Below are 56,941 nucleotides of genomic sequence, written 5' to 3'. Positions count from 1 at the left end.
TCAGATACAGGTGGTTGACAATATTCGACCAGCTCGCGCCCGGATGCACCAAAATCCCCGGCATCGACTTGCCGAAATAGGCATAGGCGATGAACAGAATCGCGATCACCGGCAGCGGCCAGCCCATAGACCGGCGCACCGCTTCCAGCAGAACGACGATCAGGATCGTGCCCATGATGACGTCGATAGGCAGCGGGTTACCGACACGGAACGCAAGCTCGGCATAGATCCATGGCACATAGAGCGCGCTGACGATCCCGGCGATGGCCAGGCCCCATTCCAGCAGCGGCAGGCCCAGCGGCGCGCGCCAGCCCGGGGTGATCTGCTTCTTGCCGAAGGCCGAGAAGCTGAGGAACACCAGAAGCAGCGTAACGCCCAGATGCAGGCCGCGATGCACGGTCGCCTGCGGAATGCCGAAACCGGCGGTGTAATAGTGATAACAGGACAGCAGGAACAGGATCACCGCCGACGCGATGGTCAGCGGCCAGGCCAGCACGCGAAACCTCAACTCGGGGTCGAATTCTTCTTCAATGGCCTGAAGTTCGTCGGCTGTCAGATGGCGGATTGCTTCGCCGTCGCCCGGTTTGCTGCGGTCCTCGGTCATCTGCTAACTCCTGTCGCTGTGGGTAACGAAAGGGGCCGCGATGGTTTTCGCGGCCCCTGAACTCTCGACACTGGTCGAAACCGATGCCGAACGCTTATTTCAGCAGGCCGGCTTCCTTATAGAACTTCTCGGCGCCCGGATGCAGCGGGATACCGACGCCGTTCAGCGCGGTTTCCTTGGTGATCGCCTTGCCCTTGGCGTGGCCCGCATCCAGCTGCTTGCGCGAGTTGTCGTTCCACAGCGCCTTGGTGATCTGATAGATCAGCTCTTCGGGCTGATCGGCGCTGGTCACCCACTGGGCGCCCACCGACAGCGTCTGAACGTCGTCGGCATTGCCCTCATAGGTGCCGCCCGGAATGACGTCCGGCGCAAAGAACTTGAACTCTTCGCAGATCTTCGGCGCTTCCTCGCAGCTGATCGGGATCAGCTTGACGGCGTGCTGGCTGGCGAGTTCCGAGATCGCGCCCGCCGGATAGCCGCCGACGAAGAAGAACGCATCCATCGCGCCATCGCGCATCCGGTCGGCCGCCTGATCGGGCTTGAGGAATTCCGGCTGGATGTCGGCTTCGCTCAGACCGTAGCCGTCCAGGATGATCTTGGCATCGACCAGCGTGCCCGAACCGGGTTCGTCCATCGAAACACGCTTGCCCTTGAGGTCGGCGACGCTCGAAATGCCCGACTCGGCGCTGGTGATCAGGTGAATGCTTTCCGGATAGAGGTTGGCGATCGCGCGCAGCTTGTCGACCGCAGGCTTGCCTTCCCAGATCCCGGTGCCGGTATAGGCCCAGGTCGCCACGTCCGATTGCGAGAAGCCCGACTCGAGCGAGCCGCCAGCGATGGCGTTGATGTTGGCAACCGAACCGTTGGCCGAAAGCGCCGAAGCGATCAGCCCGGGAACGCCGCAAGAGCCGCCCTGATCGCAGGGGCGCGAACCGGGCGGGTTCGAGATCGCGTTGGCCAGAAGCCCGCCGATCGGGTAATAAGTGCCTGCAGTGCCACCCGTACCGATCCGGAAGAACGACATTTCCTGCGCGCCAGCGGCCGAAGCGGCCAGACCGAACGCAAGCGCGATGCCGGTGAAAATCTTGGTGTGCTTCATGAGAACTCCTCGCCTCCACTACATGAACTGCCGATAAGTTACGCCCATCTGGCGCGAGATCACAAGGCGGGTATTTGCAGGGCATCCAGACGGGGGAGCCCTTGGACGCATGTTTCATCAACTGCGGCCGGCATCCATGGGCAGGGGTTTGGTACATGCTGTGCCAGGCACGACCGGGCGCTTTGGGCGGACGCCGGTCGCTCAAAGCGTTCCGTTGAAAGGCCCGGAGCTGGCCATTCACGGACCTCCGCGCACGACGCGCCGCTTGGCAGTTTGCGAAAGCCGGACACCGCCCCACCGTGCGTAACCTCATGCGTCAAACGTGTATGGCTGGGTGGATAAAATCGGCTGAACTTGCAGGAAGCTGATGCGCTGAGGACGCCGCGTCTTGCAGGAGCTTCCCTAAATTGCAGTGTTTTGCTGCAATTTAGGGAAGGTCTTGGTGCGGTCGAAAAGACTCGAACTTTCACGGGAGTTACCCCACAGCGACCTCAACGCTGCGCGTCTACCAATTCCGCCACGACCGCACATCTTGGCTTGGTGGCGGCGTCTTATCCGAGAGGGTGCTCGAAGGAAAGGGGGTTTTTACACGCAGAGCGATCTTTTTGCGGCGCGTCTGCGTCCTGCGGAAATACGCAAGGGGCGCCACAGCGCCCCCTGCGGGAAACCTGGCCGCCGGACCTCAGGGCTGGCTGCCCTGCCCGCCCGTTTGCAACAGCTTGGCCGCCGCCGCGCCAAACCCCGCAAGCCCGGGCGACGGCGCTGCAACCGGCGTCGGTGCCGCAGGCGGTGCATCCGAGCGGCCGTTGAGCGCGAAGGCCGCTTTGTGGATCAGCGCGGCACGATCGGGCTGACCGGCCGCAAAGACAGGGGTTTGTCCGATCGACAGCGCGTTCAACCCCAGCTCATACCAGTCAAGCGCCAGATCGGGGTGTTTCTCGGTGCCGACGCCCGCCGCTAGATGGTGACCGATGAATTCGGCATAGACCATGTTTCCGGTGCCCGCCAGAACCAGCGCCGACCCGAGCGCCACCGGCATCTCGTCATCGGCGTAGCCCATCGCCAGACAGACCCGGGCCGTGCCGGCGGTCTGCGCCTCGTCCATGCCCGACTGCGCCAGGAACCCCTGGATCGAGGCGATCATGTCATCACGCGGCGTGGTCGTCAGCAGCGCGACCTGATCGGCCAGCAGCGCACCAAAACCGCGGCATTGCTCGGAGATCTGCGCCGGGGTGAAGCCCTGGATCTGCGCGACCAGCGCCGTGCCCTGTTCGCGCGCCTCGGCCGAGACCTGACAGAACTGCTCTCCCAGAGCCTGCGCCGGATCGCTCATCATCGCGACCTTCTGCAGCCCGCCGTTGGCGCCGGTCCTGGCCTGCACCTGCGTGCAATAGGCCTTGGCCGTGACCGGCTGCGGCACCATTCCCGCCCCGAACGAGGGCATTGCGGGTGTGGGCGCCACGGGTTGCGCGGCCATCTGCGCGCCGAACCCGGGCATCGCGGGGGTGGGCGCTGCCGGCTGCATCACCATCGTGCCTGCGGCCCCGCCGACCATGCCCGGCACCGCCATCGGCATCCCCGGTTGCATCACCATCGTGCCTGGCGCCTGCTGCGGCATCGGCATCCCCTGCTGGCCCGCCATCGTCGGGGCGCCGCCCGCGGTGCCATACATCTGGTCGCGCTGCGCAAGCAGCAGGCCCCGCATGCCCTGCGGCCCACTGACGGCTTGCTGCACCTGAGGTCCGCCGATCATTGCGCGCTGATAGCTGGTGACAAGGATCTGCCGCTCGACCTCGGTGATCTGGCCGGTCGCGGGATAGCCCAGCAGCATCTGATACTGGCTGATCGCAGCACGCGACTTGGCGCCGATCACCCCGTCGGGGGTGCCCACCGGATAGCCGAAATAGTTCAGCGCAGTCTGCACCTCACGGTTCTGCTCGCGCTGATAGCTGCTGACCGCGGGCTTCTTGGTGACGGTGCGTGTCGTCGTGCGGCGATTCTTGTTCGCCTCGTTCACGATCGCGCCGCCGATCACCCCGCCGATGATCCCGCCCACGATATCCGATCCCCCCGCGAAAACAGCGGTGCCGGGCATCAGTGCCACGCTCAGTGCAAGCGCCCCCAATGTCAGGTATTTGCGTGCCATATCACCCTCCAAACCTGCCGGAGGCGCCTGTGCATCGCCAAAATGGCGGTCCGGCGCAGTCCCGGCCCTACATCATCAAATCCCTGTGAAGTCTTCGACCAAATCGCGCTTGAGGCAAGGGCTTTGTTGACCTACTTCGAAAGAAACTTCGCAGGAGGCCCCAATGGTCGAATGGATTCACGCCGAAGCGCCCGTGCCCTATGACGAGGCACTTGCCTTCATGGAGGCCCGTGTCGCGGCAATCGCCGCAGGCGAAGCGGACGAGGCGATCTGGCTGCTTGAACATCCGCCACTGTATACTGCGGGAACTTCGGCCAAGCCCGAAGACCTGACCGACCCCGGGCGTTTTCCGGTCTATGAGGCCGGGCGCGGCGGGCAATACACCTATCACGGCCCGGGTCAGCGCGTGGCCTATGTGATGCTGGATCTGAACAAGCGCGGCCGCGACGTGCGCCGCTTCGTCTGCAACCTGGAAAAATGGGTGATCGCCGCGCTGGCCGAATTCAACGTCACCGGTGAAATCCGCGAGGGCCGGGTCGGCGTGTGGGTCACCCGCCCCGACAAGCCGCGCGGCCCCGATGGCGCCCTGCGCGAAGACAAGATTGCCGCGATCGGGGTCAAGCTGCGCCGCTGGGTCAGCTTCCATGGCATTTCGATCAATGTCGAACCGGATCTGTCGCATTTTACCGGAATCGTGCCCTGCGGCATCCGCGAGCACGGGGTAACCAGCCTTGTGGACATGGGCCTGCCGGTAACGATGGCGGACCTTGACAATGCTCTTATTCATGAATTTGAATGCATATTCGGCAACTCCGAGCCGAAAGTCGCAAAAGCCACATAAAAAAGGGGTAACGCGACCTTTTGCCCCGTGGTAAGAAGGCCCCGAGGGCCCTATCTGCCCAACACCCACGGCCCGTCGGGCCGAGACATGACATCAAGGAACCAGCGATGAAGATCAGCCTTTATGCCACCCTCGCCGCTCTGGCGCTTGCCACCCCCTCGTTCGCCCAGGACGTCGCCGTCGGCGAAAAAGAATTCGGCAAATGCAAAGCCTGCCACATGATCGTCGCCGATGACGGCACCGAAATCGTCAAGGGCGGCAAGGTCGGCCCGAACCTCTACGGCGTTGTCGGCCGTCATGTCGGCTCGGTCGAAGGGTTCAAATACAAGGATTCGATCAAATCGGTTGGCGAAAGCGGGATGGTCTGGGACGAGGCTGAACTGGCCGCCTACATGACCGACCCGGCCGCCTGGCTGAAAGAGAAAACCGGCGATCCGGCTGCGAAATCGGGCATGACCCACAAGCAGAAGAAGAATCAGCCCGACATCGCGGCCTACCTGGCTTCGCTGAAACCGGCGGAATAATACCCGGCGCATCCGCGCCAGAAACGCCCCGGCGGACCGCGCGTCCGCCGGGGCTTTTTCATGACGCACCCCAACGCCACGTCTTACGCCACCCCGCCGGCGATCCCTCGCCCGGATGCTCTGCGACATTTTTTCGCAGGTTTTGCCCTTCAATCGTTGCCGTGGCGAAATTTGCATTCTAGAAATTCCTTATGCAGGCCCGGGAAGGGAGAGCCCGACCTGCGATACAGGGAGGAAAGCATGGCGGACGCAGCCGTTCACGGCGGTGCGCATGACGGACGCGGGTTCTTTACCCGCTGGTTCATGTCCACCAACCATAAGGATATCGGGATACTCTATCTGTTCACCGCGGGGGTCGTCGGCCTGATCTCGGTGATGTTCACCGTTTACATGCGGCTCGAACTGATGGACCCCGGCGTGCAATACATGTGTGCCGAGGGCGCACGCTTCATCGCCGACAGCACGCAGGAATGCACCCCGAACGGCCATCTGTGGAACGTGATGATCACCTATCACGGCGTGCTGATGATGTTCTTCGTGGTGATCCCGGCGCTGTTCGGCGGTTTCGGCAACTATTTCATGCCGCTGCATATCGGCGCGCCGGACATGGCGTTTCCGCGGCTGAACAACCTCAGCTACTGGCTTTATGTCGCGGGCGTTGCGCTTGGCATCGCCTCGCTGCTGGCGCCGGGCGGCAACGGGCAGTCGGGGTCGGGCGTGGGCTGGGTGCTTTATCCGCCGCTGTCCACCAACGAAGGCGGCTATTCGATGGATCTGGCGATCTTCGCCGTTCACGTTTCGGGCGCCAGCTCGATTCTGGGCGCGATCAACATGATCACCACCTTCCTGAACATGCGCGCGCCGGGCATGACCATGCACAAGGTGCCGCTGTTCGGCTGGTCGATCTTTGTCACCTCGTGGCTGATCCTGCTGAGCCTGCCGGTGCTGGCGGGCGCGATCACCATGCTGCTGATGGACCGCAACTTCGGCACCACCTTCTTCCAGCCCGAAGGCGGCGGCGATCCGATCCTGTATCAGCACATCCTGTGGTTCTTCGGCCACCCAGAAGTCTACATCATCATCCTGCCGGGCTTCGGCATCATTTCCCACGTCATCGCAACCTTCTCGCGCAAGCCGGTCTTCGGCTATCTGCCGATGGTCTATGCGATGGTGGCGATCGGGGTGCTGGGCTTCGTCGTCTGGGCGCACCACATGTACACCGTGGGCCTGAGCCTCACCCAGCAAAGCTATTTCATGCTGGCGACAATGGTCATCGCGGTGCCGACCGGCGTGAAGGTCTTCAGCTGGATCGCGACGATGTGGGGCGGCTCGATCGAGTTCAAGACGCCGATGCTCTGGGCTTTCGGCTTCCTGTTCCTGTTCACCGTGGGTGGGGTCACCGGCGTCGTGCTCTCTCAGGCGCCCTTGGACCGCGTCTATCACGACACCTATTACGTGGTGGCGCATTTCCACTACGTGATGAGCCTTGGCGCCGTTTTTGCCATCTTTGCCGGGATCTATTTCTGGATCGGCAAGATGTCGGGGCGGCAATACCCGGAATGGGCGGGCAAGCTGCACTTCTGGATGATGTTCATCGGCTCGAACATGATCTTCTTCCCGCAGCACTTCCTGGGCCGTCAGGGCATGCCGCGCCGCTACATCGACTATAACGAGGCCTTCGCCTACTGGAACAAGATCTCGTCCTACGGCGCCTTCCTCTCCTTCGCGTCCTTCGTGTTCTTCATCGGGATCGTGTTCTACACCCTGCGCTACGGCAAACGCGTGACCCAGAACAACTATTGGAACGAATACGCCGACACGCTGGAATGGACCCTGCCCTGCCCGCCGCCCGAGCACACGTTCGAGCAGCTGCCCAAACGCGAGGACTGGGACCACAGCCACGCACATTGAGCCGCTGACACCATAGCGAAGGCCCCGGATGTCCGGGGCCTTTTGCATTCGCGGGCGGCGCCCTATGCAAAGCCGGGGCGCGCCCCTATCGTGGCACAGCGACAACGGGAGAGCCGATGCCCTACCACTGGTCCGAACAGCAGGATGGCGCGGTCAGGCTGCGGCTCTGGCCCTATCGCAGCCTGCCGAAGTCGGGCTTCGTGGCCTTCATCGGCGCCACCGCGGCCTTTCTGGCGCTTCCCTTGCTTGCGGTTCTGGGCTCGCCGATACTTTGGGCCCTGCTGCCGTTTCTGGCGGCCACGGTGTGGGGGATCTGGTTCGCGCTGGCACGCAGCTATCGCTCGGGGGAGATGATCGAGGAGCTGGAACTCAGCCACGATCGCATCCACCTGAGCCACCGCGCCCCGGGCAAGCCCGCGCAGGACTGGCAGGCCAACCCCTACTGGATCACGCCCCACCTGTCGGCCCACCCCGTGCCGGATTACCTGACCCTGACCGGCGGGCCCCGCGTGGTCGAACTCGGCGCCTTCCTGACGCCCGAAGAACGGCGGCGCCTGTGCGGCGAGTTGGCCGCAAGACTCAGAATGCTGCGCTGAACGATGTAACAAAGCAACATTCCCTTGCGGAAACTGCGTCCATCGACATTAGCTCATGCCTCCCCCAGGCGACAGGCATAAGGTGGCCCTGCATTAAGAAGGGGAATCGGGATGTCCACTTACAAAATTTTGACCGCCGCAAGTGTTATGGCACTCTTCGGGGCAGCCGCATCGGCAGAGATGCCGATGAATGTTTATGGCGATATTGGCTTCGCAATCGGGCGCGACCACGTTCTGAGCACCGACGACGATGGCGAAAAGTACGGCGTGTCGAGCCGTTCGCTTCAAGGTTATGTCGGCACCGATTACAGTGGTTGGCGTGGGACGCTGGATTTCGCGATCATGGGTCGGGATGATGGCGGCGAAACCTATTTCGACAGCTTTGCGCCGAACAAGGCCGCCGCGCTTGGCCTACACGCAGGCCGCGAGATCGGCTAGAAGGCATATGTCGGCATCTTCGCCGGCAAGAACTGGTTCCAGGGCGATGACGCCGGGACCTACAACAGCTATGTCAACGGCACGCTCTACGGCCTCGAAGCCGAAGCCGAGTTGATCCCGGGTGCGGCTATCTATGGTCAGTATGGCTATGCTGACATGGTCGGCGACGAGAACGACACCGCGTTCAAAGGGCACTTCGGCAAGGTCGGCATGTCGATGCAGCGTGATCGGCTGCTGATGCGCCTTGAAGGCGAATGGGGCCGTTCGCCCAACATCTTCGAGGATGAGGACGATTGGGGTGAATACACCAAGATCGCCTTGGGGGGTGAGTACGAACTGCGTCCGAACCTTTTCGCGACCGCCCAGATCAGCCACATGGAAATCACCGCCAACAGCGAAGATGACGGTGAAGACAACAGCATCCAGCTGGGGCTGAAAATGTCCTTCGGCAAGCCGGGGCAGGTCAACAACCTGCGCACGCCCTACACGCCGGGCCTGGCGGCAGCATGGGCAGAAGTGCTCGACTGACGCTGACGACAGAACGGAAAACGGCGCGGGTCCCCCGCGCCGTTTTGCATTTCAGACTGGTCACTTGCGCCGCATCAGCCCAGCTTGTCTTTCACCATCGGGCCGACCGCGCCGAAATCCATCTGGCCGGTGTATTTGCCCTTCAGCTCGGCCATCACCCGGCCCATGTCGCGGATCGAGCTGGCGCCGACCTTGGCGATCGCGGCGCTGACCGCGGCCTCGACCTCGTCGCCCGAAAGCTGGCGCGGCAGGAATTCCTCGATCACGCTGACCTCGCGCAGTTCCTTTTCCGCCAGCTCCAGCCGCCCGCCTTCTTCATAGGCACGCGCGGATTCCTGGCGTTGCTTGACCATTTTGCCCATGATCGCCAGCACCTCGGCATCGCCGACAGAGGCGCCATCGCCCGCGCCGCGCATGGCGATCTCGCGGTCCTTGATGGCCGCATTGATCAGCCGCAGCGTCGACAGCCGCTCCTGATCCTTCGATTTCATCGCATCTTTCAGCGCCGTGGCGATCCGCTCGCGCATCTCCATGGTCTTGCCCCCATATAATCAAGGCAGACAGAATAACCGCAGTCGCGCCCCGGCACAATACAGCTAACCAATTGATATTATTGAACTACAGGAATAATCCTTACCCCCTTGACCCCGGACCTCTGCCCCCGTAGGTTCCAGCAGATTTTGCCCCGGGGAGTCGCACCATGCCTGCAAACCATCAGTCATCGGAAAAGCCCACCGCACTGATTGCGCTGGCGGACGGGCAGTTGTTCTACGGCAAGGGCTTTGGCGCGACCGGCGTGACGGTGGCCGAACTGGTGTTCAACACCGCGATGACCGGCTATCAGGAAATCATGACCGACCCGTCCTATGCCGGTCAGGTCGTGACCTTCACCTTCCCGCATATCGGCAACGTCGGCGTCACCCCCGAGGATGACGAGGCCGGCGCCCCGGGCGCGGCCGGCATGGTGGTGAAATGGGACCCGACCGAGCCGTCGAACTGGCGCGCCACCGCCGATCTGGTGCGCTGGCTGGAAAAGAACGACCGCATCGGCATTGGCGGTGTCGATACCCGCCGCCTGACCCGCGCGATCCGCCAGCAAGGCGCGCCGCATGTCGCTATTGCCCACAGCCCGGATGGCGTGTTCGACATCGAGGCGCTGGTGAAGAAGGCGCGCGAATGGAAGGGCCTTGTCGGGCTCGACCTCGCGAAAGAGGTGACCTGCGCGCAAAGCTACACCTGGAACGAGAAACGCTGGGCCTGGCCGGAAGGCTATAGCAAGCGCGAAGGACCGGGGCTGAAAGTCGTGGCCATCGACTATGGCGCGAAACGCAACATCCTGCGCTGCCTGGCATCGGCGGGCTGCGACGTGACGGTTCTGCCCGCATCGGCCACCGCCGAAGACGTGCTGGCGCTGAACCCGGAAGGCGTGTTCCTGTCGAACGGCCCGGGCGATCCGGCGGCCACGGGGGAATATGCCGTGCCGATGATCCAGGGCGTTCTGGCCGCCGATCTGCCGGTGTTCGGGATCTGTCTGGGCCATCAGATGCTGGCGCTGGCGCTTGGCGCCAAGACCATCAAGATGAACCACGGGCACCACGGCGCCAACCATCCGGTGAAGGATCAGGAAACCGGCAAGGTCGAAATCACCTCGATGAACCACGGGTTTGCCGTCGATGCCCAGACCCTGCCCGCAGGCGTCAAGGAAACCCATGTGTCGCTGTTCGACGGTTCGAACTGCGGTATCCGGGTCGAGAATCGGCCGGTGTTCTCGGTGCAATACCACCCTGAGGCGAGCCCCGGCCCGCAGGACAGCTATTACCTGTTCGACCGTTTTGCCGACGCGATGCGCGCCCGCCGCGCAGACTGATCCCCGGCCTCGCCTGGGATTTCAAGAAAAACAACGCCAATTCAGGCAGCTGCGGTGCGGCGCCCCCGCAAATACCCGGAGGCGCCGCATTTCGTTAACCACCTGTTAACCTTAAGTCTGTGATGCTCGGCCCCGGGACAGTTTCGGTGTTGGGGACCGAATGAAACAGACAGCACAACTCAGACTTGTGCCGCACCCAGAGCGCGAAGCGCCAGCAGCGGCACTCTCTGATCTTTTGAAAGCACCGGGCGGGCCGCGCATCGGCGCGCCGGACCGCAGCACCGCCCCGCGTCCGGGCCGCACGCCGCTGGGGCAGATCCTGCTCGAGATGGGTGCGGTCTCGCCCGGCGACCTGCTCAAGGCGCTGGCGCTGCGCAACCGTCAGGATGTGCGGCTGGGGGACATTCTGCTGACCCATGACTGGGTCACCGAGGCCGACCTGATGGCGGCCCTGGCGCGGCAGTGGAATGCGGCGGTGGTCGACCTGCTGGCCCAGCGGCCCGACCCGCGGATGATCGACGCGCTCGGCCCCGAACTGTGCCTGCGCGAGGCGATGGTGCCCTGGCGCCGGATCGGCGGCACCACCATCATCGCCACCGCCCGCCCCGAGCATTTCGCCCGGCTGCGCGACAGCCTGCCTGCCGAATTCGGCCCTTATAAAATGGTGCTGGCGCCGGAACGCGATGTCCATCAAAGCCTGCTCGCACGCCGCCAGACCGCGCTGATCCGCCGGGCCGAAGCCAAGGTCGCCCCCGATCAAAGCTGCCGCACCCGCAACGAACAGACCGCAGGGCGTATCGCTTTCGGGCTGATCGCGGCCACCGCACTGGGGTTATGGATGGCGCCGATCGTGGTCTTTGCGTTGCTGTTCGCCTGGGTCATGGTGACATTGGTCGCCACCATCGGGTTGAAATTCCTTGCGTGGCTGACCGAAATGCGGGCCCAGTCCCGGCTGCGCCGGGCGCCCCCTGCCCCCGCGACCGCCGCGCGGCGCTTACCCATCGTGTCGATCATGGTGCCGCTGTTCAAGGAGCGCGACATTGCCGAGCGGCTGGTCAGCCGCCTGGGGCGGCTGAACTATCCGCGCGAGTTGCTGGATATTCTGCTGGTGGTCGAGGAAGACGATCACACCACGCGCGACGCACTGGCCGGGGCCCGCCTGCCGCGCTGGATGCGGGTTGTGACCGTCCCGGACGGTCCGATCAAGACCAAGCCGCGCGCGCTGAACTATGCGCTGAACTTCTGCCGCGGATCGGTGATCGGGGTCTATGACGCCGAAGACATGCCCGAACCCGAACAGCTGCACATCATGGCACGCCATTTCGCCGATGCCGGCCCCGAAGTCGCCTGCCTGCAGGGCATTCTGGACTATTACAATCCGCGCACGAACTGGCTGGCGCGCTGTTTCACTATCGAATACGCGGCTTGGTTTCGCGCCATGCTGCCCGGGATCGCGCGCATGGGCCTTGTGGTGCCCTTGGGTGGCACCACGCTGTTCTTCCGCCGCGAGGCGCTGGAAGAACTGGGCGGCTGGGATGCGCATAACGTCACCGAAGACGCCGATCTGGGCATCCGCCTGGCCCGCCGCGGCTACCGGACAGAGCTGTTCGCAGGCGTCACCCGCGAAGAGGCGAACTGCCGCACGCTGCCCTGGGTCAAGCAACGCTCGCGCTGGCTCAAGGGCTATGCGATGACCTGGGCGGTGCATATGCGCAACCCCGCGCGGCTGTGGCGCGAGTTGGGGCCGAAACGGTTCTGGGGTGTGCAGGTGCTGATCTTCGGCGCGCTGTCGCAATATCTGCTGGCCCCGGTGTTGTGGAGCCTGTGGCTGATCCCTTTCGGCATCTGGCACCCGATCGAGGCGATCATGTCGCGCGAGCTGGAATATGTTCTGCTGGGCACCTGCGTGCTGACCGAACTGGTCAACATCACCGTCGGGCTTTGGGCGGTGCGCGGGCGCGAACACCGCCACCTGATGCCCTGGGTGCCCACGCTGCATTTCTATTTTCCGCTGGGGGCGCTGGCCGGGTGGAAGGCGATTTACGAGGTCATCGTGAAACCGTTCTACTGGGACAAGACCGCGCATGGCGTGTTCGATGCGCTGCACACGATCGCCGCGCCCGGTGCCAGTTCGGATCTGGTTCCCGCGATCGCCGCCGCGGCCCCTGCCCGTCCGGCCGAGATCCGCACCCCCCGCGCGCCGCTGATCGACTGACCGGGGCCGCGCCTAGCCGCGGCCCTTGCGCCCGCCTGCCGCATCGAGTTTCAGCCGCGTCTCGAACGCCTTCGAGATATGCGCGCGCAGCGCTGTCGCCGCGCCGTCTTCGTCGCCAGACCGGATCGCATCGACGATCGCCTGATGCTCGGCCAGCGCGGTCTCGCCCCGGCCTTCAGCCGCCAGCGAAGTCGTCGCCAGCAGGGCCATCGAGCGATGCACAAGGTCCAGCTGCTGCACCAGATAGCGGTTGTGCGAGGCCAGATGGATCTGCTTGTGAAAGCGCTTGTTCGCCCGGCTCAGTGCCACCGGATCGCCGATCTGCGCGCGGTCCTCGTCGATCATTTCCTGCAGAACGCGCACCTCCTCGGGGGCGGCATGTTTCGCCGCCAGCCGCGCGGCCAGCGCCTCCAGCTCGGTGCGCACGACATACAGCTCGGCCAGCTGATTGTGATCGAGCGAGGCCACGATCAGCGAGCGGCCGTCGCGTGCCAGCATGCTTTGCGTTTCCAGCCGCTGCAACGCCTCGCGCACCGGGGTGCGCGACACGCCGAACCGCTCGGCCAGTTCCGATTCCACCAGACGGTCGCCGGGGCGATAGGTGCCCGCGTCGATCGCCTCCAGGATCATCGTATATGCGTCTTTCTGCATGGATCGTCCCGACCTGCCCTTCAAGGCGCAAACCCTAGGCTGCGCCCCGCGCGCTGACAAGTCGGCAATACGCGGCAAAGCCGATTGCCCCCGTCGTCGCGCCGGGGTAGCGTCGCGCCATGCCCGCACAAGATTTCGCACATGTCACCGACTGGGTCTTCGACCTCGACAACACGCTTTATCCGCCCGAAGCGCGGCTGTTCGACCAGATCGAAGTGAAGATGACCGCCTTCGTGATGCAGGCCCTGGGCGTCGCGCGCCCCGAGGCCGACCACCTGCGCGATCATTACTGGCGGCTTTACGGCACCACCCTGGCCGGGCTGATGCATGAACACGGCGTCGATCCCGGCCCCTATCTGACCGAGGTGCACGATATCTCGCTCGATCATCTGACCCCGGACCCGGCGCTGCGCGCGGGCATCGCGGCATTGCCCGGGCGCAAGATCGTCTACACCAACGGCTGCGCGCCCTACGCCGAACGCGTGCTGGCCGCGCGCGGGCTGAGCGGGCTGTTTGACGGAATCTATGGCGTCGAGCACGCTGATTTTCATCCCAAACCCGATGCCCGCGCCTTCGAGACCGTCTTTGCCAAGGCTGGCATCCGCCCGCGCCAGGCCGCAATGTTCGAAGACGATCCGCGCAATCTGGCCGCGCCTCATGCAATGGGCATGCGCACGGTCCATGTTGCGCCAGACCGTGCGCCCGGCGCACATATCCAGCATCACACCGCCGATCTGCCCCGTTTCCTGGCTGCGCTGCGGCATCGCTGACACAGTGCGGCAATTTGCTGCACCCGCAAAATCCCTGCACTGTTTCAACGTGCCTCATCTGCCGTTAAGACAGCCCGACTATCTGGGAGATAGCTACGGGAGATTCTGCTATGGCCACCACCACCGAAACCGAACACAAACAAATCAAAGCCTCGACCATGTATCTGCTGGTGGCCGCGATCCTCGTCGTCACCGGCGGCCTGATCGCCACCATGGGCCTGGGCGGCCTGATCCTGGCCGCGGTTGGCGCGACCTGGGTGATTCTGGCGTTTCTGGTGCTGCTGACCGCTGGCAGCTGAGCCTGCGACCGCGCGGCACTGGCCTTCTGCGCGCGCCTCGCTAAGATGCGCGCAAACGGAGGGCCCCATGGCTGAGCAACCTGTCCAGACCGATATCCTGATCTCCGGCGGCGGTGTCGCCGGCTTGACTGCGGCCGCCGCCTTCGGGGCTGCGGGGTTCACGACGATCTGCGTCGACCCGACACCGCCCGTCACCGCCGAGGATGAGGCGGGCGCCGACATGCGCACCACCGCCTTCCTGCACCCCTCGCGCGGGGTGCTCGAGGCCTCGGGGCTTTGGCAACGGCTGGCGCCCTACGCCGCGCCGCTCCAGATCATGCGGATCATCGACGCTGGCGGTGCAAAATCCGAGGCGCGGCTGACGCGCGATTTCAACGCCGCCGACATCTCGGACGAGCCCTTCGGCTGGAACCTGCAAAACTGGCTGCTGCGCCGTGAGATGGTGGCCCGTCTGGCCGAATTGCCGCTGGTCGATTTCCGGCCCGGCGTTGCCACCACCGGCCTGATGACCCGCGACGCGGGCGCCGAGGTGACACTGTCGGACGGCACACGCGTGCATGCCCGGCTGGTCGTGGCGGCGGATGGGCGCAACTCCTTCATCCGCGAAGCCGCTGGAATTTCCGTAAAAACAACACGCTACGGGCAGAAGGCGCTGGCCTTCGCAGTCACGCACCCGTTGCCGCACAACAATGTTTCGACCGAAATCCACCGCTCGGGCGGGCCCTTCACGCTGGTGCCGCTGCCCGACCGGGACGGCAAGCATTCCTCTGCAATTGTCTGGATGGAACGCGGCGCCGAGGCAGAACGTCTGGCCGCCCTGCCTGTGGCCGAATTCGAGGCCGCGATGAACGAACGTTCGACCGGCGTTCTGGGGCCGCTCACGCTGGTCACGCCGCGCTCTGTCTGGCCGATGATGACGCAGATCGCCGAACGTTTCACCGCGCAGCGCGTGGCGCTGATCGCCGAGGCCGCGCATGTCATCCCGCCCATCGGTGCGCAGGGGCTGAACATGAGCCTCGCGGATCTGACCTGCCTGCTGCGGCTGTGCGACAAAGACCCCGCCCATATCGGCGAACCGGCGATGCTCGCGGCCTATAACCGCCGCCGCTGGCCCGAGGTGAAGGCACGCGAAATCGGTATCGACATGCTCAACCGTGCCTCGATGGTGGGCCTGCGCCCGCTGCGCGACCTGCGCGCGGCGGCCCTTGGCACGCTTTACAGCCTGGCCCCGGTGCGCAAGACGCTGATGAAGGCGGGCCTGGGGGTGCGCTGAGCGGGCGGCCCCCTCAGACGCTGACCACCTCGCGCAGCGCCTCGCGGGTCAGCGTGGTCTTCGTGCCCTCCATCGCCACCGCGCCGCGCTTGAGCACATAGAACCGATCCCCCAGATCATGGGCGAAATCGAAATATTGCTCGACCAGAATGATCGCCATATCGCCCTTCTCGCGCAGATAGGCGATCACGCGGCCGATCTGCTGGATGATATTGGGCTGGATGCCTTCGGTCGGTTCATCCAGCAGCAGCAGCTTCGGTTTCATCAGCATCGCCCGGGCAATCGCCAGTTGCTGCTGCTGCCCGCCCGACAGATCGCCGCCGCGGCGATGCAAGAATTCCTTCAGGATCGGAAACAATTCATAGATCTCGTCGGGGATGAAATGTTCCGACCGCGGCAGGCAGGCGAAGGCGGTTTCCATGTTTTCCTGCACCGTCAGCAGCGGAAAGATCATCCGCCCTTGCGGCACATAGCCCAGACCGCGCCGGGCCATTGCCTGCGGCGGCAGCTTCCCCAAGCTTTCGCCATCAAAGACCACCTCGCCGCCCGAACGCGGATGGGTGCCCGAAATCGCCTTTAGAAGCGAAGTCTTGCCCACGCCATTGGTGCCCATGATGCAGGTCACTTCGCCCGCGCGGGCCTCCATGTCGATGCCATACAAGATCTGAGAGCCGCCATAGTGGAGCGTAAGCCCTTTTGTTTTCAGCATATCTTACCGCCCCAGATAAACTTCGATGACCTTCGGGTTCGAGGTCACATGATCGAGCGACCCTTCGGCCAGCACCGATCCCTCATGCAGAACCGTGACCTTGCAGCCCAGTCGTCGCACAAAATCCATGTCATGTTCCACGACCACCACCGCGCGCGAGCGCGCCAGATCGACCAGCAGCGCGGTGGTCTGCTCGCGCTCGGCCAGCGTCATGCCCGCGGCGGGTTCGTCGACCAGCAACAGCCGTGGCTCCTGCGCCAGCAGCATGCCGATTTCGAGCCATTGTTTCTGACCGTGCGACAGTTCCCCGGATTTTCGTGCGAGGCTGTCACCCAGCCCGACCTGTTCCGCCAGCGCGGCGACCCTGGCATGATCGGCGGGGGCCGGGCGCCAGAACAGCACCTTCCAGGGGGCGCGATTGGCTTTCAGCGCCATCATCAGGTTTTCGGCGACTGATTGATCCTCGAACACGGTGGGGCGCTGAAACTTGCGGCCGATGCCGGCGCGGGCGATTTTCGCCTCGTTCAGTTTCAGCAGATTTGTCGATTTCTCGCCCCAAATCACGCGGCCTTCATCGGGGCGGGTCTTGCCGGTGACGATGTCCATGAAGGTGGTCTTGCCCGCGCCATTGGGCCCGATGATCGCGCGCAGCTCTGCTGTGCCGATGGAAAAGCTGAGGTTGTTGATCGCGCGGAACCCGTCGAAACTGACGGAAATGCCGGACACTTCCAGAAGGTGATTCATTCCACCGCCTCCCGTTCCTGCAAGGCGCCATCATCTGGGCCAAGCGGCGTACCGCCCCGGCGCGGGCTGCGCAGGCCCTGCACAAGATCGACCAGCCCGGCCAGCCCCTTGGGAGCGAACAGCGTGACCAGAACGAAGCTGAGCCCCAGCAGGACCGACCACCAGTCGACCCATTTGATGGTGTAGAAGCCCAGGTTCACATCGGGCACGCGCCCGCCGGTGAACCAGGTCGAGACCAGGCTGACGAAGGCCGCGCCCACGACCGCGCCGTAAAGCCGCCCGCGCCCGCCAATGGCCACCCAGACCGCCAGGTAGATCGAGGCGATCGGTGCCATTTCAGCGGGGTTGATGATGCCAGCTTGCGGGTAATAGAGCGCGCCCGCGATGGCCGCGATCACCGCGGTCAGCGTGAAGACGAAGAGTTTGTAGCTTTCGACCGAATAGCCGAGGAAGCGCACGCGGGCCTCGTCATCGCGGATGCCGCGGATGACCGAGCCGAACTTGCCCGAGACGATGAAGCTGGCCAGCATGTAGCCTAGCGCCAGCGCCAGCGCCGAGGCCCAGAGGAACCAGACCGAAAGCGCGTCCTGGCCGGCGGATTCGAGCCCCGGAATGTTTTGCAGCCCCGACAGACCGTTGTTGCCGCGCAACCCGCTGTCGTTCTGGAACAGGTACAGCGAGAGCGCCAGCGTCATCGCCTGGGTCAGGATCGAGAGGTAAACGCCGGTGACGCGGCTGTGGAACGCCAGCCAGCCAAAGACGAAGGCCAGGATGCCCGGCACCAGCACCACCAGTGCCAATTGCGCCGGCAGCGAGCCCGCGAAGGCCCAGACTGCGGGCAGTTCAGACGTGCCGACCACGCCGAAGATCTGGGTGGCGATGGCATCCGACAATTCCTGCGGGGTCATCGGCAAGGCGCCCCCCGCCGAGGACAGCACGATGTCGCGCGTGCGCGCGAACATCAGCCACATGCCGACCATATAGCCGCCCAGCCCGAAGAAGGCGAAATGTCCGAGGCTGAGGATGCCGGTGTAGCCCCAGATCAGATCCATCGCGATGGCGATCAGGCACAGGCACAGCGTCTTGCCGAGCGTCTTGACCATCGAGGTCGAGATCAGCCCCGAGCCATAGGCATCCGACAGGACAGTGACGCCCAGGGTAAAGACCGCCAGCACCAGCAGGAAGGCCAGGACCGAGGGGTTTTTCGCAAGGAAACCGGGTTTCATGCCTGTGCCTCCTGTCGCGGGCCGGGGGTTTCGCACCCCCGGACCCCCGCGGGATATTTGAACCAGAAAGAAAGGGAGAGGTCGGACATGGGATCAATCCCCCGCGGCGCGGCCCTTGAGGGCGATGATGCCCCGCGGCCGGAACTGGATGAAGACGATGATGAAGAGGATCATGTAGGTTTGTGCGGCGAGCGTGTTCGAGGGGTTCAGCCACTCGATCCCCTTTTGCAGCGTGCCGATCAGCGTGGCCCCCGCGAGCGTGCCCCAGATATTGCCGACGCCGCCCACGACCACCGTCATGAAGCTTTGCACGATGTAATCCGACCCGAGTTCCGAGGTGACCTTGGCGAAAAGCCCGATTGCCACCCCCGCGATCCCCGCGATCCCCGAGCCGAGCCCGAAGGTCAGCATGTTGATGCGGTCGGGATTGATGCCCATCGAGGCCGCCATCGAGGGGTTTTGCGTGACGGCGCGAACCTCGAGCCCCAGTCGCGTGCGGTTCATGATGAACAGGAAGACAGCCAGAAAGATAAGCGCCAGCACGAAGATCGCGATGCGGATATAGCTGATCGAGACCACGTCGTTCAGCACCCAGGCGCCATCGAGCCAGCCCGGCGAGGTCAGCGGCCGCGCCTGCGTGCCGAAGACGTTCTTGAAGATCTGTTGCAGCGCGATCGAGATGCCGAACGTGGCCAGCAGCGTTTCCAGCGGGCGTTTATAAAGGTGGCGGATCACCAGACGCTCCATCGCGACACCCGCCAGAAAGGTGACCGCGAAAGCCAGCGGCAGCGCGATCAGGATCGAGACGGTGTAGTCGGCGATGAATTGCTGCACGACATAGCCGGTATAGGCGCCCATGGTGATGAATTCGCCATGCGCCATGTTGATGACCCGCATCACGCCGAAAGTGATGGCCAGGCCGATCGCCGCCAGAAAATAGATCGAGGCGAGCGAGAGCGCATCAAGCCCCAGATCGGCCATTTGCATCGCATCGACCTTGAGCGTGATGCGTTTCATCGCAGCGCGCGCGGCATCGGTCACGGTGGCGTCGGGCTCGGCATAGACATCGGCATAACGGTGCGCGGCGACAGCGGCGGCAACCTCGTCATCGGTGGCGGCGGCGGGCACAATCCCCGCCTGTTCAAGCGCCGTATAGGCGGCATCGCGGGCGGCGGGGCTGTTCAGATCGGCAAGGGCAAAACCGCCGACCGTCCCGTTTTCGATATGCGCCTCAAGCGCGGCGCGCAGATCGGCACGGGTCAGGCGCGCAGGCGCAAGGCCTTGGGAAACCAGCAGCTTATAGGCTTCATCTTCGGAAATCTGGCGCGGGGCGCGCAGTTCGGCCGCGATATTGCCCGAGGGCGCATCGGCAAAGGCTGTGCGCCTGGTCACAAGGATCGGGTTCAGCGCGCCACGCAGATCGAGGCCCAGATCGGCACCGAAGCTTTCGATCGCGGCCACACGCTTCTCGCTGGTCGCGCCGAAGCGGATCGTCAGCAGCCGTTCGAGCCGCTCCTTCTGCGCGCGGATCGCAGGGTCGGTCTCGCCCTCGATGGCGGCGCGCAGCGGTTCCAGATGTTCGGGCCCACCATCGCGCGCCAGGCTGTCCATCGCGGCTTGCCGTTTCGCCGGGTCCGGGTCCATCAATTGAAATTCGACCAGCGCCGAGGCGATCAGCCCGCGCACACCCGAATTGGGTTTCAGTTCGGTGATCTCGGCTTTCGGCGCGGTGCCCGCGGGCGTACCCGTCATCGGATCGGTCAGGGCATAGCCGTCGCCGGTCTTCTCGATCAGGAAGAACGCGCCGTCCTTGCGTTGCCCCACGCGCTTGTCGGCCCAGGCCTCCAGAAAGGCGGGGGCGCCCTGCCCTGCAGCGCCGATCGCGGCAATCACCGGACCGATGGTCTGACGCGAGGGTTTTGCGATCTGATCGGCATGGGCGGCCAGAACGGCGGCAAGGCCGGTCAGCGCGGGCTGGCTAAGTTCGGTCGTCTGAGGCTGGGGCGCTGTGTCTTGCGCAAAGCCGGGCAGCGCGAGGCACAGGCTTGCCATCAGCGCCAGAAAAGTGGTGCGCATTGCTGCCCCCGAAGTCCTGGAAATGAGGGGGAGGGGGCGGCATGCGCCCCCTCCCTTGTGAAATCAGTAGTTCGATTTCAACTGAACGCAGGTCTTGGTCTCGGTGTTATACATCCCGCAGCCCAGATCCTTCCAATCCGATTCCAGCACCGCCGATTCCGGCAGGTAGTCGGTCCAGGCATCGCCCGGCATCGGGTCGGTCTGGCTGATGATGTCGAACTGGCCATCGGCCCGGATCTCGCCGATCAGAACCGGCTTGGTCAGATGGTGGTTGGGCAGCATTTCCGCGGTCGAGCCGGTCAGGTTCGGGAACGTCTGGCCGATCATCGCTTTCTCGACGGCATCGACATCGGTCGTGCCCGCTGCCTCGACCGCATTCACCCACATGTTGAAGCCGATGTAGGTGGCTTCCATCGGGTCGTTGGTCACACGGTTTTCACCCATGCGGGCCTTCCAGGCCGCGATGAATTCTTCGTTGGCGGGGCTTTCAGCGGTTTCGAAATAGTTCCAGGCGGCCAGGTGACCCACGAGGTTGGTGGTATCCAGACCCGACAGTTCCTCTTCGCCGACCGAGAAGGCCACGACCGGGATGTCATCGGCCGAAATCCCCGCCGCGGCCAGTTCCTTGTAGAAGCCGATATTGGCGTCGCCGTTGATGGTGGAAATCACGCCCACCTTCTTGCCGTCGGCACCCAGGGCCTTGACGTCGGCCACGATCTTGGACCAGTCGGAATGCCCGAAGGGGGTGTAGTTGACGAAGATATCCTCGGCGGCGATGCCTTTGCCCTTCAGATAGGCCTCGAGGATGTTGTTCGTGGTGCGCGGATAGACATAGTCGGTGCCCAGAAGCGCGAATTTCTCGACGCCCAGTTCTTCAAGGAAATAGTCCACCGCCGGGATCGCCTGCTGGTTCGGCGCGGCGCCCGTGTAGAACACGTTCTTCGACGATTCCTCGCCCTCGTATTGCACCGGATAGAACAGCAGGCCGTTCAGCTCTTCGATCACCGGCAGCACCGATTTGCGGCTGACCGAGGTCCAGCAGCCGAACATCACATCGACCTTGTCGACGGTCAGCAATTCGCGCGCCTTTTCCGCAAACAGCGGCCAGTCCGAGGCAGGGTCGACCACCACGGCCTCAAGCTGCTTGCCCAGCACGCCGCCCTTGGCGTTCTGTTCGTCGACCATCATCAGGACGGTGTCTTTCAGCGTCGTTTCCGAAATCGCCATCGTCCCGGTCAGCGAATGCAGCACCCCCACCTTGATGGTGTCGCCTTCGGCCAGCGCACCGCCTGCGGTGAACAGCGTGGCCATGGCGGCGCTGAGCATGTATTTCTTGATCCCTGTCATTCTGGTGTCCCTCTGTTTTGCCCGTTCGCCCCTGTTTGCGGGGCGTTGTGCGGGAGGTCTGGCGTTTGTGCCGTTTTATACCGAGGCGGTCCGGGTGAGGCGCCGCCGCATCAGGGAACATGCTGCCATGCAGCGCGACAAGCCGGGGGCGCAGCGGGGTTATGCGCAAAGACGCACGACCGGATCGAGCGCCCATTTTTTAAACACAAGCCCGCGAATTGAATAATTCTCGGGCTCCAAAATGATCAAAATGTCGGGGAATCTGTGCAATCAGTCGGGAATCGCCGCCAGTTTGAGCCCTCCCTCCTGCTCCAGAAAGCGGATGATCTGTGCCACGCCCTCGCCCTGCCGCAACCGTGCCAGCACATAGGGCCGCGCCCCCCGCGCCACTTTCGTATCGCTTTCCAGCAGCGCCACATCCACGCCGACATAGGGCGCCAGGTCGGTCTTGTTCACCACCAGCAGGTCCGAGCGCGTCACCCCGGGGCCCCGTTTGCGCGGGATGTCCTGCCCGGCGGCGGTGTCGATCACATAGATCGTCAGATCGGCCAGTTCCGGGCTGAAGGTCGCGGCCAGATTGTCGCCCCCCGATTCAATCAGCACCAGATCCAGATCGGGAAAATCCCGGTTCAGTTCGGCAATCGCGGCCAGGTTGATAGAGGCATCTTCGCGGATCGCGGTATGCGGGCAGCCGCCGGTCTCGACCCCCCGGATGCGCTCGGCCGGCAGCACCTGCGCGCGCATCAGCGCCTCGGCATCCTCCCGGGTGTAGATGTCATTGGTCACCACCGCCATCGAGCAGCGGCTGGCCAGCGCCCGCGCCAGTTGTTCGGTCAGCGTGGTCTTGCCAACCCCTACCGGCCCGCCGATGCCCACGCGCAAAGGTCCGTTCGCCATTCTCTGTTCCTTCCGTATCTGTTCATGCGCCGCGCCCCGGGCGCTCAAGTCTTGAAAATCCTGACGTCCAGCACCTCATGCGCCATCGCCCCGATTTCGGCGCGGAAGGCCGAAGAGGCCAGATCCGCGCGTCCGGCCGCTGCCGCACGGGCGGCAATCTCGGCGATCCGGGCGTGCAGCCCCGCCAGAACCCGCTGCCCTGCCGATTGTCCCAAAGGTATAAATCTGACCCCCGCAGAGACCAGGTTTGCCGCGAAGGAATGTAGAAAAACTGCAATGATCTGATCGGGCGGCAGCGACAGATCCCGCGCCGCATCCGCCAGCGCAAGCGGCAAGGCACGGGGCGTTGGCTCGGCGCCGGTCATCTCGGCCTGCGCCCGGGCGAAGGCCGCGCCTTGTTCCTCGGTCTCGCGCAGCCGCTCGGCACTGCCCGCCAGTGCGCGGGCCAGATCGTTCAGCTCTGACAGGTCTTCGCCGCGCAGCCCGCAGGCCAGAAGCACCGCATCGTTCCAGCCCGCGCCATGCGCCAGAATATCGCCCAGCCAACAGGCCAGCGCTTCGGCACTACCGACCTCGCCCGCCGCCACGGCCTGTTCCAGCCCGTGACTATAGGCGAAGGCCCCGGTCGGAAAGGCCGGCGACAGCCATTGCACCAGCCGCAGCAGCGCGGCCGTGTCAGAGGTGGACATGGAACTGACCGGGCCCGTGGCTGTGGCCGTGCCCGTGGTCATGGCCGTGATCGTGCCCCATCGTGCGCCCGATGCCATAGGCCCCACCCTCGGGGCGGAATGGCTCGACCGAGGCGGTGACCTTGCCCCCCAGGCCCCGCAGCATGTTTTCCAGCACATGATCGGCCCGGATGACCAGCCGCGCAGGCTCTATCTGACAGGGTGTATGGCGGTTGCCGATATGCCAGGCCAGCCGCGGCAGATCGCCGGTGATCACCAGCACCGGCTCCAGCGCGCAGGTCACTTCGATGAACCGCCCGTCCTCCAGCACGAAGGCCTCGCCGCCGGTCAGATTGGTCACTTCGGGCAGATCGACCAGAAACCCCGCGCCCGCCGTGGTGACCAGGCGTTTGCGGCGCAGGAACCGGCCTTCGTAATCCAGCGCCACCTGCCCTGCCGCCCCTTGCCACTGGCCCTTGCCCGCCACATGCGTGGCATTCGGAAGATCGCTCATGATTTTACCTTCGGTCTTAGCTGTTTCTTAAGGTTAACGGGGCAAAGTCATCCTGAACTTACCCAGAACGGGTGACCCGTTGCAATGACGGGTCCGGCTGCTGAACTGGCCGAAACCGCGCCACGACAATGCGCCCGAAGCGGCGCCCGGCGGCGTTGCGCACCGCCACACGGTCTGCGTCCGGCCAGCAAGGGCCGGACGCCCCGACCAGCCGACACAGGCCGCTGCGTCAGAACAGGAAATACCGCTGCGCCAGCGGCAGGCTCTCTGCCGGTTCGCAGGTCAGCAATTCGCCATCCGCCCGCACCTCATACGTCTCGGGGTGCACCTCGATTTGGGGTGTGGCTGCGTTCAGCACCATATCGGCCTTGCCGATGCCACGCGTGTTCTTCACCGCCAGCACCTGTTTTTCGAGGCCGAGCTTGCCGACCACCCCGTCGGCCAGCGCCGCCTCGGACACGAAGGTAACCGCCGTCGCGGCCAGTGCCTTGCCAAACGCGCCGAACATGTTGCGGGTGTAGAAGGGTTGCGCGGGGATCGAACCGTTCGGATCGCCCATCTGCGCCGAGATGATCATCCCCCCCATCAGCACCATTTCCGGCTTGGCCCCGAAGAAGGCCGGGTTCCACAGCACCAGATCGGCGCGTTTGCCCACCTCGACGCTGCCGATATGCTGCGAAACCCCATGCGCGATCGCCGGGTTGATCGTGTATTTCGCGATGAACCGGCGCACCCGGAAATTGTCGTTATCGCCGGTTTCCTCGGGCAGACGCCCGCGCTGCTTCTTCATCTTGTCGGCGGTCTGCCAGCAGCGGATGATGACCTCGCCCACGCGGCCCATCGCCTGACTGTCCGAGCTGATGATCGACATCGCCCCCATGTCATGCAGAATGTCCTCGGCGGCGATGGTTTCCTTGCGAATGCGGCTTTCGGCGAAGGCCACGTCCTCGGGCACCTTGTTGTCCAGATGGTGACAGACCATCAGCATGTCGAGGTGTTCTTCCACCGTGTTGCGCGTGTAGGGCCGCGTCGGGTTGGTCGAGGACGGGATCACGTTCGGCGCCGAGACGACCTTGAGGATATCGGGCGCATGGCCCCCGCCCGCCCCTTCGGTGTGGAACGCGTGGATCGTGCGCCCCTTGAAGGCGGCCAGCGTGTTTTCGACAAAGCCGCTTTCGTTCAGCGTGTCGGTGTGGATCATCACCTGCACATCCATCGCATCGGCCACCCCCAGGCAGCAGTCGATGGCCGCAGGCGTGGTGCCCCAGTCTTCGTGCAGTTTCAGCGCACAGGCGCCCGCGCGCACCATTTCTTCCAGCCCCTCGGGAAGGCTCGCATTGCCCTTGCCCGACAGCGCCAGGTTCATCGGCAGCCCTTCGAAGCTTTGCAACATCCGGCTGATATGCCAGGGCCCCGGCGTGCAGGTGGTGGCCAGCGTGCCATGCGCGGGGCCGGTGCCGCCGCCCAGCATCGTAGTGACGCCCGAGGCCAGCGCATCTTCGATCTGCTGCGGGCAGATGAAATGGATATGCGCATCCATGCCGCCCGCGGTCAGGATCTTGCCCTCGCCCGCGATGATCTCGGTCGAGGGGCCGACGATCAGCGTCACCCCCGGCTGCGTATCGGGGTTGCCCGCCTTGCCGATCCCGGCGATGCGCCCGTCGCGCAGGCCCACGTCGGCCTTGTAGATACCGCTATGGTCGACAATCAGTGCGTTGGTGATGACGGTGTCCATGGCCCCGCCTGCGCGGCTGATCTGGCTTTGCCCCATACCGTCGCGAATGACCTTGCCGCCGCCGAATTTCACCTCTTCGCCATAGATGGTCAGGTCGCGCTCGACCTCGATGATCAGATCGGTATCGGCCAGCCGCAGCCGGTCGCCGGTGGTAGGGCCGAACATGTCGGCATAGGTCGCGCGTGAAATCGTGGCTGGCATTTACAAATCTCCCATCACGGCCTGATTGAAGCCATAGACCCGGCGCGCGCCCCCAAAGGGCACCAGGCGCACCTCGCGGGTCTGGCCCGGCTCGAAGCGCACCGCCGTGCCTGCCGCGATGTCCAGCCGCTTGCCATGCGCCGCTGCGCGGTCAAAGCTCAGCCCCGGGTTGGTCTCGGCGAAATGGTAGTGGCTGCCGACCTGAACGGGGCGGTCGCCGGTATTGGCCACCATCAGAACGGTCACCTCGGCCCCCGCATTCAGAATAATCTCGCCCTCGGCGGGAAAAATTTCACCCGGAATCATCTGATTACCCCGCCACGGCCAAGGCCAGGCCCGCCACAGCCGCCGCCCCGCCAAGCCCGCGCAAGGCCAGTTGCCCCAGTGCGCGGCCCAGCAACAGCCCCGCCCCATGCAGCGCCGCCGTCACCAGCGCAAAGCCCAACGCATAGCTGGCCATGCCACTGCTCGGCCCCTCGGCGCCATGCGCCCAGCCATGCGCCGCGCCGAACAGCGCGATCAGCGGCAGCGCCGCCATCAGAGGCAGCTTACCAGCCAATGCGACCAGCGCGCCCAGAATGATGATCGAGGCCAGGATCATCGGTTCGACCGCCGGGAACGGCAGCCCCGCAGCCCCCATCGCTCCGCCCAGCAGCATCGCGCCGACGAAGCCCGCAGGCATCGCCCACAACGCCCGCCCGCCGGTCTGCGCGGCCCACAGGCCCACCGCCACCATCGCCAGAACGTGGTCGGCGCCACTCAGCGGGTGAAAGGCGCCCGCCGCGAAACTCCCGGTCTCGTGCCCGGCATGGGCCAGCGCGGCCCCAGGCGCCAGAATTGCGGCAATCGACAGCGTCAGTTTTTTCATCGGGGGTCTCCTTCAGCGGATCGGGTGGTGGACAGTCACCAGTTTGGTGCCATCGGGAAAGGTCGCTTCAACCTGGATCGAATGGATCATTTCGGGGATGCCGGGCATGCAGTGTTCGGCGGTAATGACGGTCGCCCCGGCCTCCATCAGATCTGCGACCGAGCGCCCTTCACGCGCGCCCTCGACGACGAAATCACTAATGATCGCAATGGCTTCGGGGTGGTTCAGCTTGACACCCCGGGCCAGTCGGTTGCGCGCGACCATGGCGGCCAGGCTGACCAGCAGCTTTTCCTTCTCACGCGGGGTCAGGTTCATTCGGTCCTCTTACAATTGCCAGACGCGCGGCGGGGCGGCACCCCGGCGCAGCGCGTTCATCAGGGTCAAAATCTGGCGGCGCAGCGGCCAGCCATCGGCGGCCAGCAGCCGCACCACACATTTTCCATCAAAGCCGGAGGCGGCACCTTCGACCCCGAGTTCACCCAAGGCCGCACGCGCGGCCCCCACCGCATCCTCGGCCCCCGGTGCGCACAGAACCAGCGTCGCCATCGCCCGCGCAGCGCCCAGCAACGCGCCCCGCGCGCCCTTCGCCAGAATGTTCGAATTGATCAAAAGAGGCTCTATCATCACAGGCTTTGCGGCGCGCAAAATCTGACGATTGTCGCAGAACTGCAAGTCACGGACAGTTTCGTCCATCGCGGCACGGCCCAGAATAACCGCCTCCAGCATCAGGCAGCCGGCATCTGGGGCCAGATCAATCACCGTTTTCCGCTCCAGCGCGGCGCGGTCGAACAGGATGGTTTCCTGCGGCAGCCAGTCGAGCCACCCGCCTGCGCCAACCCGATGCGCAACCGTGACCCGCGCCACCCCGGCATCTGCACGATAGGCCCGTTCCGCGGCCTGCGTCGTCGCCACCGCCCGCGCACCGGCCTGCAGATCCAGACCGTAGTGCAGCGTATCGCCGCCCGTCAGCCCGCCCGAGGTATTCAGAAACACCACCTCCGGCACCGCCCCGCGCACCCGCGGCAACAGCGCCTTGGCCGACCCACGCTGGCGCAGCCCGGTCAGGCGCGCGCCATCAAAGCTCACGGCGGCCTCGCCATGGCTGCGCTGCATCCCGGTCATTGCGGTGGTGTCGAACATGAAAACCTCTCGCCCCGATCCAACCGGCCCGGGGCGGCGGCGTCCATCAGCCAGCTGCGTCGCACGCACTTGCCGTCGCGCGGCCCGGCACCATAGCACAAAAATAGGGCGCCTCGATGAAATTTAAGGCAAGTTAAAAACTCACCCCAACGGCCCTGGCAACCGCTCTTCCGACAGCAGCACATTCGCCTCGACCTGCCCCACCCCCGGCAGGGTCATCACGCGGCGCCGCAGGACACGTTCGAAATCGGCGATGTCGCGGGCGCGCACTTTCAGGCGGTAATCGAACAGCCCCAGAACGTGCTGCACCACCTGCACCTCGGGGATCGCGGTTGCGGCACGCTCGAAATCCTCCAGACTGACACGGCCCTTGGTTGCCAGCTTGATCCCCAGAAACACCGTAACCCCGAAGCCGAGCGCCGCCGGGTCCAACACCAGCCGCCGCCCGGCCAAAATTCCGGCCTGCTCGAGTCGCCGTATCCGCCGCCAGCAGGCCGGTTGCGACAGCCCCAGCGCCCGCCCCAGGGCCCCGGCGCTTTGCGTGGCATCCTCGGCCAGGGCCCGCAGGATCGCGCGATCCATATCATCCAGCGCGATCACAGCGGCAACTCCGCACTGTCCTTGATGGTGGAAATCAGCATCAGGGCGTCGGTGTCGGCGATATGCGGCAGGGTCAGGATCCGCGTGCGATAGATTTCCTGATAATGCGCCATGTCGCGGGCGATGACGTTCAGACGCATGTCTGTTTGCCCCAAAAACGACTGTATCTCAATGACTTCTGGAACCTTGCGCGCGGCAGCGATGAATTCGTCGAAAGCCCGCGGATGGGTCTTGTCCAAGGTGAAGCGCAGGCTCACCTCGACCTCCCAGCCCAGCTTGCGCCAGTCGATCACCGCTTGCGTGCCGCGCAACACCCCTTCGGCGCGCAGCTTCTCGATCCGCCGCCAGCAAGTCGCCGCCGTCACGCCCGCGCGTTCGGCCAGATCCGCAGTCGCCAGATCCGGCTCGGCCAGCATCTGGCGCAGGATCCTTCGGTCGATATCGTCAATTGGCATGAATTTTTCATCTATAAATATTTTCAAGAATGATAATTACGACATATCGCAAGAATACTCAAATTATGAACGCACATTCCTGACAGTCCCCCTATTCTGCCCCCAGCAAACAAACGGAGGACGCCATGCGCGTGTTTTATGATCGCGATTGCGATGTGAACCTGATCAAGGACAAGAAAGTCGCCATTCTGGGCTATGGCTCGCAAGGCCATGCGCATGCGCTGAACCTGCGCGACTCGGGTGCCAAGAACATCGTCGTCGCGCTGCGCGAAGGCTCGGCCTCGGCCAAGAAATGCGAAGCCGAAGGCCTGACCGTGATGGGCATCGCCGAAGCGGCCGCCTGGTGCGACGTCATCATGTTCACCATGCCCGACGAACTGCAGGCCGAGACCTACAAGAAATACGTCCACGACAACCTGCGCGAAGGGTCGGCGATCGCGTTCGCCCACGGCCTGAACGTGCATTTCGGCCTGATCGAGCCGAAACCCGGCATCGACGTGATCATGATGGCCCCGAAAGGCCCGGGCCACACCGTGCGCGGCGAATACACCAAGGGCGGCGGCGTGCCCTGCCTGTTCGCGGTCCACAATGACGCGACCGGCAAGGCGCAGGAAATCGCGCTGTCCTACTGCTCGGCCATCGGTGGCGGGCGCTCGGGCATCATCGAAACCAACTTCCGTCAGGAATGCGAAACCGACCTGTTCGGCGAGCAGGCCGTTCTGTGCGGTGGTCTGGTCGAACTGATCCGCATGGGCTTCGAAACCCTCGTGGAAGCTGGCTACGAGCCGGAAATGGCCTATTTCGAGTGCCTGCACGAAGTGAAGCTGATCGTCGACCTGATCTATGAAGGCGGCATCGCGAACATGAACTACTCGATCTCGAACACCGCCGAATATGGCGAGTATGTTTCGGGCCCGCGCATCCTGCCCTACGACGAAACCAAGGCCCGCATGAAAGCCGTGCTGACCGACATCCAGACCGGCAAATTCGTGCGTGATTTCATGCAGGAAAACGCCGTTGGCCAGCCGTTCTTCAAGGCGACCCGCCGCATCAACGACGAGCACCAGATTGAGCAAGTCGGCGAGAAACTGCGCGCGATGATGCCCTGGATCTCGAAAGGCAAGATGGTCGACAAGTCGCGCAACTGATCCGCGGCGATCTGACATCCGGGGGCGCCTTGCGAGGCGCCCCTTTTGCTTTTACCCTCGCCCCAGCACAGGAGAGCGCAATGCACGACATGCCCCAATCACAGCTGGACGCCATCGAGGCGGAGCGCGCGAAAATCTTTACTCCACAATGGTTTGGACGGCTATTCTCCGGCAGGCTGGCACCCGGCGACACATTCTGGGTCGGCAATTACGGCATTTTGCTGTGGGTGGTGCCCGCCTTGGTCATGCTGGTGTTCTTTGTGGCGAAATTTGCCCCCGGCGCCCTAGCCCCCGTGGTCACCGGCAGTCTTGCCCTGCTGGGCCTTTACCGTGTGGCCGTGTTGCGCGCCCTGATCGCCAGCACGCTGAGCACACCTGGCCCGAAAGGCTGGCGCTGGTTCGGGGTGCTGTGGACGGCGGCCGAAGCCACCGCGCTCCTCAGCTTTGTCTGGGTGAGCTTCACCCGCTAACCCATTCCAGCCCTTCAACTACTCCGGGCCGAAGGGGCGGCGTCCGTTACGCCGTTTCGGCCTCGACCGCAGCCACGATGCTGTCGACGGCGGCTTGCAAGATCGTCTCGTCCTCGCATTCGGCCATCACCCGGATCAGCGGCTCGGTGCCCGATTTGCGGATCAGCAAACGGCCCTGCCCGGCCAGGTCGGCCTCGGCTGCAGCGATCACTTTTCGAACATTTTCTGCGTTCAGCGGTTCTTGCCCCGCCTGATACCGCACGTTTTTCAACATTTGTGGCACGGTTTCGAACTGCCTGACCAGATCCGAGGCCCGCAGCCCCGTTTCGGCCATTGCCAGCAGGAACTGCAGCCCCGCCATCAGCCCGTCACCGGTGGTCGCGTAATCGGTCATCACGATATGGCCCGATTGCTCGCCGCCCAGATTGAACCCGCCCGCGCGCATCCGCTCGACCACATAGCGGTCGCCAACATTGGTGCGTTCCAGCCGCAGCCCATGGCCCTGCAAGAATCGCTCCAGCCCCAGATTTGACATCACCGTCGCGACCAGCGCACCACCGCGCAGACGCCCGGCCTCGGCCCAGCGGCGCGCGAACAGCGCCATGATCTGATCGCCATCGGCCACGCGCCCGGTTTCATCCAGAATCATCACCCGATCGGCATCGCCATCCAGCGAAATCCCCAGATCGGCGCCATGGGCCACGACCGCCTCGGCGGCGGTCCTTGTGTAAGTCGATCCACAATTTTCATTGATATTCAGGCCGTTGGGGGAAACCCCGACGGGAATAACCTCGCAGCCCAGTTCCCACAGCACCTCGGGCGCGGCCTTGTAGGCGGCGCCATTGGCGCAGTCGACCACGACCTTCAGCCCCGACAGACGCCCGCGCCCCGGAAAGGTGGTTTTCGCATATTCAACGTAGCGTCCGCGCCCGTCCTCGATACGTTTCGCACGCCCGATATTCTGCGGCTGCGCCGGGGCAATCTCGCCTGCGACGATCGCCTCGATCTCGGCCTCGGCCTCGTCCGACAGCTTGAAGCCATCGGGGCCGAAGAACTTGATTCCATTGTCTTTTGCCGGGTTATGACTGGCCGAGATCATGATCCCCAGATCGGCCCGCATCGAGCGCGTCAGAAACCCGACCGCCGGCGTCGGCACCGGCCCCAGCAGCAGCACGTTCATACCCGTCGAGGTCAGGCCCGCCGTCAGCGCGTTTTCCAGCATATAACCCGACAGCCGCGTGTCCTTGCCGATCACCACACGATGCCCGTTGCCGCTGTCACGGCGGAAATAGCGCCCCGCGGCGGCGCCCAGGCGCAGCGCCATATCGGCGGTCATCGGCCAGCTGTTGGCCTGTCCACGCACCCCATCCGTGCCGAAAAGCTTCCTGCTCATGACTCGTAACCTTCTGTTATTGCGCGCCAAAGCCGCAGGCCTTGCGCGATTTCACGCACATCATGCACACGGTGGATCTGTGCGCCCTGCGCCACCCCGGCCAGGGTCACCGCCAAGGTGCCCGGGCCACGATCCGTTGCCGCCTCGGTCCCGCCGATCGTGCCGATGAAACGCTTGCGCGACACGCCCAGCAGCACGGGGCAGCCCAGCCCGTGAAACAGGCTCAGCCCGCGCAGCAGCGTCAGATTGTGTTGCAGCGTCTTGCCAAAGCCGATGCCGGGATCGACGACGATCCGCTCGCGCGCGATGCCATTGGCCTCGGCCAGCGCCACGCGCTCCTCAAGGTAGTCGTACACATCCAGCAGCACGTCGCCATAGTCCGGGTCGTCCTGCATGGTTTCGGGCAGGCCTTGCGCATGCATCAGGCAGATCGGCAGGCCGGTGATCGCCGCCAGTTCGGCCATCGCCGGATCGAATTCCATCGCCGACACGTCATTGAGCATATCGGCCCCCGCCTCGACCGCGGCGTCGCCGACCATCGCCTTGCGGGTGTCGATCGAAATCGGTGCCGCAAACCCCTCGTCACGCAATGCGGCAATCACCGGGGCGGTGCGTTCGATTTCCTCGTCCTCGGGCACTTCCTGCGCACCCGGGCGGGTGGATTCACCGCCGATGTCCAGAATATCGGCGCCAGCCGCAACCAGATCCTGAGCGCGCTGCAGCGCGACCTCGGGCGCGTCGAACCGCCCGCCATCCGAGAAACTGTCAGGCGTCAGGTTCAGGATGCCCATGATCTTGGGGCAATCCATGCCCATCCCGGCCACCGGGGCGCGCCGTGCGGTCAGCCGCTCGGCCACCTCTTCGGGCAGGTGGCGTGCCGGGATAAGTTCACGCACGCCCCCGCGGGCGATCCGCTCGACCGTATCGAACCAGCCCCAGCCCCCGGCCAGGCGCAGGGCATCATCGGGACGGACGGCATCGGTTTGCACCAGCGGGCGGTAATACAGCTTTTCCATGCGCCCCTTTCACCCCAAGAGGCAGGGCTTGGCAAGGCTCACGGATCGACGCGCGTCACCGGCACGCGGCTTCCTGCCGGGGCTGAAACATCCCCGTGAAGTTCCAGCTGCGTGGCCGCCATCTGCTCGGCCAGCCACAGCGCCAGCGCCACGGCATCGCCCACCGCCCCTTTCGGCCCGTCGACCGCGTCCAGAACGATCTTCGAGGGCGCCCAGACCACCATCTGCCCGTGCTTCATCGCCCAGTCGATCTCGGTCCGGGTCGCAACCACCACGCAACGCGGATCGCGGGACGCCAGCACCCAGGCGTTCTGCTCGATCGCCAGCAGGTCGATGCGGCGCTGCGTCGGGCGCTGCCCGGTTTGCGGCACACCGCCTTCGGGCAGACCGACGGTCAGAATGACCGGCGCCCCCGCAGCCTGCAGCACGTCCAGCCGCGCGGCCAGATCGGACGCCGCAATCGCGGCATTCGACAGATAGGCCACCACCGGATGCAGCGCCTCGGCCCCGGTCTCATCGCCCAGGCGCACCGGCTGGCTGGCCCGCGCGCGCACGATCTCGACCCCAAGCGCCCCGGGGCCCCGATCCAGCTTCTCGATCCGCACGAAGACGCGCATCGCCTGCGGTTCGGCCAAAATCCGTTCGGCCACCCGCTCGGCCAGCGTTTCCAGCAGGTTCAGCCGCTCGGCCGCCAGTTCGGCCGCGATCGCCTCGGTCAGGCGGTCGTAGGACAGGATGCGATCCACGTCGTCATCCAGCGGCGCGGGCGCGGGGCGCACCTCGACCACCACATTGAAGCGCAACCGCTGAACATGCCCGCGCTCTTGCTGAAAGGCACCGATGTCGGCCTCGACGATGTGATCGCGCAGGCTGATCCGGTCGCGCGGGTCGGCCGGGGCCGACGCCAGCGCGCGTTCTTCCGGGTGGGCAAAGGCCAAAGAGGTGTCAGAGGTCATCGGGGTCTCGTGTTGCTTGGCGCCACAATACGAAAGGGGCGGGCCAAGGCCCACCCCGAAACGTCATCTGCGCGCCGATCCGCGACCTCAGTTCGAGGCCGTCTGCACCGGCTTGCGATAGAAGATATGCGCCCCGATCCGCGTGGTCTGCACGAAGCGCCGCGACCAGCTCGGGCGCACGGCGGGGGTATGGAAATAGGTCGCGCCCTCGGTCAGATCGCGCGGCGCGCCATCCAGCATTGCCCGGGCGACCTTGGCCACCTGGGCATAGGCCTGACTGTCGCGCACAACGTCAGAGCGGCCATCGCAGGTCCAGCTGAACTGACAGCCGCGGTTGTTACCCTGATGCACGACACCGCAAACAGTGCCCGGGAACTGCACGTCGTCGACGCGGTTCAGCACCACTTCGGCCACCGCAATCTGGCCTTCCAGGCTTTCGCCACGGGCCTCGTGATACAGCACCGAGGCCAGGCACTGGAATTGCTCGCCCCCCGTGGGCACCGGCTGGCTGGCCAGCCATTGCGCGGTGATTTCGGGCGCCGCGCCGGTTTTGCGTGCCGCCTTCGGGGCGGTGGTGATTGCAGAGATCCGCTTGGCGGTGACCGCGCCCAGGGCGCTGCGTTCCTGCCACAACGCCGACAGGAGCCCCTGCTCCGTCGCGGTGGGATCGTTCGACTGGCTTACCGTAACTTCGGCACGCAAGCCTCCGGCAAGGGCCAGGAGGAGCATCGCGCCCCCCGTCCAGCTTTTCAGCACTGACATGTGTATCTTCCGATAAGGACATCGCCCCGGCCTGAGCCGCGACCGCAGCGCCATAACCGAAAAAACGTTAAGATGTCCACCTTTCGGCAAAAAGACAGGCAATTCCGCCCACAAAAGTGGCGGATTCCCGCTTAGCCCCCGGACGACTCATGCCCGTCGGGAACTCTTTGCCGATACCTGCAAGTTTTTGAAAACACCAGAGGAATCAGAGAGGTGGCGCAAGATTTACAGACCGCTTCGCCCCTTGGGGGCCAACAGTGCAAAATGTGCCGCCGCGAGCCGCGCAACCGGCACCCGGAACGGTGAACAGGACACATAATCGAAGCCCGCGGCGCGGCAGAAGGCGATTGATTCGGGGTTGCCGCCATGCTCGCCACAGACCGAAATCGTCACATCCGGGCGCGCGGCGCGACCGCGCCCCGCCCCGATCAACAGCAACTCGCCCACGCCCTCGACATCCAGAATGTGGAACGGGTCCTCGGCATAGACCCCCTGATTGACGTAGTTCGACATGAACCGCCCGGCGTCGTCGCGCGACAGGCCATAGGTCATCTGCGTCAGGTCGTTGGTGCCGAAAGACAGGAAATGCGCGTGCTCGGCGATCTCGCCCGCCCGCAGGGCCGCACGCGGCGTTTCCACCATCACCCCCAGGCGATAGGTGAAATCGGCCTTCATCTCGGTCTTCACCGCCGCCGCGACAGAATCGATCCGGGTCTTGACGATTTCCACCTCGCGCGAGGCCGAGACCAGCGGGATCATGATTTCGGGCACCACGGGGGCGCCGCGCTTGCTGGCCTCGATCGTCGCCTCGAAGATCGCGCGCACCTGCATGTCATAGATTTCCGGCACGGTCACACCCAGCCGCACACCGCGCATCCCCAGCATCGGGTTGAATTCGCTCAGCGCCTCGACCCGGCGGGTCACCTCGGACAGCGGACGGTCCAGCGCCTCGGCCAGTTCGCGCATGCCTTCGCGATCATGCGGCAGGAATTCATGCAGCGGCGGATCGAACAGCCGGATACAGACCGGCAGCCCCGCCATGATGTCAAACAGCGCCATGAAGTCGGCCCGCTGCATCGGCAGCAGCCGCTCCAGCGCGATGCGCCGGTCGTTGGCGGTATCGGCAAAGATCATCTCGCGCATCACCGTCAGACGATCTTCGTCAAAGAACATGTGCTCGGTCCGGGCCAGACCGATGCCCTCGGCCTCAAACATCCGCGCGGTGCGGGCGTCGTCGGGCGTGTCGGCATTGGCGCGCACGCCGATGTCGCGCACATTGTCAGCCCACCGCAGCAGCGTGCGGAAGGCATCGTCCAGCGCGGGTTCCAGCATCTCGGCCGCGCCCACCAGAACCTCGCCGCTGGTGCCGTCGACGGTGATGACCTCTCCCTCGCGGAAGATCCGGCCCTTGGGTCCCCGCAAGGTGCGGTCGCGCCCGTTGATCTGAATATCCGTGCAGCCCACGATGCAGGGCAGGCCCAGACCGCGGGCGATCACCGCCGCATGGCTGGTCACGCCGCCGCGTTCGGTCAGCACGGCCACCGCCGCATGCATGCCCCGAATATCCTCGGGCGAGGTTTCGCGGCGCACCAGAATGCAGGGTTCGTCCCGCGCGGCGCTGGCCTGGGCTGCGGCGGCCGTGAAAACGATCTTGCCGGTCGCCGCCCCCGGGCTGGCCGGAATACCCAGTGCCAAACGGTCGCGTGCGGCGCGCGGATCGACCTGATAGTGCAGCAATTCGCTCAGCGCGCGGGGTTCGACCCGCAGCAACGCATCCTCGCGCGAGATGATCCCGTCGCTCGCCAGCGCAACCGCGATCTTGACCGAGGCGCGCGAGCTGCGCACCACCCGCACCGCGTCGATCACCGCAACCTTGCCGCCCTCGACCGCGAATTCCAGCTGCATTTCCTCGCGCAGCTTGGCGCGACAGGCGGCGCCGTAATGGCGCAATTCCTCGAACACCGCCGGCGCGGCCTCTTCCAGCGAGGCGCCGCGCGGGTCCTGCGTCAGAAACAGCGTCTCGACCGAGGCCTTGCGACCCTGGCTTTGCCCCCGGAACCGCCCCGTGATCTGCGGCAGGCCCGTCACGCTGTCGACGAACTGGATCGTGCCCGAACCGGACAGCCCCGGCCCGATACCAAGGGCCATTTCCTGCACCACCAGCCCCAGCACCGCCTCCAGCGGCGCGCCCTTGGCCTGACGCAGCAGCCGCGCGGTCGTGCCCTCCCAGGCGCGCGCCATAGAGCGCAGCACCTCGGCCAGCTGGCGCGCGGGGGATTGCGGGAAATCTTCGTCCGTTTCCGCGCGATAGGCCGCCAGCGCAGCGCTCAGCGCCTGCGGCCCCGGCTCGGCATGAAACATGTCGGGGTCGAGCCGGGCGACATGGGTCGCGTAATTCTGCACGAACCGCAGATACAGCGCATCGGCCGCCTCGCGCCCGTGGCTGTCGGTCAGGATCGCATGCATCGCGTCGTTCATGCCGACGTTGAGCACCGTTCCCGGCCCGCCCCATTCGGGGTTTTCCGGGCTGGAGCGCACCGACACCAGCAGGTCAGGCCCAAAGATCGCCGCCAGGGCCTGGGTATCGGGCATCTGCCCCGCCGCGATCGCGCGCACCGTTTCGCACGGCAACGCCACCGTCCGCGGCACCGGCAGATCAAGCCGGATCAGCCGCTGCAGACATTTCGCACGCCAGCCATGCCGGTTCAGAGTGACCGCAGCCCCCGGCGTCAGCTCGACAAATTCAGCAAAATCAGCGTGTTTCTGCATTGCAGCATGCCCCTCGTCCCTTGGCAGGATAGGCGGAAACGCGCACCGCGCAAGTGCGACAATTGGGTGAACGACGCCGCGTCACCTAACGTGATGAATTCACCGCAATAAATCCGCCCGCCCCGGATCGGGGGCGGGCGGCGGCACTCAGCCTTCCAGCTTGGTCAGATCCGCCACGCTCAGGCAGATCTGACGAATGCGCGACAGCAGGTTCAGACGGTTGCGGCGCACGATTTCATTGTCAGAGTTGATCTGCACGGCGGTGAAGAAGGCGTCGATCGGCCCGCGCAGCGCGGCCATCGCGCCCATCGCGGTTGCGAAATCCTCGGCCGCCATCGCCGGTGCAATCGCCGCCTCGGCCTGATCCAGCGCGGCAAACAGCGCCACTTCCTCGGGGCCTTCGGCGAATTTCACATCCGCCCCGTAGGAATATTCGACGCCATCCTTGGCCTCGGCCTGCGCCAGAATGTTGTTCGCGCGTTTGAAGCCCGCGATCAGGTTCGCGCCATCCTCGGTGGCCAGCACCGCGCCCAAGGCCTCGGCCCGTTTCACCAACAGCGTCAGATCGTCATTGCCCGGCATCGCAAGGCAGGCGTCGATGACATCGTGACGGATGTTCTGGTCTTTCAGGAAGACCTTGAGGCGGTCGTGGAAGAAGGAGAGCAGATCGCCCGCATCCGTGCCAGAGTTGGCTTTTTGGAACAATTCCGACAGGTTCAGCCGCAAATCGTTATTCAAAACCAACCGAATAACCCCCAACGCCGCGCGGCGCAGCGCGAAGGGGTCCTTGCTGCCCGTGGGCATTTCACCAATCGCCCAGAAGCCGGTCAGCGTGTCGATCTTGTCGGCCAGCGCGACGGCCACCGTCACCGGCTCGGTCGGCACATCGTCGGACGGGCCCAGCGGCGAATAATGGCCCTTGCAGGCATTGGCCACAGCCTCGGGCAGGCCCGCCGCGCGGGCGTAATAGCTGCCCATCAGTCCCTGCAGTTCCGGGAATTCGCCCACCATGGCCGAGCGCAGATCGGCCTTGGCCACGCGGGCGGCTTCGACGGCCAGATCGGGCGAGGCGCCGACCAGCGGCGCGATCTCGCCCGCCAGCGCCTCGATCCGTTCGATCCGCGCGGCCTGGCTGCCCAGCTTGTTGTGGAAGGTCACATTGGCCAGACCGGCGCCCATGCCTTCCAGCCCTTCGGACTTCACCAGCCGCAGGTCGTTTTCCCAGAAGAATTTCGCATCCGACAACCGCGCCGACAGCACCTTGAGGTTGCCCTTCAGGATCGTCGCGCCATGGTCCGCGGTTTCGCGGTTCGCGACGGTCACGAAGCCCTCGATCCGCCCGGTCTTCGGGTTCTTGACCGAGAAGAATTTCTGATGCTCTTTCATCGAGGTTTGCAGCACCTCGGGCGGCAGGCCCAGAAAATCATCGGCAATATCGCCCATCAGCGCGACGGGATATTCGACCAGCCCCGCCACCTCGGCCAGCAGGCCCTTGTCCTCGACCAGTTCCAGCCCGCGCGCAAAGGCCATCTGCGTGGCGTCGTGCCAGATGATCGCTTCGCGCTCGGCCGAATCCAGCACCACCTTCGCGGCCTTCAGCTTGGCGGCGTAATCGTCAAAGCCCGAAACGGCAAACCGGCCCGGCGCCATGAAGCGGTGGCCCTCGGTCGTGTTGCCCGAAACGATGCCCTCGATTTCCAGCGGCACCACCTCGGCGCCCGCCTCGGTCGTCAGGATGCACAGGATCGAATGCAGCGGCCGGACCCAGCGCAGCGCGCCCGCGCCCCAGCGCATCGACTTCGGCCAGGGGAAATTGCGGATCGTGCGTTCCAGCACCTCGGCCACGATCTCGGGCGCGGCGCGGCCGGGTTTTTCCACCACAGCGAAATAGACCTGGCCCTTCTTGTCGTCGCGCAGTTCCAGCTGATCGAGCGTCAGCCCGGTCGAACGCAAAAAGCCCTGCACCGCGGCTTCGGGGGCGCTTGCGCTCGGGCCCTTGCGTTCCTCGCGCAGGGTCGGGCTGCGCTCGGACAGGCCCTCAAGCGCCAGCACCAGACGGCGCGGCGTCGAGAAGGCGGCGGCATGGGCGTAATGCAGCCCGGCCTCGACCAGACCATCGGTCACCAGCTTGCGCAGGTCTTCGCGCGCCCGCGCCTGCATCCGCGCGGGGATTTCCTCGGAGAAGAGTTCAATCAGCAGATCGGGCATGTCACTTCTCCGCGTTTTCGTTCAGTTGGTGCCAGGCATAGGCCCGGCCATCGGGATAAATCGCCACCACACGGTCGACACCGGGGCGGATCTCATGTTCGGACAGGAAGGCCACCGCAGCACCACTTTCCAGATCGGCCCCGATCCGGGCCGCATCGAAGCAGCCAAACCAGTTCGGCCCGTTCAGCGGGGTTGCGTTGTCATAGACGGTGAAGGTCTCGGTCAGCAGAGCCAGCGACAGCGGCGTGTGAAAGCAGCCGCGGAACCGCAGGGGCGAGCTGTCGGCGTCGATCCCCTCGAAGCCCTCGGCCAGGATTGCCTCGGGCTGGCCGGTCTCGACCGAGGTCAGCCGGATTTCGGCCGCCGGGGCCGAGGCCTGCACGGGTTCGTAAAATGCATATTCCTGCAGATAAAAGACCGCAGCCCCGGTCAAAAGCGCGCTCAGCACGATGATGCCTCCGACGATCTTGCCATTCACGCCCCGACACCCTCTGGCTGGGCACCGCCGGCTTCGGTGGTGACGAAGGCGTCGGCGCATTTCTTGGCCAGCGCGCGGACACGACCGATATAGGCCTGCCGTTCGGTGACCGAGATCACGCCGCGTGCATCCAGCAGGTTGAACAGGTGGCTGGCCTTGATGCACTGGTCATAGGCCGGGTGCGCCATCACGATGCGCCGCCCTGCCCCGTCCACCGGATCGGCGGCAAGGATACGTTCGCATTCGGCCTCGGCATCCTCGAAATGGCTCAACAGCATCGCGGTATCGGCCTGATCGAAGTTCCAGCGGGAATATTCCTGCTCGGTCTGGCGGAACACATCGCCGTATTTCAGCGCGATCGGCGCGTCGGGGTCGTTGAAGGGCATGTCCATCACATGGTCGATGCCCAGCACATACATCGCCAGCCGCTCCAGACCATAGGTAAGCTCGCCCGAGACGGGGCGGCAGTCGTGCCCGCCGACCTGCTGGAAATAGGTGAACTGGCTGACTTCCATGCCATCGCACCAGACTTCCCAGCCCAGCCCCCAGGCGCCCAGCGTCGGGGATTCCCAGTCATCCTCGACAAAGCGGATATCGTGCAGTTCCAGATCAATGCCGATTGCCTCAAGGCTGCCCAGATACAGCGCCTGCAGATCCGGCGGGCTCGGTTTGATCAGCACCTGATATTGATAATAGTGCTGCAGCCGGTTCGGGTTTTCGCCATAGCGCCCGTCGGTCGGGCGGCGCGAGGGCTGCACATAGGCCGCGGCCCAGGGCGTCGAGCCCAGGCTGCGCAGCGTGGTCGCCGGGTGAAAGGTGCCCGCGCCGACCTCCATGTCGTAAGGTTGCAGCACCGCGCAGCCCTTCGAGGCCCAATAGGTCATCAGGCGCAGGATGATTTCCTGAAACGAACGCGGAGCGGCGGGTTTGGTCGCGGCGGTGTTGGACACGGGAAGGCACCCCTTTGGCTGAAAGCGCCCCCTCTCTAGGCAAGGGGCGCGCGGGGGTCAACGGGGGCCGGGCGGCAACGGCGGTCCGGGCGGGCAAAATCCACGCATTTTGGGGTGACGCCGCCGCTGAGCCTGCTAACGTGCCCGTCCAGAACGCGAAGAGCGCAAGAATGGGGTGTAACGAATGAAATCTGTGCGCAGGGCCATTTCGGCCGTGGTGGGGGCCGGGCTGACCGGGATGATCTGGACGGGGCTGGCCTGGGCCGAACCCGCCTGGATCCAGATCGAGGCGCGCCCGTCGCTGGCCGCCGGCGAAGAGCGTGCGCGCGACTGGGCCCGCAGCTTCCCCGATGTCGTGGGGTTTGCCATGAACACCGGCTGGTATGCGATTGCCCTGGGCCCGTTTTACAGCCCCGAAACCGCACAGGCAAAGATGCGGCTGCTGCGCAGCGAACGGATGATCCCCCTGGACAGCTATGTCTCGGACGGGTCGAAATTCGGTCAGCAGTTCTGGCCTGTGGGGGCCGGGCTGAGCGCCGTCCCCGAGGCGCCCGCGCCGGTGCCCCCTGTCACGCCGGACGCGCAGGAAAACGCCCCGGAACCCGAGGCCGCGGCCCCTGCTCCGGTGGCCGAAACTGCCCCCGAACCGGCATCGGTCGAAACACTGAGCCGGTCACGTCAACTCGAAGCCGCCCTGACGCGCGAACAGCGGATGGAAATTCAGGCGGCGCTGCAATGGCAGGGGGTCTACAGCGGGGCCATCGACGGGGCCTTCGGGCGTGGCACCCGGGGCTCGATCGCCGCGTGGCAAACCGCACAGGGGTTCGAGCCGACCGGGGTTCTGTCTTCGGCACAGCAGGCGCAACTTCTGCTCACCGTCGCGACCGAGCGCAAGGCCCTGGGCCTGACCCTGACCGAAGAACCGGAAGCGGGCATCGCCATCGAATTGCCGCTGGGGCTGGTCGAATTCGACCATTACGACCCGCCCTTCGTGCATTACCGCGCCAAGGACGGCTCGGGCGTGACGGTGCTGCTGATTTCGCAGCAGGGCGATCAGAACGCGCTGTTCGGTCTGTATGATGTGATGCAGACGCTGGAAATCGTGCCGATGGAGGGGCCGCGCAACCGCGAACGCGACGGTTTCACCCTGACCGGGCAGAACGCGCAGATCCATTCCTACACCCAGGCGAAACTGGCGGGCGGGCTGATCAAGGGCTTCACGCTGGTCTATCCCGCCGATCAGGAAGCACGGATGGCGCGGGTGCTGGCGGCGATGAAGGCCAGCTTCAAGCCGCTGGGGGGCACCGCGCTGGATGCGACATTGGGCAAGCCGCTTGCGGTGGACCGTGCCGACCTGCTGTCGGGGCTGAATGTGCGCCACCCGGAATTCGCGCATTCCGGTTTTTACGTCGATGACAAGGGCGCGGTGCTGACCGCGGCCGCCGGGCTCGATACCTGCGCGCGCATCACGGTCGAGGATCAGGACGTCGATCTGGCCTTTGCCGACATGGATCTGGGCATTGCCGTTCTGACCCCGCGCAAACCGCTGGCGCCCGCGCGCGTTGCGGCCTTCCAGACCGCGGCGATCGGCCCCGGGTCCGAGGTCGCCGTGGCAGGGTTTTCCTACCCGGAGTCGCTCTCGGCGCCGGTGCTCAGCTTCGGCACATTGTCGGATCTGACGGGCCTTGCCGGCGAGGTATCGCAGGCAAGGCTGGCGGCGCGGGTGCTGCCCGGTGACGTGGGCGGCCCGGTGCTGGACACCACCGGCGCGGTGATCGGCATGCTGCTGCCCGATGCGCATGCCCCCGACAAGCTGTTGCCCGGCGATCTGGCGGTGGCGGTGCAATCGGCGGCCATGGCCCCCGCACTGGCAGAGCGCGGCTTCGCCCCGCTGGCCTCTGACGCCTCGGGGGCGCTTGCGGCCGAGGATCTGGCGGAAATCGCCCAGGGCCTGACGGTGCAGATCGCCTGCTGGAAATGACCCCGACTGCGAGGGCCGCGCCCCGGCCCTCGCCCGTCAGCTGCGCCAGAACCGCGGCAGCAGCAGCACCAGAACCGACATCAGCTCCAGCCGCCCCAGATACATCCCCGCCGACATCATCCATTTCGCGGGTTCAGGGAAGGCGTCGATTGCGCCATTGCCCGACACTTCGGGGCCCCAGGCGGGCCCGACATTGGCAATCGCCGTCCAGGCTGCGGTCAGCGCGGTCTTGGTTTCAAGGCCCGTCAGCGACAACCCGACGATCAGCACACCGAAACTCAGGATGAACAGCGAGAAGAAGGCGATCACCGAATTGACCACCTCATCCTCGACCGGCTGGTTGGCATAGCGCACCCGCACCACCCGATGCGGGCTGTGCAGGCGGCGGATCTGGGCGCGGATCGCCTCGAACAGGATCAGATAGCGGAACACCTTGACCGAACAGCCGGTGGACGAGGTGCAGCCGCCGATCAGCCCGGTGATAATCAGCACCACGAAAGCCAGATGCCCCCATTTGGTGATGTCCTCGCTGGCATAGCCGGTGCCGGTGAAGGTCGAGACCACGTTGAAGGTCACCTCGCGCAGCGTGGGCCAGAAGTCGGCCTCGTGGCGGAAGATGCGATACAGAACGATCACCCCGATCGCATAGGCGTGCCAGCGCAGGAAGGCGCGCACCTGCGGATCGCGCCAGATCGGGCCGACATGGCCCTGCGTCAGCTGCACGAAGCGGATGAACGGCATCGCCGCCAGCAGCATGAACACCGAGGCCGCATATTCCGCAGGGCCGCTGTAGCGCGCGAAGCTGGCGTCGTAATTGGAAAACCCGCCGGTGGACAGCGTGGTCAGCGCATGCACGATCGCATCGAAGGTGGTCATCCCCAGCGCCGCATAGACCAGCCCGCAAATCACCGTCAGCCCGACGTAGATGCGGATCAGCGCGGTCGAGATGTCCATCGCGCGCGGCAGGATCTTGCCCAGCGTGTCGAACCCTTCCGAGCGGAAGAACTGCATCCCGCCCACCTTCATCACCGGCAGGAAGATCATCGCGACGATGATGATGCCCAGGCCCCCCAGCCATTGCAGGATCGCGCGCCACATGTTCGTGCCCGGCGGCAGATCGTCGAGCGCGGGAATGACTGTGGTGCCCGTGGTGGTCAGGCCCGACATCGCCTCGAAATAGGCGTCGGTGAAGGTCAGCCCGGGCGCGCCGATGATGAAGGGCAGCGCACCGAAGGCGGGCAGCGTGGCCCAGACGAGCGAGGTCAGAACGAAGCTTTGCGGCAGCGTCAGCATGTGACGCAGCGCATCGCGCGAGGCCAGCGCCAGCAGCCCACCCGCCGTCGCGCAGATGATCGCGGATTCCAGAAAGGCGCGCCAATGCGGGTTGCCATGTGCGAAATCCACAAGCGCCGGCACCAGCATCGCCAGCCCCAGAACCATGCTCAGCATTCCGATGATATAGCCCACGGGGCGCAGATCCATCATCCGCCCTGCTTGCCCGCGCCGAAGGGGCCAAGTCAAGTGCGCCGTGGCGGCCGGGATTGCCCCGGAAAACTTTGCAAACTTTCCGAAATTGGTCAGTTAATTTGCTCAATTTCGCAATTTTTGCTTGCGCCGCAACGCAGCGACGCTAGGTTTCCGCCATTCCACCTGTCGGGGAGAGTCTGACATGTTCCGCAAGATTCTGGTAGCCAACCGCGGCGAAATCGCCATCCGCGTGATGCGCGCGGCCAACGAGCTGGGCAAGAAGACGGTCGCCGTCTATGCCGAAGAGGACAAGCTGTCCCTGCACCGTTTCAAGGCCGATGAAGCCTATCGTATCGGCGCGGGCCTGTCGCCCGTCGGCGCCTATCTGTCGATTCCCGAAATCATCCGCGTGGCGCAGGAATGCGGCGCCGATGCGATCCACCCGGGCTATGGCCTGCTGTCGGAAAACCCCGATTTCGTCGAGGCTTGCGCCGCGGCGGGCATCACCTTCATCGGCCCGCGCGCCGAAACCATGCGCGCGCTTGGCGACAAGGCCAGCGCGCGGCGCGTGGCGATCGCGGCGGGCGTCCCGGTGATCCCTGCGACCGAAGTGCTGGGCGAGGATTTCGACGCGATCAAGGCCGAGGCGGCGGAAATCGGCTATCCGCTGATGCTCAAGGCCAGCTGGGGCGGCGGCGGGCGCGGCATGCGCCCGATCATGGGCGAGGCCGAGCTGGTCGAAAAGGTCCGCGAGGGCCGGCGCGAGGCCGAGGCCGCCTTTGGCAATGGCGAGGGCTATCTGGAAAAGATGATCCTGCGCGCACGCCATGTCGAGGTGCAGCTGCTGGGCGACACCCACGGCGGGCTTTATCACCTGTTTGAACGCGACTGTACCGTGCAGCGGCGCAACCAGAAGGTGGTTGAACGCGCGCCCGCCCCCTATCTGACCGAAGCGCAACGCGCCGAGGTTTGCGAACAGGCGCTGAAGATCGGTCGCGCGGTGGGCTATCAGAACGCGGGCACCGTCGAATTCCTGATGGATATGGACAGCCAGCAGTTCTATTTCATCGAGGTCAACCCGCGCGTGCAGGTCGAACACACCGTGACCGAAGAGGTCACCGGCATCGACATCGTGCAAAGCCAGATCAAGATCGCCGAAGGCGCGACGCTGGCGCAGGCCACCGGCGTGCCCGATCAGGCGCATGTCACCCTCTCGGGCCACGCGCTGCAATGCCGCGTCACCACCGAGGACCCGCAAAACAACTTCATCCCCGATTACGGCCGTCTGACGGCCTATCGGTCCGCAACCGGCATGGGCATCCGTCTGGATGGCGGCACGGCTTACGCGGGCGGCGTGATCACGCGCTATTATGACAGCCTGCTGGTCAAGGTCACCGCCTGGGCGCAAACCCCCGAACAGGCGATCACCCGGATGGACCGCGCGCTGCGCGAATTCCGCATCCGCGGCGTTTCCACCAACATCGACTTCGTCATCAACCTGCTGAAACACCCGACCTTCCTAGATTACAGCTATACGACGAAGTTCATCGACACCACGCCCGAGCTGTTCCAGTTCAAGAAGCGCCGCGACCGGGCGACCAAGATCCTGACCTATATCGCCGACATCACGGTGAACGGGCATCCCGAAACCGCAGGCCGCGCCAAGCCGCCGGCCGAGGCGCGCACCCCGCGCGCGCCGCTGCCCGCAGGCCCGGTTCCCAAAGGCACGCGCGATCTGCTCGACGTCGAGGGCCCGCAGGCCGTGGCCGCCTGGATGAAGGCGCAGAAAAAACTGCTGATCACCGACACCACGATGCGCGACGGCCACCAAAGCCTGCTGGCCACGCGGATGCGCAGCCTCGACATGATCAAGGCCGCCCCCGCCTATGCGGCGAACCTGGGCGATCTTTTCTCGGTCGAATGCTGGGGTGGGGCGACGTTCGACGTGGCCTATCGCTTCTTGCAGGAATGCCCCTGGCAGCGGCTGCGCGACATCCGCGCAGCGATGCCCAATGTGATGACGCAGATGCTGCTGCGCGCATCGAACGGCGTGGGCTACACCAACTATCCCGATAACGTGGTGCAGTTCTTCGTGAAACAGGCCGCCGAAACCGGCGTCGATGTGTTCCGCGTGTTCGACAGCCTGAACTGGGTCGAAAACATGCGCGTCGCGATGGATGCGGTGATCGCGGCGAACAAGGTCTGCGAGGGCACGATCTGCTACACCGGCGACATCCTGAACCCCGATCGCGCGAAATACGACCTGAAGTATTACGTCGCCATGGCCAAGGATCTGGAGGCGGCGGGCGCGCATGTGCTGGGGCTGAAGGACATGGCGGGGCTGTTGAAACCCGCTGCGGCGCGCGCCCTTGTCACCGCGCTGAAAAACGAGGTCGGCCTGCCGATCCACTTCCACACGCATGACACCAGCGGCATTGCCGGGGCCACGGTTCTGGCCGCGGCGGATGCGGGCGTCGATGCGGTGGATGCGGCGATGGATGCGTTCTCGGGCGGCACCTCGCAGCCGTGCCTGGGGTCCATCGTTGAGGCGCTGGCCCATACCGAACGCGACACCGGCCTGAACATCGCGGCGATCCGTCAGATGTCGAACTACTGGGAGGCCGTGCGTCACCAGTATCGGGCCTTCGAATCCGGGCTCGAGGCCCCCGCCTCCGAGGTTTACCTGCATGAAATGCCCGGCGGGCAGTTCACCAACCTCAAGGCGCAAGCGCGCAGTCTGGGGCTGGAGGAACGCTGGCACGAGGTGGCGCAGGCCTATGCCGACGCCAACCAGATCTTCGGCGATATCGTCAAGGTCACGCCCAGCTCGAAAGTCGTGGGCGACATGGCGCTGATGATGGTGGCGCAAAACATCAGCAAGGCCGATGTGCTGGACCCGGCCAAGGACGTGGCCTTCCCCGATTCCGTCATCGACATGATGCGCGGCAACCTGGGCCAACCGCCCGGCGGCTGGCCTGCGGGGATCGTCAGGAAGGTGCTGAAAGACGAGCAGCCCTCGACCGAACGCCCGGGCAAGCACCTCGCGCCCGTCGACATCGAGGCGACGCGCGCGAAACTCTCGGCCGAGCTGAACGGCTATGTCGTCGATGACGAGGATCTGGCGGGTTATCTGATGTATCCCAAGGTGTTCCTCGATTACATGGGCCGGCATCGCCAATACGGCCCCGTGCGCACCCTGCCGACGCCCGTCTTCTTCTACGGGATGGAGCCGGGGCAGGAAATCAGCGCCGAGATCGACCCCGGCAAGACGCTGGAACTGCGCTTCCAGACCGTCGGCGAGGTGGACGAGGCCGGCGAGGTCAAGGTGTTCTTCGAACTCAACGGCCAGCCGCGCACGATCCGGGTGCCCAACCGCGCCGTGAAGGCCGCGACCAAGGCCAAACCCAAGGCCGACCCGGCCAACCCCAACCACATCGGCGCGCCGATGCCCGGTTCCGTGGCCAGCGTTGCGGTCAGCGTGGGCCAGAAGGTGCGCGCGGGCGATCTGCTGCTGACGATCGAGGCGATGAAGATGGAAACCGGCATCCATGCCGACCGCGAAGCGACGATCAAGGCGCTGCATGTCAGCCCGGGCAGCCAGATCGACGCCAAGGATCTGCTGATCGAGCTGGACTGACAAACGGGGCGGCGGGGAAACCCGCCGCCCTTGTCTTATCGCAGGAAGGCGCGGAACCGGCGCAGCGCCAACGCGAACATCACCGCCCCGATCCCGAACAACGCCAGAAGCTGCGGCCAGACCACGGCCAGCCCCGCCCCGCGGAAAAGCACCGCCTGCGCCAGAATCGCGAAATGCGTATTGGGCGCGGCCAGCATGATATACTGGATAATGTCGGGCATGCTTTCGCGCGGGGTCAGCGTGCCCGACAGCACCTGCATCGGCAGGAAGGTAATCACCAGCAGCAGCCCGAACTGCGGCATCGACCCCGCCATCGTCGCCAGCCAGATCCCCATCGCGGTGACCGCGAACAGCTGCAACACCGTGCCAAACAGGAACAGCGCAAGCGAGCCGGGGATCGGCACCTGCAGCATCCCCTCGACCACCACCACGATCGAAAAGGCCGAGGCCAGCAGCACCACCAGCCCCATCGACCAGAGTTTCGAGATCATGATCTCGGACGCGCTGACCGGCATCACCAGCAGATGCTCGACCGTGCCATGTTCGCGTTCGCGGATCAGCGCCGCCCCGGTCAGCACGATGCCCAGCATGGTGATCGACATGATGACGTTGGAAATAGCCCCGAACCACATCTGGTCCAGCTGCGGGTTGAAGCGCGCGCGCAGCACCAGACCGACGCTCAGTTCGGTTTCGCTGCGGTGGCGGTCGAGGTATTCGTTCACCTCGGCATTCACGATCTGCTGGATATAGCCCATGCCGGTAAAGGCCTGCGTCATCCGCGTGGCATCCACGTTCAGCTGGATCTGCGGCACATCGCCCGCCAGCAGGTCACGCTGAAAATCGGGCGGAATATCCAGCGCGAAAGTATCAAGCCCGGCATCCATCCGCGCGTCCATCTCTGCCGCCGAAATGATCTCGGGCGGCATGAAATAGGGCGGATAGAACGCATCGGCGATCCGCGCCGACAAGGCCGAGCGATCCTCGTCGACAATCGCGATGCTGGCCTTGTTCAGGGTCTCGGGCATCGCCTTGGCGGCGGTGTGGATCGAGAAGGTGAAGGCATAGACGATCAGCACCAGCAGCATCGGATCGCGCAGCAGGCCGCGCAACTCCTTGACGCCAAGGTTCCAGATATTGGCCAGCCGCATCGCCTACCTCGCCTGTTTGCGCAACAGCGCCACGCCAAGGCCCAGCACGATTGGCACCGTGATCGCCAGCGCGATGAAATCGGGGCGCATGTCGGCCAGTTCCAACGCCTTGGAAAACACCCCGCGCGAGATCGTCACGAAATAGGTGGCGGGGAAGATATGCCCGATCGCCGCCCCTGCCCCTTCAAGCGAACTGACCGGGTCGATCATCCCCGAATATTGCACCGACGGGATCAGCGTCAGCAGCGCGGTGCCGAAAATGGCCGCGATCTGGCTGGACATGAAGGATGAAATCAGCAGCCCCATGCCGGTGGATACCGTGACATACAGCAGCGCCGCCAGCGTCAGCGCAGGCAGGCTGCCGCTGACCGGCACGCCAAAGACAAACACCGCCAGCGCCACGAGGCCCGCGAAATTGACCATGCCAAGCGCGACATAGGGCAATTGCTTGCCCAGCAGGAATTCGAACCGGGTGACCGGCGTGACGTAAAGGTTGACGATCGAACCCAGTTCCTTTTCGCGCACCACGCTCAGCGCGGCCAGCATCGCGGGAATCAGCATCAGCAGCAGCGGCACCATCGCCGGCACCATCGCCGGCAGGCTTTGCACATCGGGGTTGTAGCGGTAACGCGTGGCGATGGTGAAATCGCCCGCCACCGCCGCATCGCCGTAAATCTCGCGCATCTTTTCGGTCAGCCACCAGGCGTGCAGCCCCTGCACATAGCCCTGCGTGGTTTCGGCCTGCGCGGGCATCGAACCGTCGATCCAGGCCGCCACCGCCACATCCCGCCCGCGCCGCAGATCGGCGGCGAAATTCGGCGGGATTTCCAGCGCCATCGCGATTTCGCCCGCCCGCATCCGCGCGTCCATATCCTGATAAGAGGTCAGCGCGGGTTCCTCGGTAAAATACCGCGAACCCGAAATCTGCGCGACATAATCGCGGCTGATCCCGCTCTGGTCCTGATCGAGCACCGCGAATTTCAGGTTTTCCACATCCAGATTGATGCCATAGCCCACGACAAGCATCAGGATGACGGTGCCCAGCGTGGCCAGCGTGCCGCGGATCGGGTCGCGTTTCAGCTCCAGCGCCTCGCGCAGGCAATAGCTGAACAGACGCCGCAGGCTGAAAGCGCGTGCGAAAAACGACTGCTTGCGCGCGCGTTTAGCGGGGGCGTCGGGCAGAACGGTCGTAGGCGCGGGCGCCGTATCAACCTCGCCGATCGCGGCTTCCAGATGCTGAATGAAGGCCTCTTCCAGCGTGGCCGCGCCTGCCTGTGCCATGATCGCCGCGGGCGCATCCGACACCAGCACCCGCCCCGCATGCATCAGCGAAATCCGGTCGCAGCGCTCGGCCTCGTTCATGAAATGGGTCGAGACGAAGATCGTCACCCCGTCGCGGCGCGACAGCTCGCCCAGGATCGTCCAGAACGCATCGCGCGCCACCGGATCGACGCCCGAGGTCGGCTCGTCCAGAATCAGGATGTCGGGCGCATGGATCATCGCCACCGCCAGCGACAGCCGCTGCCGGATGCCCAGCGGCAGGCCGTCGGGGAATTCGTCGGCCACCTCGGCCAGATCGAAGCGGTCGATCATCTCGGCCACCCGCGGGCCGATCCGCGCCGGGTCAAAGCCGAACAGCCGCGCATGCAGCACAAGGTTCTGCCGCACGCTCAACTCGCCATACAGCGAGAAGGCCTGCGACATATAGCCGATGCGCCGCCGGATGTTCAGATCGCGCGCATCCATGTCTTCGCCGAACAGCTGCGCCTGTCCCTCGCTTGGCGCCAGCAGGCCGGTCAGCATCTTCATCGTCGTCGTCTTGCCGCAACCGTTGGAACCAAGAAATCCGAAGATCTCGCCCTTCTCGATGCGGAAACTCACATCATCGACCGCCGTGAAATCGCCAAACCGCATGGTCAGGTGGGTGGCTTCGATGGCGATGGCGTCGGTGTCGTCGATGCGCGGCGGGATCGCCACGGTGTGATGGCCTGCGCGGTCTTCCTCGGGCAGAAGCGCGATGAAGGCCGCGTCCAGATCTGCCGCGCCGGTCTGCGCCAGCAGCTGCGCGGGCGCGCCCGTCGCCAGCACCCGGCCCGCGTGCATCGCACACAGCCAGTCGAACCGCGCGGCCTCTTCCATATAGGCGGTGGCGACCAGCACGCTCATCCCCGGGCGCCCGGCGCGAATCCGGTCGATCAGATCCCAGAACTGCCGCCGCGACAGCGGGTCGACGCCGGTCGTGGGTTCATCCAGGATCAACAGGTCGGGGTCGTGGATCAGCGCGCAGCACAGGCCCAGCTTTTGCTTCATCCCGCCCGACAGCTTGCCCGCGGGCCGGTCGGCAAAGGGGGCAAGCCCGGTGGCCTGCAACAGATTGGCGATCCGGCGCGCGCGCTCCTCGGCGCCATGGCCGAACAGGCGGCCGAAGAAGTCGACATTCTCGCGCACTGACAGCGTTGGATACAGATTGCGGCCCAGCCCCTGCGGCATGAAGGCGATCCGCGGGCAGACCCGCCCGCGATGCCCGGCATCGCGCATGTCGCCGCCCAGCACCATCAAGGCCCCGTCCTGCAGCGCCCGCGCCCCCGCGATCAGCGACAGAAGCGAGGATTTGCCCACCCCGTCCGGCCCGATCAGCCCGGCCATGACACCTGCCGGGATGTCCAGGCTGATCGCCTCCAGCGCGCGGGTCTTGCCAAAGCGCAACCCGACATCGCTCAGCCGTGCCACCGGCCCTGCGGGCACGGGGGCGGTCATTGCGGCAACCTGACCTCAAGCGCTTCGGGCCAGTCGATGCCGGGATCGGTGCGCACATAGGCCACCCCCGGCAGGCCGGTCTTGACCCGGTCGATATGGGCGCGCAGCAGATCGGGGTCGATCCGCGCCTTGATGCGGAACATCAGCTTTTCGCGCTCGATCTCGGTTTCGACGGTTTTCGGGGTGAACTGCGCAACATCCGCGACATAGGAAATCTTCGCGGGGATCACCCAGTCGGGCGCCGCGTCCAGCACGATGCGCGCATCGTCGCCGATCGCCACGCGGCCCGCCTGCGCGGTGGGCAGGAAGAACGCCATCGACACGTCGCCCAGATCGGCCAGGTTCACCACCCGCCCGCCCGAGGCCACGATCTCGCCCGCGCGCGCAACCAGATATTGCACCCGGCCATCGCGCGGCGCGGTCAGAGTATTGTCGGCCAGTTGCACCTCGATCACCTCGATCGCGGCCTGCGCGACCTCGACGGCGGCCTGCGCGTTCAGCACCGCCGATTGCGCCGAATTGATCGCGGCCTCGGCCGCGGCCTGCTGTGCCTCGGCCGCGGCAATCGCGGCCCGGGCCCCCAGCGCCGCCGCCCGGTCGGCATCCAGCGAAGCCGCCGAGGCGGTCGAGGATTTCGCCAGCGCCTCGGTGCGCTCATACTGTTTCCATGCGGCATCCGCCGTCGCCCGGGCCTGTTCCAGCGCGGCATCGGCCGCGCGTTTTTCTGCCTCGGCCTGCTTCACGACGATCTTCGCGGTATCGACCGCCAGTTCGGCGCGCTTCTTTTCCGCCTGCGCCTGATGCAGACCGGCCTCCAACTGCCGGGAATCGATCTTTGCCAGCGGCTGATCGGCACTCACCAGATCGCCTTCGCTGACCAGCACCTCGGACAGACGCCCCGCCGCCTTGGCAGCCACGTCGATCTCGACCGCTTCGATCCGGCCATTGCCCGAGGCGATTCCCGGGAAAACAGCGCCCGTGGCCTGCGACTGCCACCACAGAAAGCCCCCGACCGCGGCCACCCCGGCCAAAGCCGTCAGGGCCCATCCCTATGTCTTGCTGTTCATGGCCGTCTCCTTCGTGCCCGTGCCTGCGCGCAGAGTGCCGCGCCGCAGCAGTGGGGTCAACAAGGGTTGAGGCGCCCGGATTGGAACGTGGCGGCAGCCGCCCTGAAGGCGGCCTGCTCCCGGCGCCTTTTACCGCGCAGACCTTGCCGCCATCCCCCGACCGCCGGACCGGCGACAGGGCCGATCGCCAATTTTCTTGGCAACAGTCAAATTTCCTCTTGCAGCCCCTCGCGCGATCTCCTAAATCCCCCTCCACCGAACCGGCAGCGCGGGCGTAGCTCAGGGGTAGAGCATAACCTTGCCAAGGTTAGGGTCGTGAGTTCGAATCTCATCGCCCGCTCCAGTTCGGACAGTTTAGGAGTGCGGGCGTAGCTCAGGGGTAGAGCATAACCTTGCCAAGGTTAGGGTCGTGAGTTCGAATCTCATCGCCCGCTCCAAAACAAAAATGGACCGCTTCGGCGGTCTTTTTTGTTTTTTGCCCCCGCCTGCGTGCCTGCCGCTTAACAAGCCGCCGCCTGCGGCCTATAAGGCGCTGACACCACAGGAAGGATCAGCGATGCGGACCGCTTCGATCACGCGCAAGACCGCCGAAACCGAAATCTCGGTCGAGATCAATCTCGACGGCACCGGGGTTTATGACAACCAGACCGGCGTCGGCTTCTTCGATCACATGCTCGACCAACTGTCGCGGCACTCGCTGATCGACATGACGATCCGCGCCACCGGCGATCTGCATATCGACGACCACCACACCGTCGAGGATACCGGCATCGCCATCGGTCAGGCACTGGTGCGCGCATTGGGCGACAAGAAGGGCATTCGCCGCTACGGCCATTTCGCGCTGGCGATGGACGACACCCAGGTCGCTTGCGCCCTGGATCTGTCGGCGCGCCCCTATCTGGTGTGGAATTGCGACATGCCCACGCAGAAGATCGGCAGCTTCGACACCGAACTGGTGCGCGAATTCTTTCAGGCGTTGTCCACCAATGGCGGGATCACGCTGCATATTGACCGGGTGCATGGCATCAACAGCCACCACATCGCCGAGGCCGCGTTCAAATCGGTCGCCCGCGCGCTGCGCATGGCGGTCGAGGTCGACCCGCGGATGGCCGGTGTGCTGCCCTCGACCAAAGGGGCGCTGTGATGCTGACGGCACTGGTCGATTACGACAGCGGCAACCTGCATTCGGCGCAAAAGGCGTTTGAACGCATGGCGCATGAGGCCGGCCACGGCACCATCGTCGTGACCAGCGAGCCCGATGTGGTGGCCAAGGCCGACCGCATCGTGTTGCCGGGTGATGGCGCGTTTCCGGCCTGCCGTCATGCGCTCGACCGCTTCACCGGCCTGTTCGAGGCGATCGAAGAAGGCGTGCACAAGCAGGGCAAGCCCTTCCTGGGGATCTGCGTCGGCATGCAGATGATGGCCACGCTCAGCCGCGAATACGAGCTGACGCAGGGCTTCGGCTGGGTGCCCGGCGAGGTGGTCAGGATCGAGCCCGCCGATCCCAAACTGAAAGTGCCGCATATGGGCTGGAACGATCTGGTGATCGACCGCCCGCACCCGGTGCTGGACGGCATCGTGACCGGCGATCACGCCTATTTCGTGCACAGCTACCACTTCAAGGTCGCCCAGCCCGAACACCTGCTGGCGCACGCCGATTACGCAGGCCCGATCACCGCGATCATCGGCCGCGACAACATGGTGGGCACCCAGTTCCACCCGGAAAAATCGCAGGCCACCGGATTGCGGCTGATCGCCAATTTCCTGCGCTGGACCCCCTGACGCAAAACGGGCGCCGAAAGGCGCCCGTTCCGTTTTTCTGCACGGTGCGGATCAGTCGATCTTCGACCACGCCTGCTTGGCGCAGATCAGCCCACCGGCCACACAGCCCGACAGTTTCATCGCCTTGCCGTTCAGCGCGATCTTGCCGATGTAGGTCTTGTTGTTCGACGGCCGCCAGACCTTGCCCGCATAGGTGCCATCGCCCTTCGGCGCCATGTCGATCACGATCATCTTGCCCTGATTGGGCGACTTGTATTCACCGCTTTCATTGAAGCTTTTGACGATCGTGCCACAGAAATTCGGCCCGCAGGGCGCGATTTTCACATGCGCATAGGCGCCGTCGTCGGGCTGCGTCTTCCACAGGCCCTCCAGCGGGTCGGCCATCGCCGCCCCGGCACCCAGGGCCAGCGCCGCCGCCAGAATGATGGTTTTCATGGTGTCTCCTCCCAAAGATCCTGCGCCATCTGGGCACGCGCCCCGATTCCCGGCAAGGCTGACGTGGCGTTGCGCCCTTGCCCGGGGCCCGCGTGCGTGACAAAAAGCGCCAAACGACAGGAGTTGGCGATGATCCTCTACCCCGCAATCGACCTCAAGGACGGCCAATGCGTGCGACTGCTGCATGGCGAGATGGACAAGGCCACGGTCTTCGGGGACGACCCGGCCGCGCAGGCCGCGAAGTTCGAGGCCGCGGGCTGCGAATGGGTGCATCTGGTCGATCTGAACGGCGCCTTCGCGGGCGCGCCCGTCAATGCCGCCGCGGTCGAGGCCATTCTGGCGCGTATTACCGTGCCCGCGCAGCTGGGCGGCGGGATCCGCGACATGGCGACAATCGCAGGCTGGATCGAAAAGGGCCTGTCGCGCGTGATCCTAGGCACGGTGGCGGTCGAAAACCCCGATCTGGTGCGCCAGGCCGCGCGTGAATTTCCCGGCAAGGTGGCGGTGGGCATCGACGCGCGCAACGGCCGCGTGGCGACCAAGGGCTGGGCCGAGGAAACCGATGTGATGGTCACTGATCTGGCGAAATCCTTCGAAGACGCAGGGGTTTCGGCGATCATCTACACCGACATCATGCGCGACGGCGCGATGACCGGCCCCAACATCGACGCGACCGAGGCACTGGCGCGCGCGGTCAGCATTCCGGTGATCGCCTCGGGCGGCGTGTCCTCGCTGCCCGACCTGATCGCCCTGCGCGACACCGGCGTGATCGCGGGCGCGATCTCGGGGCGCGCGATCTATGACGGGGCGCTGGACCTGACGCAGGCACTGGCGGCGCTGAAGACGTGACCAAACTCGGCAGAAAGCTGCACAAGGAAGCGCGCCGCGCTGCCCGCCAGCTGCGCTATCTGCTGGCTCTGCCCGAACTCGCCCGGCTCAAGCGCGCCTGGGATCGCGACTGGCCCGCGCAACTGACCCTGACCGAGGGCGCGCAGCCCTTCGGCCCCCGGGTCGCGGTGCTGGTGCTGTATCAACCCGAAGGCCTGCGCGCCTCGACGCTGGACAGCTGCGATTATCTGCTGGCGCAGGGCTATGTGCCGCTGATCGTGTCGAACGCGCCGCTCTCGCCTGCCGACCGGCAGGCGCTGGCCTCGCGTGCCGCGCTGATCTGCGAGCGGCCGAACTATGGCTACGACGTCGGCGCCTATCGCGACGGCGTGCGGCTGCTCGACCATCTGGGCCAGCGCCCCGAACATCTGGCCCTGATCAATGACAGCCTGTGGTTTCCGCTGACCCCGGACAATGACCTGCTGGCCCGGCTGGAGGCAACGGGTCGTTTCATGGGCGGGCTGGTGCGCAAGACCCGGCTGCATCGGGATCGCGACCACAACGGCACGGCTGCGGGCTTCATCGAGGCCTATTTCTACCACGTCAATTTCACCGTGCCCGGCGGCACAAAGGCCTTTGTCAGGTTCTGGCGCGATGTGCCGCTGACCAAGGGGCGCGAATTCCTGCGCGAACGGCGGTTTTCCTACGCGATGACCAAGGCGGGGGTGCCGATGGGGGCGCTCGGCT

Annotated in this window: 51 protein-coding genes, 3 tRNA genes and 1 pseudogene (2 of these 55 running past the window's edge); 21 read left to right on the top strand and 34 right to left on the bottom strand. The window is 65.0% G+C overall.

The window, feature by feature from the left end; all coding sequences use genetic code 11:
• The 4 genes from P2G62_RS09295 to P2G62_RS09280 form a co-directional block, all read right to left on the bottom strand.
• Positions 1–604, bottom strand: the beginning of a protein-coding gene (locus tag P2G62_RS09295; RefSeq protein WP_275734604.1) for a TRAP transporter permease. 1,481 nt of this gene lie to the left of the window's left edge; the window shows 604 of its 2,085 coding nt (coding positions 1–604); its start codon is at positions 602–604; its stop codon lies beyond the left edge, outside the window.
• A 94-nt stretch (positions 605–698) separates the two neighbouring features.
• Positions 699–1,703 carry a TAXI family TRAP transporter solute-binding subunit gene (locus P2G62_RS09290; protein WP_275734603.1) on the bottom strand — a complete coding sequence of 335 codons (1,005 nt, stop codon included), beginning with the start codon at positions 1,701–1,703 and terminating at the stop codon, positions 699–701.
• A 440-nt stretch (positions 1,704–2,143) separates the two neighbouring features.
• Positions 2,144–2,230, bottom strand: a tRNA-Leu gene (locus P2G62_RS09285).
• 155 nt (positions 2,231–2,385) lie between these two features.
• Positions 2,386–3,849: a peptidoglycan-binding protein gene (locus tag P2G62_RS09280; protein WP_275734602.1), complete on the bottom strand. Its 1,464-nt coding sequence runs from the start codon at positions 3,847–3,849 to the stop codon at positions 2,386–2,388.
• Between the two features lie 154 nt (positions 3,850–4,003).
• On the opposite strand from P2G62_RS09280, the pseudogene lipB reads away from it, so the two are divergent.
• The 6 genes and pseudogenes from lipB to P2G62_RS09250 form a co-directional block, all read left to right on the top strand.
• Positions 4,004–4,690: pseudogene (lipB, locus tag P2G62_RS09275) on the top strand (lipoyl(octanoyl) transferase LipB); the annotation flags it as partial.
• Between the two features lie 107 nt (positions 4,691–4,797).
• Positions 4,798–5,214, top strand: a complete 417-nt coding sequence (locus P2G62_RS09270; RefSeq protein ID WP_275734601.1) for a cytochrome C — start codon at positions 4,798–4,800, stop codon at positions 5,212–5,214.
• Between the two features lie 240 nt (positions 5,215–5,454).
• On the top strand, positions 5,455–7,125 hold the full coding sequence (ctaD, locus tag P2G62_RS09265) for a cytochrome c oxidase subunit I (protein ID WP_275734600.1): 1,671 nt from the start codon (positions 5,455–5,457) through the stop codon (positions 7,123–7,125).
• Between the two features lie 116 nt (positions 7,126–7,241).
• Positions 7,242–7,721 carry a DUF2244 domain-containing protein gene (locus P2G62_RS09260; RefSeq protein ID WP_275734599.1) on the top strand — a complete coding sequence of 160 codons (480 nt, stop codon included), beginning with the start codon at positions 7,242–7,244 and terminating at the stop codon, positions 7,719–7,721.
• 111 nt (positions 7,722–7,832) lie between these two features.
• Positions 7,833–8,159 (top strand): hypothetical protein, encoded by a 327-nt coding sequence (locus P2G62_RS09255; protein WP_275734598.1) that lies wholly within the window; start codon positions 7,833–7,835, stop codon positions 8,157–8,159.
• A gap of 156 nt (positions 8,160–8,315) precedes the next feature.
• Positions 8,316–8,687 (top strand): hypothetical protein, encoded by a 372-nt coding sequence (locus P2G62_RS09250; protein ID WP_275734597.1) that lies wholly within the window; start codon positions 8,316–8,318, stop codon positions 8,685–8,687.
• Positions 8,688–8,761: 74 nt separating this feature from the next.
• Here P2G62_RS09250 and P2G62_RS09245 read toward each other — a convergent pair whose 3' ends face one another.
• Positions 8,762–9,220 carry a GatB/YqeY domain-containing protein gene (locus tag P2G62_RS09245; RefSeq protein WP_275734596.1) on the bottom strand — a complete coding sequence of 153 codons (459 nt, stop codon included), beginning with the start codon at positions 9,218–9,220 and terminating at the stop codon, positions 8,762–8,764.
• Positions 9,221–9,387: 167 nt separating this feature from the next.
• Between P2G62_RS09245 and carA the strand changes: the two genes are divergently transcribed.
• Positions 9,388–10,554, top strand: coding sequence for a glutamine-hydrolyzing carbamoyl-phosphate synthase small subunit (gene carA, locus P2G62_RS09240; protein WP_275734595.1), 1,167 nt, complete (start codon positions 9,388–9,390; stop codon positions 10,552–10,554).
• A 160-nt stretch (positions 10,555–10,714) separates the two neighbouring features.
• Positions 10,715–12,769 (top strand): glycosyltransferase family 2 protein, encoded by a 2,055-nt coding sequence (locus P2G62_RS09235; RefSeq protein ID WP_275734594.1) that lies wholly within the window; start codon positions 10,715–10,717, stop codon positions 12,767–12,769.
• 12 nt (positions 12,770–12,781) lie between these two features.
• Here the strand turns inward: P2G62_RS09235 and P2G62_RS09230 are convergent, their stop codons facing one another.
• Entirely contained in the window at positions 12,782–13,420 is a 639-nt protein-coding gene (locus P2G62_RS09230; protein ID WP_275734593.1) for a GntR family transcriptional regulator, read from the bottom strand.
• Positions 13,421–13,539: 119 nt separating this feature from the next.
• Between P2G62_RS09230 and P2G62_RS09225 the strand changes: the two genes are divergently transcribed.
• From P2G62_RS09225 to P2G62_RS09215, 3 genes are all read left to right on the top strand, one after another.
• Positions 13,540–14,190 (top strand): pyrimidine 5'-nucleotidase, encoded by a 651-nt coding sequence (locus P2G62_RS09225; protein ID WP_275734592.1) that lies wholly within the window; start codon positions 13,540–13,542, stop codon positions 14,188–14,190.
• A 110-nt stretch (positions 14,191–14,300) separates the two neighbouring features.
• Positions 14,301–14,489 carry a hypothetical protein gene (locus P2G62_RS09220; RefSeq protein ID WP_275734591.1) on the top strand — a complete coding sequence of 63 codons (189 nt, stop codon included), beginning with the start codon at positions 14,301–14,303 and terminating at the stop codon, positions 14,487–14,489.
• Positions 14,490–14,556: 67 nt separating this feature from the next.
• The gene (locus P2G62_RS09215; RefSeq protein WP_275734590.1) at positions 14,557–15,762 is read left to right on the top strand and encodes a UbiH/UbiF family hydroxylase; all 1,206 of its coding nucleotides are present in this window, start codon (positions 14,557–14,559) and stop codon (positions 15,760–15,762) included.
• A 13-nt stretch (positions 15,763–15,775) separates the two neighbouring features.
• On the opposite strand, the gene urtE is transcribed toward P2G62_RS09215, so the two are convergent.
• The 15 genes from urtE to P2G62_RS09140 all read right to left on the bottom strand — a co-directional run bounded on the left by urtE (position 15,776) and on the right by P2G62_RS09140 (position 28,942).
• Positions 15,776–16,471: an urea ABC transporter ATP-binding subunit UrtE gene (urtE, locus tag P2G62_RS09210; RefSeq protein WP_275734589.1), complete on the bottom strand. Its 696-nt coding sequence runs from the start codon at positions 16,469–16,471 to the stop codon at positions 15,776–15,778.
• A 3-nt stretch (positions 16,472–16,474) separates the two neighbouring features.
• Positions 16,475–17,215, bottom strand: coding sequence for an urea ABC transporter ATP-binding protein UrtD (gene urtD / locus P2G62_RS09205; RefSeq protein WP_275734588.1), 741 nt, complete (start codon positions 17,213–17,215; stop codon positions 16,475–16,477).
• The gene (gene urtC, locus P2G62_RS09200; protein WP_275734587.1) at positions 17,212–18,441 is read right to left on the bottom strand and encodes an urea ABC transporter permease subunit UrtC; all 1,230 of its coding nucleotides are present in this window, start codon (positions 18,439–18,441) and stop codon (positions 17,212–17,214) included. The genes urtD and urtC overlap by 4 nt, the downstream gene beginning before the upstream one ends.
• A 93-nt stretch (positions 18,442–18,534) precedes the next feature.
• Positions 18,535–20,517, bottom strand: a complete 1,983-nt coding sequence (gene urtB / locus P2G62_RS09195) for an urea ABC transporter permease subunit UrtB (protein WP_275734586.1) — start codon at positions 20,515–20,517, stop codon at positions 18,535–18,537.
• A gap of 63 nt (positions 20,518–20,580) precedes the next feature.
• Positions 20,581–21,843: an urea ABC transporter substrate-binding protein gene (urtA, locus tag P2G62_RS09190; RefSeq protein ID WP_275734674.1), complete on the bottom strand. Its 1,263-nt coding sequence runs from the start codon at positions 21,841–21,843 to the stop codon at positions 20,581–20,583.
• 291 nt (positions 21,844–22,134) lie between these two features.
• Positions 22,135–22,779: an urease accessory protein UreG gene (ureG, locus tag P2G62_RS09185; RefSeq protein WP_275734673.1), complete on the bottom strand. Its 645-nt coding sequence runs from the start codon at positions 22,777–22,779 to the stop codon at positions 22,135–22,137.
• A 26-nt stretch (positions 22,780–22,805) separates the two neighbouring features.
• On the bottom strand, positions 22,806–23,450 hold the full coding sequence (locus tag P2G62_RS09180) for an urease accessory UreF family protein (RefSeq protein WP_275734672.1): 645 nt from the start codon (positions 23,448–23,450) through the stop codon (positions 22,806–22,808).
• Entirely contained in the window at positions 23,437–23,943 is a 507-nt protein-coding gene (locus P2G62_RS09175; protein ID WP_275734585.1) for an urease accessory protein UreE, read from the bottom strand. Before P2G62_RS09175 ends, P2G62_RS09180 begins: the two co-directional genes overlap by 14 nt.
• A gap of 229 nt (positions 23,944–24,172) precedes the next feature.
• On the bottom strand, positions 24,173–25,879 hold the full coding sequence (gene ureC / locus P2G62_RS09170; RefSeq protein ID WP_275734584.1) for an urease subunit alpha: 1,707 nt from the start codon (positions 25,877–25,879) through the stop codon (positions 24,173–24,175).
• Positions 25,880–26,185, bottom strand: coding sequence for an urease subunit beta (locus tag P2G62_RS09165; RefSeq protein ID WP_275734583.1), 306 nt, complete (start codon positions 26,183–26,185; stop codon positions 25,880–25,882). It lies immediately after the preceding gene.
• A gap of 4 nt (positions 26,186–26,189) precedes the next feature.
• Positions 26,190–26,747 (bottom strand): HupE/UreJ family protein, encoded by a 558-nt coding sequence (locus P2G62_RS09160; RefSeq protein WP_275734582.1) that lies wholly within the window; start codon positions 26,745–26,747, stop codon positions 26,190–26,192.
• 12 nt (positions 26,748–26,759) lie between these two features.
• The gene (locus P2G62_RS09155) at positions 26,760–27,062 is read right to left on the bottom strand and encodes an urease subunit gamma (protein WP_275734581.1); all 303 of its coding nucleotides are present in this window, start codon (positions 27,060–27,062) and stop codon (positions 26,760–26,762) included.
• A 9-nt stretch (positions 27,063–27,071) separates the two neighbouring features.
• Complete coding sequence (locus P2G62_RS09150; protein ID WP_275734580.1) at positions 27,072–27,887, bottom strand: urease accessory protein UreD; 816 nt, start codon at positions 27,885–27,887, stop codon at positions 27,072–27,074.
• Positions 27,888–28,028: 141 nt separating this feature from the next.
• Positions 28,029–28,487 (bottom strand): Lrp/AsnC family transcriptional regulator, encoded by a 459-nt coding sequence (locus tag P2G62_RS09145; RefSeq protein WP_275734579.1) that lies wholly within the window; start codon positions 28,485–28,487, stop codon positions 28,029–28,031.
• Positions 28,484–28,942: an Lrp/AsnC family transcriptional regulator gene (locus tag P2G62_RS09140; RefSeq protein WP_275734578.1), complete on the bottom strand. Its 459-nt coding sequence runs from the start codon at positions 28,940–28,942 to the stop codon at positions 28,484–28,486. Before P2G62_RS09140 ends, P2G62_RS09145 begins: the two co-directional genes overlap by 4 nt.
• A gap of 125 nt (positions 28,943–29,067) precedes the next feature.
• Between P2G62_RS09140 and ilvC the strand changes: the two genes are divergently transcribed.
• Together ilvC and P2G62_RS09130 are read left to right on the top strand one after the other, a co-directional pair.
• The gene (gene ilvC, locus P2G62_RS09135) at positions 29,068–30,090 is read left to right on the top strand and encodes a ketol-acid reductoisomerase (protein WP_275734577.1); all 1,023 of its coding nucleotides are present in this window, start codon (positions 29,068–29,070) and stop codon (positions 30,088–30,090) included.
• A gap of 80 nt (positions 30,091–30,170) precedes the next feature.
• Positions 30,171–30,560, top strand: a complete 390-nt coding sequence (locus P2G62_RS09130) for a hypothetical protein (RefSeq protein ID WP_275734576.1) — start codon at positions 30,171–30,173, stop codon at positions 30,558–30,560.
• A 46-nt stretch (positions 30,561–30,606) separates the two neighbouring features.
• Here P2G62_RS09130 and glmM read toward each other — a convergent pair whose 3' ends face one another.
• From glmM to P2G62_RS09090, 8 genes are all read right to left on the bottom strand, one after another.
• Positions 30,607–31,953, bottom strand: a complete 1,347-nt coding sequence (gene glmM / locus P2G62_RS09125) for a phosphoglucosamine mutase (RefSeq protein ID WP_275734575.1) — start codon at positions 31,951–31,953, stop codon at positions 30,607–30,609.
• Positions 31,950–32,969 carry a dihydropteroate synthase gene (gene folP, locus P2G62_RS09120; RefSeq protein WP_275734574.1) on the bottom strand — a complete coding sequence of 340 codons (1,020 nt, stop codon included), beginning with the start codon at positions 32,967–32,969 and terminating at the stop codon, positions 31,950–31,952. The genes glmM and folP overlap by 4 nt, the downstream gene beginning before the upstream one ends.
• 38 nt (positions 32,970–33,007) lie before the next feature.
• A complete protein-coding gene (locus P2G62_RS09115) occupies positions 33,008–33,925 on the bottom strand; it encodes a dihydroneopterin aldolase (RefSeq protein ID WP_275734573.1) in 918 nt (305 codons plus the stop codon).
• Positions 33,926–34,012: 87 nt separating this feature from the next.
• A complete protein-coding gene (locus P2G62_RS09110; protein WP_275734572.1) occupies positions 34,013–34,687 on the bottom strand; it encodes a cell wall hydrolase in 675 nt (224 codons plus the stop codon).
• Between the two features lie 225 nt (positions 34,688–34,912).
• Positions 34,913–37,456 (bottom strand): putative PEP-binding protein, encoded by a 2,544-nt coding sequence (locus tag P2G62_RS09105; protein WP_275734571.1) that lies wholly within the window; start codon positions 37,454–37,456, stop codon positions 34,913–34,915.
• 147 nt (positions 37,457–37,603) lie between these two features.
• On the bottom strand, positions 37,604–39,664 hold the full coding sequence (glyS, locus tag P2G62_RS09100) for a glycine--tRNA ligase subunit beta (protein WP_275734570.1): 2,061 nt from the start codon (positions 39,662–39,664) through the stop codon (positions 37,604–37,606).
• Position 39,665: 1 nt separating this feature from the next.
• Entirely contained in the window at positions 39,666–40,142 is a 477-nt protein-coding gene (locus P2G62_RS09095) for a DUF6446 family protein (protein WP_275734569.1), read from the bottom strand.
• On the bottom strand, positions 40,139–41,092 hold the full coding sequence (locus P2G62_RS09090) for a glycine--tRNA ligase subunit alpha (protein ID WP_275734568.1): 954 nt from the start codon (positions 41,090–41,092) through the stop codon (positions 40,139–40,141). The genes P2G62_RS09095 and P2G62_RS09090 overlap by 4 nt, the downstream gene beginning before the upstream one ends.
• 184 nt (positions 41,093–41,276) lie before the next feature.
• Between P2G62_RS09090 and P2G62_RS09085 the strand changes: the two genes are divergently transcribed.
• Positions 41,277–43,073, top strand: a complete 1,797-nt coding sequence (locus tag P2G62_RS09085) for a serine protease (RefSeq protein ID WP_275734567.1) — start codon at positions 41,277–41,279, stop codon at positions 43,071–43,073.
• Positions 43,074–43,109: 36 nt separating this feature from the next.
• On the opposite strand, the gene P2G62_RS09080 is transcribed toward P2G62_RS09085, so the two are convergent.
• Positions 43,110–44,558, bottom strand: a complete 1,449-nt coding sequence (locus P2G62_RS09080) for a TrkH family potassium uptake protein (protein ID WP_275734566.1) — start codon at positions 44,556–44,558, stop codon at positions 43,110–43,112.
• Between the two features lie 184 nt (positions 44,559–44,742).
• On the opposite strand from P2G62_RS09080, the gene P2G62_RS09075 reads away from it, so the two are divergent.
• On the top strand, positions 44,743–48,177 hold the full coding sequence (locus P2G62_RS09075; protein ID WP_275734565.1) for a pyruvate carboxylase: 3,435 nt from the start codon (positions 44,743–44,745) through the stop codon (positions 48,175–48,177).
• 35 nt (positions 48,178–48,212) lie between these two features.
• Here P2G62_RS09075 and P2G62_RS09070 read toward each other — a convergent pair whose 3' ends face one another.
• Genes P2G62_RS09070 through P2G62_RS09060 form a run of 3 tightly spaced genes read right to left on the bottom strand, consistent with a single transcriptional unit; the run spans position 48,213 to position 53,104 of the window.
• Entirely contained in the window at positions 48,213–49,325 is a 1,113-nt protein-coding gene (locus tag P2G62_RS09070) for an ABC transporter permease (RefSeq protein ID WP_275734564.1), read from the bottom strand.
• 3 nt (positions 49,326–49,328) lie between these two features.
• Positions 49,329–52,082: a ribosome-associated ATPase/putative transporter RbbA gene (rbbA, locus tag P2G62_RS09065; RefSeq protein ID WP_275734563.1), complete on the bottom strand. Its 2,754-nt coding sequence runs from the start codon at positions 52,080–52,082 to the stop codon at positions 49,329–49,331.
• Positions 52,079–53,104: an efflux RND transporter periplasmic adaptor subunit gene (locus tag P2G62_RS09060; protein WP_275734671.1), complete on the bottom strand. Its 1,026-nt coding sequence runs from the start codon at positions 53,102–53,104 to the stop codon at positions 52,079–52,081. The genes rbbA and P2G62_RS09060 overlap by 4 nt, the downstream gene beginning before the upstream one ends.
• A 313-nt stretch (positions 53,105–53,417) precedes the next feature.
• On the opposite strand from P2G62_RS09060, the gene P2G62_RS09055 reads away from it, so the two are divergent.
• From P2G62_RS09055 to hisH, 4 genes are all read left to right on the top strand, one after another.
• A tRNA-Gly gene (locus tag P2G62_RS09055) sits at positions 53,418–53,492 on the top strand.
• A gap of 19 nt (positions 53,493–53,511) precedes the next feature.
• A tRNA-Gly gene (locus P2G62_RS09050) sits at positions 53,512–53,586 on the top strand.
• A gap of 119 nt (positions 53,587–53,705) precedes the next feature.
• Positions 53,706–54,293: an imidazoleglycerol-phosphate dehydratase HisB gene (gene hisB / locus P2G62_RS09045; protein ID WP_275734562.1), complete on the top strand. Its 588-nt coding sequence runs from the start codon at positions 53,706–53,708 to the stop codon at positions 54,291–54,293.
• Positions 54,293–54,931: an imidazole glycerol phosphate synthase subunit HisH gene (gene hisH, locus P2G62_RS09040; protein ID WP_275734561.1), complete on the top strand. Its 639-nt coding sequence runs from the start codon at positions 54,293–54,295 to the stop codon at positions 54,929–54,931. Before hisB ends, hisH begins: the two co-directional genes overlap by 1 nt.
• 51 nt (positions 54,932–54,982) lie before the next feature.
• Here hisH and P2G62_RS09035 read toward each other — a convergent pair whose 3' ends face one another.
• A complete protein-coding gene (locus P2G62_RS09035) occupies positions 54,983–55,366 on the bottom strand; it encodes a DUF2147 domain-containing protein (RefSeq protein ID WP_275734560.1) in 384 nt (127 codons plus the stop codon).
• A 129-nt stretch (positions 55,367–55,495) separates the two neighbouring features.
• On the opposite strand from P2G62_RS09035, the gene hisA reads away from it, so the two are divergent.
• Positions 55,496–56,215: a 1-(5-phosphoribosyl)-5-[(5-phosphoribosylamino)methylideneamino]imidazole-4-carboxamide isomerase gene (gene hisA / locus P2G62_RS09030; protein ID WP_275734559.1), complete on the top strand. Its 720-nt coding sequence runs from the start codon at positions 55,496–55,498 to the stop codon at positions 56,213–56,215.
• Positions 56,212–56,941, top strand: the 5' portion of a protein-coding gene (locus P2G62_RS09025) for a rhamnan synthesis F family protein (RefSeq protein ID WP_275734558.1). Its footprint extends 368 nt past the window's final position; the window shows 730 of its 1,098 coding nt (coding positions 1–730); its start codon is at positions 56,212–56,214; its stop codon lies beyond the right edge, outside the window. The genes hisA and P2G62_RS09025 overlap by 4 nt, the downstream gene beginning before the upstream one ends.

Source organism: Paenirhodobacter sp. CAU 1674 (assembly GCF_029222945.1).
Lineage (GTDB): Bacteria > Pseudomonadota > Alphaproteobacteria > Rhodobacterales > Rhodobacteraceae > Rhodobacter.
This window is presented reverse-complemented; position numbering and strand designations above follow the sequence as displayed.

What these genes read in the sequence shown, in the direction of transcription:
- rbbA (WP_275734563.1), bottom strand. Translation starts at nt 52,082, where the DNA reads ATGACCGCCCCCGTGCCCGCAGGGCCGGTGGCACGGCTGAGCGATGTC.
- P2G62_RS09075 (WP_275734565.1), top strand. Translation starts at nt 44,743, where the DNA reads ATGTTCCGCAAGATTCTGGTAGCCAACCGCGGCGAAATCGCCATCCGC.
- ctaD (WP_275734600.1), top strand. Translation starts at nt 5,455, where the DNA reads ATGGCGGACGCAGCCGTTCACGGCGGTGCGCATGACGGACGCGGGTTC.
- P2G62_RS09270 (WP_275734601.1), top strand. Translation starts at nt 4,798, where the DNA reads ATGAAGATCAGCCTTTATGCCACCCTCGCCGCTCTGGCGCTTGCCACC.
- P2G62_RS09115 (WP_275734573.1), bottom strand. Translation starts at nt 33,925, where the DNA reads ATGACCTCTGACACCTCTTTGGCCTTTGCCCACCCGGAAGAACGCGCG.
- P2G62_RS09150 (WP_275734580.1), bottom strand. Translation starts at nt 27,887, where the DNA reads ATGTTCGACACCACCGCAATGACCGGGATGCAGCGCAGCCATGGCGAG.
- P2G62_RS09105 (WP_275734571.1), bottom strand. Translation starts at nt 37,456, where the DNA reads ATGCAGAAACACGCTGATTTTGCTGAATTTGTCGAGCTGACGCCGGGG.
- P2G62_RS09070 (WP_275734564.1), bottom strand. Translation starts at nt 49,325, where the DNA reads ATGCGGCTGGCCAATATCTGGAACCTTGGCGTCAAGGAGTTGCGCGGC.
- P2G62_RS09175 (WP_275734585.1), bottom strand. Translation starts at nt 23,943, where the DNA reads ATGAGCGATCTTCCGAATGCCACGCATGTGGCGGGCAAGGGCCAGTGG.
- P2G62_RS09245 (WP_275734596.1), bottom strand. Translation starts at nt 9,220, where the DNA reads ATGGAGATGCGCGAGCGGATCGCCACGGCGCTGAAAGATGCGATGAAA.
- ureC (WP_275734584.1), bottom strand. Translation starts at nt 25,879, where the DNA reads ATGCCAGCCACGATTTCACGCGCGACCTATGCCGACATGTTCGGCCCT.
- hisH (WP_275734561.1), top strand. Translation starts at nt 54,293, where the DNA reads ATGCTGACGGCACTGGTCGATTACGACAGCGGCAACCTGCATTCGGCG.
- P2G62_RS09085 (WP_275734567.1), top strand. Translation starts at nt 41,277, where the DNA reads ATGAAATCTGTGCGCAGGGCCATTTCGGCCGTGGTGGGGGCCGGGCTG.
- P2G62_RS09080 (WP_275734566.1), bottom strand. Translation starts at nt 44,558, where the DNA reads ATGATGGATCTGCGCCCCGTGGGCTATATCATCGGAATGCTGAGCATG.
- urtB (WP_275734586.1), bottom strand. Translation starts at nt 20,517, where the DNA reads ATGCGCACCACTTTTCTGGCGCTGATGGCAAGCCTGTGCCTCGCGCTG.
- folP (WP_275734574.1), bottom strand. Translation starts at nt 32,969, where the DNA reads ATGGAAAAGCTGTATTACCGCCCGCTGGTGCAAACCGATGCCGTCCGT.
- P2G62_RS09165 (WP_275734583.1), bottom strand. Translation starts at nt 26,185, where the DNA reads ATGATTCCGGGTGAAATTTTTCCCGCCGAGGGCGAGATTATTCTGAAT.
- P2G62_RS09155 (WP_275734581.1), bottom strand. Translation starts at nt 27,062, where the DNA reads ATGAACCTGACCCCGCGTGAGAAGGAAAAGCTGCTGGTCAGCCTGGCC.
- P2G62_RS09230 (WP_275734593.1), bottom strand. Translation starts at nt 13,420, where the DNA reads ATGCAGAAAGACGCATATACGATGATCCTGGAGGCGATCGACGCGGGC.
- P2G62_RS09130 (WP_275734576.1), top strand. Translation starts at nt 30,171, where the DNA reads ATGCACGACATGCCCCAATCACAGCTGGACGCCATCGAGGCGGAGCGC.
- hisA (WP_275734559.1), top strand. Translation starts at nt 55,496, where the DNA reads ATGATCCTCTACCCCGCAATCGACCTCAAGGACGGCCAATGCGTGCGA.
- P2G62_RS09280 (WP_275734602.1), bottom strand. Translation starts at nt 3,849, where the DNA reads ATGGCACGCAAATACCTGACATTGGGGGCGCTTGCACTGAGCGTGGCA.
- urtA (WP_275734674.1), bottom strand. Translation starts at nt 21,843, where the DNA reads ATGCTCAGCGCCGCCATGGCCACGCTGTTCACCGCAGGCGGTGCGCTG.
- hisB (WP_275734562.1), top strand. Translation starts at nt 53,706, where the DNA reads ATGCGGACCGCTTCGATCACGCGCAAGACCGCCGAAACCGAAATCTCG.
- P2G62_RS09290 (WP_275734603.1), bottom strand. Translation starts at nt 1,703, where the DNA reads ATGAAGCACACCAAGATTTTCACCGGCATCGCGCTTGCGTTCGGTCTG.
- P2G62_RS09215 (WP_275734590.1), top strand. Translation starts at nt 14,557, where the DNA reads ATGGCTGAGCAACCTGTCCAGACCGATATCCTGATCTCCGGCGGCGGT.
- P2G62_RS09180 (WP_275734672.1), bottom strand. Translation starts at nt 23,450, where the DNA reads ATGTCCACCTCTGACACGGCCGCGCTGCTGCGGCTGGTGCAATGGCTG.
- glmM (WP_275734575.1), bottom strand. Translation starts at nt 31,953, where the DNA reads ATGAGCAGGAAGCTTTTCGGCACGGATGGGGTGCGTGGACAGGCCAAC.
- P2G62_RS09225 (WP_275734592.1), top strand. Translation starts at nt 13,540, where the DNA reads ATGCCCGCACAAGATTTCGCACATGTCACCGACTGGGTCTTCGACCTC.
- P2G62_RS09260 (WP_275734599.1), top strand. Translation starts at nt 7,242, where the DNA reads ATGCCCTACCACTGGTCCGAACAGCAGGATGGCGCGGTCAGGCTGCGG.
- urtD (WP_275734588.1), bottom strand. Translation starts at nt 17,215, where the DNA reads ATGAATCACCTTCTGGAAGTGTCCGGCATTTCCGTCAGTTTCGACGGG.
- P2G62_RS09160 (WP_275734582.1), bottom strand. Translation starts at nt 26,747, where the DNA reads ATGAAAAAACTGACGCTGTCGATTGCCGCAATTCTGGCGCCTGGGGCC.
- carA (WP_275734595.1), top strand. Translation starts at nt 9,388, where the DNA reads ATGCCTGCAAACCATCAGTCATCGGAAAAGCCCACCGCACTGATTGCG.
- P2G62_RS09140 (WP_275734578.1), bottom strand. Translation starts at nt 28,942, where the DNA reads ATGCCAATTGACGATATCGACCGAAGGATCCTGCGCCAGATGCTGGCC.
- urtC (WP_275734587.1), bottom strand. Translation starts at nt 18,441, where the DNA reads ATGAAACCCGGTTTCCTTGCGAAAAACCCCTCGGTCCTGGCCTTCCTG.
- P2G62_RS09110 (WP_275734572.1), bottom strand. Translation starts at nt 34,687, where the DNA reads ATGTCAGTGCTGAAAAGCTGGACGGGGGGCGCGATGCTCCTCCTGGCC.
- P2G62_RS09220 (WP_275734591.1), top strand. Translation starts at nt 14,301, where the DNA reads ATGGCCACCACCACCGAAACCGAACACAAACAAATCAAAGCCTCGACC.
- P2G62_RS09250 (WP_275734597.1), top strand. Translation starts at nt 8,316, where the DNA reads ATGGTCGGCGACGAGAACGACACCGCGTTCAAAGGGCACTTCGGCAAG.
- urtE (WP_275734589.1), bottom strand. Translation starts at nt 16,471, where the DNA reads ATGCTGAAAACAAAAGGGCTTACGCTCCACTATGGCGGCTCTCAGATC.
- glyS (WP_275734570.1), bottom strand. Translation starts at nt 39,664, where the DNA reads ATGCCCGATCTGCTGATTGAACTCTTCTCCGAGGAAATCCCCGCGCGG.
- ilvC (WP_275734577.1), top strand. Translation starts at nt 29,068, where the DNA reads ATGCGCGTGTTTTATGATCGCGATTGCGATGTGAACCTGATCAAGGAC.
- P2G62_RS09235 (WP_275734594.1), top strand. Translation starts at nt 10,715, where the DNA reads ATGAAACAGACAGCACAACTCAGACTTGTGCCGCACCCAGAGCGCGAA.
- P2G62_RS09255 (WP_275734598.1), top strand. Translation starts at nt 7,833, where the DNA reads ATGTCCACTTACAAAATTTTGACCGCCGCAAGTGTTATGGCACTCTTC.
- P2G62_RS09035 (WP_275734560.1), bottom strand. Translation starts at nt 55,366, where the DNA reads ATGAAAACCATCATTCTGGCGGCGGCGCTGGCCCTGGGTGCCGGGGCG.